Raw genomic sequence first — 44,766 nt, forward strand, 5'->3', positions numbered from 1 at the left:
ATGGGGTGGATGGGCGGGAGGTAGACGACGTCGAAGCCCATCGCCGCGATGGCCGAAAGCCGCTGTGAAGCGGTGCGAAACGTCCCCGGCCGCGGGGGCTCGCCCTGGCTCACGACGGCGCCCTCCGAGCGCGGGAAGAACTCGTACCAGGACCCGAACAGCGCCCGCTGCCGCTCCACGAGCAGCGGAAATGCTGGGGAGGGCGAGATCCGCTCCCGCAGGGGATATCGCGCGAGAACCGCGTCCACCTGTGGAGTCAGCGCGGCCTCCAGACGTTCGACCGGGGACCGCAGCTCGTCCTGCAACGCGTTCGCGGCGGCGAACAGCACCTGCTGCTCTGCTCCCTGAGGGGCTCCGCGTGCCGCTCGCTCGTACAGCAGCGCGCCCTCTTCGAGCATCAGCCCGGCGTCGACATCAGCCGGAACCTTGATCTCGGCGGAGTGCCGCCAGCCCCGCACGGGGTCCGCCCAGGCCTCCACGCTGTACGTCCACCGCCCCTCGACGTCGGGGGTGACGTCCGCGCCCCAGCGATCGCTGCCGGGCGCCAGCTCGCGCATCGGCGTCCACGGCCCGGGACGCCCCCGCGGATCGCGCAGGACGACATTGGCGCCGACCGCCAGCGAGCCCTCACCGAAGACGGTGGCCGTGATCTGGAACGTCTCGCCGGAAATGGCCTTCGCCGGGCGGCGGCCGCGATCGACGACCGGCTGGACGTCCAGGACGGGCATGGCGACGGTGGTGGGGACGGAGGTCGTCCCCGGAGCTGACGTCATCGGTCTCTCTCCTCCACCGAGTTCGCGTGCGGGCTCGCGTGCGGGCTGCTCTCGCGGGAGCCGTGTGCCGTCACCGACCCCAAGAGCCCGGGGGCGTCGGCGGTCGGCGCGTGGTGCGTGGGCGCAGGTAGAGCTCGGCCGCGTCGGCGGCGACCCGTGCTTTGCCCTCGCCCATCAGCGCGCACAGGGTGTACGCGGTTTCCTCGAAGCGCACCCGCACGGCACGGTCGGCGGGACGGGCGAGCAGCAACCGCTCCCACGCCCGGTAGTCGCACAGCTGCCGTGCGACATCGGCCTTGGCAGGCAGCAGCACCATGCTGGTCACCCTCGTTCTGTGTCACGAAGATCAAGCTTTGTCGCGAAGATCAAGCCATATGACTCATGGTGCACGTGCGAGCACCCAGCGTCCTGTTGGGAGTTCAACCACCGAGGCGCCAGGGGTTCCTGTTGCGCAAATGGAGTAGTGCTCGCACGCTGAGACTGACCCAGAAGTGATCAATGCTCACGTTCCGTGTTCGGGGCTCGGCCGGCAAGACCGAGGAGGAGCGGGAGCCTCACCGAAAGGAGCCAGGAGCGATGAAATCCGTGATCCCTTGCTACTACCACCTCGACGTGGAGGTCAGCTCGGAGAGGATCGAGCAGATCAGGCGCATTCTGGCCGCGCATCTGCGGCACTGGGGTCTTGGGGTTCTCGTCGAACCCGTCGGTCACTGCTCCGGAGTGCTGCTCCACGCGATCGAGGAGCACGGAGCGGACAAGGGGGCCGTCGTGGAGATGTGGTGGAACGGACAGCACCTCATCACCGCGGTGTCGGACAACAACCCCGACCTGCCGCAGCGGCACTACGGGCCGCAGGGCTGCCTGGCGCAGATCGCCGCCCTGAGCGACGGCTGGGGCAGTTGCCCGGCGACGAACGGCAAGATCATCTGGTTCTCGCGCCGCGTCCGGTCGGCCGAACCCGCCCGGCTGGTCCCCGGGACGCCCACACCCAGCCTGCGTGAGGCGCTGGAGGCGCCGCGTGAGGAGCCCCGGGAGGTCCCCGTGCTCGTCCCCGTCCGCACGGACCCGGTCGAGGCGCACCCCCTGGCCGGCGCGGCCGCCCCAGCGCCCGTGTGACCGCTCTGCCAGGCCCCACCAGGCCCCGTAAGCCCCGTCCGTCCGCAGAGAGGCAGTCGCGTGCGCACCTGGACCGGCGCCCCTTTCCCCCTGGGCGCCACATCCGACGGTGAAGGAACCAACTTCGCCCTGTTCAGCGAGGTGGCCGAGAGCGTCGACCTCGTGCTCGTCGATGACGACGGCACGCACCGGCGTGTGACGCTCTCCGAAGTCGACGGCTTCGTCTGGCACTGCTACCTGCCCGGGGTCGGCCCGGGCCAGCGCTACGGCTACCGGGTGCACGGCCCCTGGGACCCTGCCGCAGGTCACCGGTGCAACCCCGCCAAGCTGCTCCTCGACCCCTATGCCAAGGCCGTCGAGGGGCAGATGGACAACGACGCGGCTCTCTTCGAGCGCGCGGAGCAGGGGCCCGAACCGGCCGACAGCGCCGGGCACACCCCGCTCTCGGTGGTCACCGACCCCTTCTTCGCCTGGGAGGACGACAGGCCGCCGCGGCGGTCGTACGCCGAGACGGTGGTGTACGAGGCGCATGTGCGCGGCCTGACCCGCACGCACCCCGGGGTCCCCGCCGAACTGCGGGGCACGTACGCGGGCCTCGCGACCGAGGCGGTCATCGACCACCTCACGTCCCTGGGAGTGACGGCGGTCGAACTGATGCCGGTCCACCAGTACGTACAGGACGGATTCCTGCGTGATCGCGGTCTGTCCAACTACTGGGGCTACACCTCCATCGGCTTCTTCGCCCCGCACAACGCCTACGCGGCACGCGGCTCCCGCGGCGAACAGGTCACCGAGTTCAAGTCGATGGTCAAGGCGCTCCACAAGGCCGGGCTCGAAGTGATCCTCGACGTGGTCTACAACCACACGGCGGAGGGCAACGAGAACGGCCCCACGCTCGCCTTCCGGGGTATCGACAACGCCTCGTACTACCGCCTTGCGGAAGGCGACCCGGCGCACTACTTCGACACCACGGGAACCGGCAACAGTCTGCTGATGCGTCACCCCAACGTCCTGCAGCTGGTCATGGACTCGCTGCGGTACTGGGTCACCGAGATGCACGTCGACGGGTTCCGCTTCGATCTGGCGGCCACGCTGGCACGGCAGTTCCACGACGTCGACCGCCTTTCGGCCTTCTTCGACCTGGTCCAGCAGGACCCGGTGGTCAGCCGCGTCAAGCTCATCGCCGAGCCGTGGGACGTCGGTGACGGGGGATACCAGGTCGGCAACTTCCCGCCTCTCTGGTCGGAGTGGAACGGCAAGTACCGCGATTCCGTACGGGACTTCTGGCGCGGCGCCGATCACACGCTCGCCGAATTCGCCTCCCGCCTCACCGGCTCGTCCGACCTCTATCAGCACGACCGCCGACGCCCGCGCGCCAGCGTCAACTTCGTCACCGCGCACGACGGATTCACCCTGCGTGACCTGGTCTCGTACAACGACAAGCACAACGAGGCCAACGGTGAGGACAACCAGGACGGTGAGAACGCGAACCGCTCATGGAACTGCGGAGTCGAAGGGCCCACCGCCGACGAGGGAATTCTCGAGCTCCGCGCACGCCAGCAGCGCAACTTCCTGGCCACCCTCATGTTCTCGCAAGGCATCCCGATGCTCGCCCACGGCGATGAGCTCGGCCGCACCCAGCAAGGCAACAACAACGCCTACTGCCAGGACAGTGAGATCTCCTGGATCAACTGGGAACTCACCGACGAGCAGCGGGAGTTGGTCGCCTTCACCCGCCGTGCCATCGAACTCCGGTCAGCGCACCCCGTGTTGCGAAGACGCCGCTTCTTCCTGGGTGACACCGCGACACATGAGAGTCAACCGCTGCCCGACCTGGTGTGGCTGCGACCCGACGCGCGCGAGATGACGGACGCGGACTGGCAGCGGCCCGACGCGCACGCCGTCGGCGTCTTCCTCAACGGCGACGCCATCGCGGAACCCGACGCCCACGGAGGGGCCGTGGTGGACGACTCGTTCCTGCTCCTGTTGAACAGCCATCGGGAGCCGGTCGTCTTCGACCTGCCGGACGCCGCGTACGGCGAACGCTGGACGACGCGGATCGACACCTCGGAACCCCGAGGTGTCGCCGACGAGGTGGAGCACAAGGCGGACAGTGAGGTCTCTGTGGAGCCCCACAGTCTCCTCATGCTCTCCCGGCCTCCCGGAACCGCCAACTGATCACTGCAACGACCGTGCCCGCCTCTCCGGCGCGGGCTCCGGCGCGGCTTCGGACGCGGGACCGCCTTCGCTGAGGCCGAACCGCCCGTGGACCTTGCGCAGGAAGCCGGGCGCGTACCAGGCCGAGCGGCCCAGCAGACGCATCGCGGCGGGTACGAGGATGCCGCGTACCGCGACGGCGTCGATCAGGATCGCGAGGCCGCTGCCCAGGCCGAACATCTGCATGAAGCTCAGCTTGGCCGTTCCGAAGGCGAAGAAGCTGACCGCGAGCAGGCAGGCCGCCGCGGTGACGATGCGGCCGGTGTGCCCGAGGCCGTTGGTCACGGCGGACTCGTTGTCCTCGCCCAGGTCGTGGAGTTCCTTGATCCGGCTGGTGACGAACACCTCGTAGTCCATCGAGAGGCCGAAGGCGATGCAGAACATCAGCACCGTCATGGACACCTCCATGGGCTGGGCCGTGAAGCCGAGCAGGGAGGAGAGGTTGCCGTCCTGGAAGATCCAGGTCATGACGCCGAGGGTCGCCCCCAGGCTGATCATGTTGAGGAGCAGCGCACGCAGCGGCTGTACGACGCTGCCGGTGAACAGGAAGAGCAGGAGGAAGGTGGTGAGGGCGACCAGGGCCACGGCGAGGGGGAGCCGGTCGGCGATGGAGTCCTTGGAGTCGACCAGTTCGGCGTCGACTCCGCCCACCAGGGGCTGGGTCCCGGCAGGCGGGGCGACCGCCCGCACCTCCTTGACCAGGCTCTGGGCCTCGTCCGACTTCGGTGACAAGCCGCTCACCACGTTGATCTGCTGCGCCTGGGGGCGGGCGAGTGCTCTGTTGCCGGGGTCGGACGCCGTGGACCGTCCGTCGGTGTAGGTCCCCGCGCCGGTCTCGACGCGGATCACGCCTTCGAGGCCGGACAGTTCACCGGCGTACGACTCCAGTGGAGCCTTGCTCACCGATGTGTCGATGACGACGTGGAGAGCGGCGTCGTCGCTGCCGTTGAACTTCTCCCGCAGCACGGACGAGACGTGGCGGCTCTCGGCGCTCTCGGGCAGTACGCGTTCGTCCGGTGTGCCGAACGTGATGCCGAGGAGGGGGCTCGCCGCGAGGAGCAGGACCGCGAGCACGGGCAGCGCGGTGAGCGCGGGCCGCCGCATGACGGTGGCGGCAAGGCGTCCCCACAGGGGTGTCCGGGTGGTGGAGCGCCCACGGTTCGCCCACGGCAGCCGACCGCTGTTGATCCTGGTCCCCAGGGCGACGAACAGGGCCGGCATGACGAACAGGGTGCTGACGGCCGCGATGACGACGACACCGATGCCCGCATAGCCGAACGAGCGCAGGAAGTACTGCGGGAACACCAGGAGCGCCCCGAGCGCTGCCGCCACCGTCGCGGCGGAGAACGCGACCGTACGGCCCGCGGTGCTCACCGTCCGCCGGACGGCGTCCTCCACGGTCGCCCCTGCCGCGAGCTGCTCACGGAATCGGCTGACCATGAGCAGGGCGTAGTCGATGCCGAGGCCGAGGCCCAGAGCCGTGGTCAGGTTGATCGCGAAGACGGAGACGTCGGTGACGCTGCCGAGGACGAAGAGTTCCGCGAACGTGCCCGCGATGGCGATGACGCCGATCACCAGCGGCAGCAGGGCCGCGACGACGCTGCCGAAGACGAGCAGGAGCAGCAGGAGGGTCAGCGGTACGGCGATGCCCTCGGCCAGCAGGAGATCCTCGCCGGACTGTGTGCCCATCTCGCTGGTGACGGCGCTGCCACCACCGGCCTGGACGGTGAGCGCGCCTTCGTACGGTCCGGTGTAGGCGTCGATGACGCTCTTGGCGTTCTCGTCGCGCTCCGTGCCCTGCCCCTTCACATGGGCGAGCACCATGGCCTCGCGGCCGTCCTTGGAGCGGAGTTCGGGGCTCGCCGTGTCCCAGTACGAGATCAGGTTCTCGAGGTTCTGTTCCTTCTTGAGGTCGGCCACCAGGGCACGGCCGCTCTGCCGGGCGGCCGGGGTGTCGACGCGGCCTTCGTCGCTGCGGACAAGCAGGACGAGGTTCGTCTCCCCGCCGAACTTCTCCTCGATGACCTTCCCGGCCCGGGTGGACTGGGACGCCGGGTCGTCGTAGCCGCCTCCCAGCAACTTGCCGAACGCGCCGGCGCCCAGGACACCCATGAGGGCCACAGCCACCGCGGTGGCGATGAGTATCAGCCGGGACCGGCGAATCGCCAGTTCGGCTATGCGTTCAAACACGCACTTTCTCCTTTGATGTCCATACCGTGAAAACGTCGCTGAACGGCCGGAGTTGACCAGTGGGGGGCGTGGGGGCCGGCGGGAGCGACGTTAGTGAGACGGCGGAGAATTTGGCAGTGTTAGATTTTCTTCACACCCCATAACTCGGGGTGGCCCACAGGAGTGACCGGCGTACGGTCCCCGCAAGCCCGCAGAGGAACTCGCCATGGCCACGCCCACCTTGCGCCAGCGACGCCGTGCTGCGGCCACCCAGGAGATCCTGGACGCCGCCGAGCGCCACATCACCGAACACGGACCCGCGGCTCTGTCCCTGCGAGCGGTCGCCCGCGACCTCGGAATGACCGTGCAGGCGCTCTACCACTACTTTCCGAGCCGGGACGCCCTCGTCACGGCGCTCGTCACCAAGGCGTACGACGACCAGGCCGCCGCCGTGCAGGCTGCCGTCGACACCGCGGCGGACGACCCGGACCTGCCGCGTCTGGTGGTCGCGGCCGAGGGCTACCGTCGCTGGGCCATCGCCCACCCCGAGCACTTCCAGCTCCTGTACGGAACGCCGCTGCGGGACTACTCGGCCCCGGTCGACGGGCCGACCACCCAGGCGTCGCGACGGATGAGCGCGATCTTCGAGCGCGAGCTGTTCGACGGGTTCACCGAGGCCCAGCTCGCCGCTGCCGACGCCCCCGTTCTCTCGCCCTCACTGCGGGCATACCTGGCACAGCTGCCGCACTACGGTCTGGGACATCTGCCGCCCCCCGCGACAGCTCTCCTGATGAGCGGGTGGGGACACCTGCACGGCCTCGTCGTCCTGGAGGTGTTCGGACACACCTCTTTCCTCGGTGACCACCAGGCCGAGATCTTCCGCATGGCCATGCGGAACCTGATCGAGGACGTCCACCGCCGGATCCCGCCGGTGGCGGAGTCCCCACGGGAGGTGCCTACGCTGGGCGCGTGACGGACGACAGCAGGCCACTGGCCGTATTCGACCTGGACGGCACTCTCGCGGACACCGCGCATCGGCAGCGCTTCCTGGAGCGGGGGCCGCGCGACTGGGCCGCGTTCTTCGCGGCTGCTCCGCACGATCCGCCCCTGGAACAGGGCGTGGCGCTGGCTCGGGAGAGTGCGACGGACTGCGAGGTCGTCTATCTCACGGGCAGGCCCGAGCGGTGCCGTAAGGACACCGTGGCGTGGCTCGCGGCGAACGGACTTCCCGAGGGGCGGATCTGGATGCGCCGCAACGACGACCGGCGGCCCGCCCGGCATACCAAGCTGGAGATCCTGCGGAAGATCTCCAGGTCGCGCGAGGTCCGGATGCTGGTGGACGACGACGAGCTGGTGTGCGACGAGGCCGAGCGGGCGGGCTTCACGGTCGTACGGGCGCGCTGGGCGAGCACGTCCGCCGCGCTGAAGGACGCTCAGGAGCGTGAGGGGCGGACGTGAGCGCTCGCCGGTGGAGTCAGGCGCTGTCGCCGTCCTCCAGGCGGAAGCCGACCTTCAGGCCCACCTGGTAGTGCTCGATCTCGCCGTTCTCGATGTGGCCGCGCACCTGGGTGACCTCGAACCAGTCCAGCGAACGCAGCGTCTGCGAGGCGCGGGCGATGCCGTTGCGGATGGCGTCGTCGACGCCCTCGTGCGAGGTGCCGACGATCTCGGTGACCCGATAGGTGTGGTCGGTCATGAGGTTGTTCCTCTCCGCCGTGTGGTGACCTGACAACTGTGAGGTGACGTCACTCCACCGTGCCCCACCACGCGGCGGTGCGCGAGGCGGTGGGCGCGGGGTGCTCGGCGGCACCGTCCAGTTCGAGCCGCGAGACGATGCGGTAGCGGTCGCCGCGGTAGAGGGAGCGCACGTACTCGACGGGACGGTCCTCGGTATCCGTGGTGATCCGGTCGATGAGCAGGGCCGGGGAGAGCACGGGCACGCCGAGCAGCGCCGCCTCGTCCTCCGTCAGGACCGTGGGTTCGATGGACTGCGCGGCGTGCGCGGGGCGGATGCGGCGGACCTCGCGAAGATGGGTGTAGAAGCCGGACTCCACCTGCGCGGGCGTGAGCCCCGGGGCGAGGGCCGCCGGAATGTGCAGCCGCTCCAGGGCGATGGGCTCACCGTCGACCAGGCGCAGCCGCACCACGTGCACGAGCTCGGCGGCGGGGGAGATCCGCAGCTTGCGGCCGACCCGCGCCCCGGCCCGGACCGTGCTGAACTCCAGGACGCGGCTCGACCAGGCGCCCCCGGCCCGCGGGACGGTGAGCGGACGGCTGCCCGGGGTCAGCTCCTGAGTGACCTTGGCGCGGGCCACGAACATGCCCCGGCCGTGCTCGCGCACAAGGAGCCCCGAGGCCACCAGCGTGTCGACGGCGGCGCGCAACGTCGGCCGGGAGACACCCAGTTCGGTGCAGAGCTGCCGCTCGGAGGGGATCGCGTCGCCGGGGCGGCGGGACTCGATCAGATCCAGCAGGACCTCGCGTACGCGCTCGCGCTTGCGTACGCCGCCGGGTGTGGGTGTGCCCTGCTGGTCCATGGATGAGCTCGCCCTCTCTGAGTCTTCGACAGGGCTCAACGCCCCGTTGAGCAAGGGGACTTGACGCCCCCATTGGTCTATGCCACCTTCTGTTCTCGCGAGTGGTCACTTTACCAATTGGTAAAGCCGCGAAGTGTCGTTGTACCGCACCTCCCCCCCCCCACGCCGGGAGCGGCGAGCGCTCCCGGCATTCCGAAAGGAATCAGGTCGATGAATCGACACCGCTCCAGCATGACGTTCCGGTTGCGTACGGCTGTCGCGGCCGCGGCGGCCGCGGGGCTCGGCGTCGCCGGACTTGCCGCACTGCCCGCGTCCGCCGCGCCCGACGCCGTCGCCGACGGCGGTGGCTCGGCGACCGTCGCCGCCCCCGTGCTCTTCGACGACTTCGACTACAGCGGCCACGACGACCCGAAGATCTCCGAGCACGGCTGGAGCATCCGCTCCAACGCGGGCGGCCCCGGCGTCCCCGGTGCCTCCTGGGTGCCCGAGAACGTCACCTTCCCCGCCGCCGACGGCAACTCCGTCATGAACCTGGAGACGTCGACCGCGGGCACGGGCGGGTCGACGGAGCAGACCGAGATCCTCACCAAGTCGGTCAAGTTCAGGAACGGCACCTACGCGGCCCGCGTGAAGTACGCCGACGCACCCCGGTCGGGCCCCGACGGCGACCACCTCGTGCAGGCGTTCTTCGCCATCAACGACCTCAAGGCCCCGATGGCGGACGACTACTCCGAGTACGACTTCGAATATCTGCCCAACGGCGGCTGGGGCGAGGCGGGCAACATCCTCTACACCACGTCCTGGGAGACCTTCAATCCGGAGCCGTGGGAGGCGGTCAGCCGGCACACCGAGGTGCGGAAGAGCTATGCGGGCTGGCACGACGTGGTGTTCACCATCGACGACAGCGCCATCAAGTACTACGTCGACGGGCAGCTGTTCGCCACGCACGACGCCAAGTACCTGCCGGAGCGGCCCATGTCCATCAACTTCAACCAGTGGCTCATCGACCTGGCGGGGCAGTCGAGCTCGACTCCGCGCGCCTACGACCAACAGGTCGACTACGTCCTGCACGTCAAGGACCAGGTACTCACCCCGGACGAGGTAAAGGAGCAGGTCAGCGCCGCCCGCAGCGAAGGTGTCACGTTCAAGGACACCGTCCCCGGCAGCTGAATCCTCGCCGGATCCCTCATCAGGGACCGGCACCGGAATCTACGAATCCGGTGCCGGTTCCCCCTTGACCGACTCATTGGTACAGACCAAACTCCAGCCATACCCGTTCGAGCTGAGAGCTCATCCCCCACGTCGGGCCGACCCTCCCTGTCCGCAGGAAGAAAGTGACCCACGTGAAACCGCGCCGCCGTGTCGCCATGTCCTTGACCCTCACCCTCGCCGCCACCGCGCTGCTTCCCGGCTGCGGTGTCCTGCCGGGCGCGGGGGAGGAGAAGCGGACCGTCACCGTGTGGCTCATGCGGGGCAGCGCGTCGTCGGAGTTCATCAAGCGCTTCACGACGGACTTCGAGAAGCAGAACAGCGGCATCGACCTGCGGATACGCCTCCAGGAGTGGACCGGCATCGGCGGCAAGGTCAAGGCCGCGCTCAAGGACGAGAACGGGCCCGACGTCATCGAGGTCGGCAATACGCAGGTCGCCCAGTACGTCGACGAGGGCGGGCTCTACGACCTCACCCTGGAGTCCGCGCGCGACCTCGGCATGAAGGACTGGCTGCCGGGCCTCGCAGAGCCGGGCCGGTACAACGGCAGCCAGTACGGCATTCCTTGGTACGCCGCCAACCGCGTGGTCATCTACAACAAGGACCTTTTCGAGCGGGCCGGGATCGAGCAGCCGCCGAAGACGCGCGCGCAGTGGATCGCCGATACCCAGCGGCTCGACGCCGGCACCGACCAGGGGATCTACCTGGCGGGCCAGGACTGGTACACCCTGGCCGGGTTCATCTGGGACGAGGGCGGCGATCTCGCCACGGAGGCCAAGGGGTCGCGAGGCGTGTGGGAGGGCAGCCTGCACACGCCCGACGCGCTGCGCGGCATGGAGTTCTACCAGGAGCTGCAGGCGCTGGGCGAGGGACCCCGGGACGCCGACGAGGAGCATCCGCCGCAGGCCGGGGTGTTCGCCAAGGGCGACGTGGCGCAGATCGTCGCCGTGCCGGGGACGGCGCGGGCCATCGAGGAGAAGAACCCCGAACTGAAGGGGAAGCTCGGCTTCTTCCCGGTCCCGGGCAAGACGGCGGCGAAGCCGGGCGCCGTCTTCACCGGCGGATCCGACCTCGTCGTGCGCGGGAAGACCGACGACCGCAAGAGCGCGGTCGCGGTGATCGAGGCTCTCGTGAGCAAGAAGTGGCAGAAGGACCTGGCCCGGACCATGAACTACGTGCCGAACAAGACGACTCTGGCCCCGCTCGTCTCGGACGAGGAAGGGGTCGCCGCGATGGCCGAGGGCGCCGCCCGTGGCCGGGCGACGCCGAACTCGCCGAGGTGGGCCGCCGTGGAGGCGGACAACCCGATCAAGAAGTACATGTCGAAGGTCCTCGACGGGGGTGACCCGGCGACGGAGGCGAAGGCGGCCTCGCGCCGGATCACCCGGGAGCTGGACGTCCGCGGGTCGTGAGAGGCTACGCGCGGGACTAGCGCGCCACGCTGAGCGACAGCGCGAAGCGCGCCCTCTCGTCCGTCCACCAGTGGGTCAGCTTCAGGTCCGCCGACGACAGTTCGGACCGCACCCCCTCCTCCCGGAACTTCGCCGATATCTCGGTGCGCATCTCCTCGTGGCGGTCGAAGTCGACCGCCAGGTCGAGCGCCGGGATCTTCACCGTCTGGGCGGCCAGGGAGCGCAGGCGCATCTCGACCCACTCGTGCTCGCGGTCCCAGACGGCCACGTGCGAGAACGCGTCGGGGTCGAAGTCCGCGCCCAGCTCGCGGTTGATCACGGCCAGGACGTTCTTGTTGAAGGCGGCCGTGACGCCCGACCCGTCGTCGTACGCCGAGACGAGAACCGACTCCTCCTTCACCAGGTCCGTGCCGAGCAGCAGCGCGTCACCGGGAGAGAGAAGCGTGCGTACCGACGTCAGGAACGCCGAACGCTCCGCCGGAAGGAGGTTGCCGATCGTGCCGCCGAGGAAGGCGACGAGGCGCGGACCCGGTGTGCCCGGAAGGGCGAGACCGCGGGTGAAGTCGGCGATCAGGGCGTGCACGTTCAGGGAGGGGCGCGAGGCGAGCAAGGTGTTCGCGGCGCCGGTGAGCGCGCTCTCGCTCACGTCCACGGGGACGTACGTGTGCAGGTCGGGAAGCGCGTCGATCAGGTGGCGGGTCTTCTCCGACGATCCCGAGCCCAGCTCGATCAGTGTGCGTGCGCCCGTCACCCCGGCGATCTCCTCGGCGCGGGTCTGGAGGATCTCGCGCTCGGCGCGCGTGGGGTAGTACTCCGGCAGCGTGGTGATCTCGTCGAAGAGCGCGCTGCCCCGCGCGTCGTAGAACCACTTGGGCGGCAGCGTCTTGAGGAAGGGGGTTCCCCCTGGTTGAGCGGAGTCGAGAGCTGGGGGGCGGGTGAGGCCCCGCAGGACGTCGGCGCGCAGGGCCGCGCCGGTGGCGTCCAGGGGCAGGGTGCGGGTCAGCTGGAACGGGCTCACGCGGTGGGCTCCTTGAGCGGGGTCAGCAGAACGTCGGTACGGCTGGCGGCGAGCAGCGTGTGGTCGGGCACCTGGTGCCAGTGCGGATCGTCGTCGTAGGGCTCTGAGGCCACGACGGTGCGGCGGCCCGGTTCGGTGAGATACCAGAGGGTGTCGCCCCAGGCGGTCGCCACGATCGTCTCGCCGTTGGTGAGCAGGAGGTTGAGGCGCGATCCGGGAGCGGCCTGCGCGACCTCCGTCACGGTGTCCGCGATGGCCTGGCCCTCGTCGTCGCCGTTGCGCAGCCGGTGCAGGACGAGCGCCCACACCAGCGCGGAGTCGCAGCGCGCCTCCAAGGACAGAAGCTCGGCGGGCGGAAGCAGCCGGGCCACGGAGGCGAGCGACCTGGGCCAGCCCGTGACCGCGCCGTTGTGGCTGAAGAGCCAGGTCCCGGCGGCGAAGGGCGCCGCCGCCGCTTCCCCGTCCGCGCCCGCCTCGGTCGCGTCGCGCACCGCGGCGAGCAGCGCCCCGGACCTGACGACCCGGGCGAGGTCCGCGAAGGACTGGTCGCCCCAGATCGGTCCGGAGCGGCGGTAGCGCGCGGGCACCGGGTCGCCGTCGGCGTACCAGCCCACTCCGAACCCATCGGCGTTGACCGTGCCGTAGCGCTGCTGCCGCGGTGCCCAGGACTGTCGGAACAGGCTGTGCGCGGGGTCCACGAGGAGCTTCCCGAGGGGCTCGTCGGCTCCCAGGAAGGCCAGGTGACGGCACATCAGGCGGTCTCCGTCGCGTCCGCGTCGCGTGCGGTGCGGAACCCGGAGAAGATCTGCCGCCGCATGGGATGGTCCCAGTTGCGGAACGTACCCCGGCAGGCCACCTCGTCCACGGAGAAGGCACCGCCACGCAGCACCTTGTAGTCCCCGCCGAAGAAGACGTCCGAGTACTCGCGGTAGGGGAAGGCGGCGAACCCCGGATAGGGCAGGAAGTCGCTCGACGTCCACTCCCATACGTCGCCGATCAGCTGGCGCACGCCGAGCGGCGACTCACCGGCCGGGTAGCTGCCGACGGGAGCGGGGCGGAGATGGCGCTGGCCCAGGTTGGCGCGCTCGGGGGTGGGGTCCGCGTCACCCCACGGGTAGCGCATCGAGCGGTCGCTCGCCGGGTCGTGCCGGGCGGCCTTCTCCCACTCCTCCTCGCTGGGCAGGCGCCGGCCCGCCCAGCGGGCGTACGCGTCGGCCTCGTACCAACTGACGTGCAGGACCGGCTCGTCGGGCGGTACGACTTCGACGGCCCCGAAGTGGCGGCGCAGCCACTGGCCGTCTTCCCGGCGCCAGAAGAGCGGCGCCGAGAGTCCGTTGCCGCGGACCATGTCCCAGCCCGCCGGGGTCCACCACCGCTGCTCCGCATAGCCGCCGTCGGCGATGAAGCGCTGGAAGTCGGCGTTGGTCACCGGCGTCGTGTCGATGTAGAACGGCGGGACCAGACGGTGGTGAGCCGGACGCTCGTTGTCGAGCGCCCATGGCTCGGTGGACGTGCCCATCGTGAACGGGCCGCCCGGCACGAGGACTTCGTACGGGCCGTTGAACGGCGGCGCGGGCTCGGGGTCCGGCGCCGTGAGCGCGGTGGGGCCCGAGCGCAGCTGATGGGTGATCAGCATCGTCTCGTCGTGCTGCTGTTCGTGCTGCGCGATCATGCCGAACGCGAACCCCGCGTCGGTCAGCGGCGAACCGCGGAACGGTGTGCGTTCCAGGACGTCGAGGGCGCGCCCGCGCACCTCGGCGGCGTAGCGGCGCGCCTCCGCTGGCGCGAGCAGCGGCAGGCTCGGCCGCTCGGAGCGGGGGTGCTCGAAGGCGTCGTACAGGCCGTCGATCTCGGGTCGCATGGCGTCACGGCCCGCCACCGCCCGCAGCAGCCACAGCTCTTCCTGGTTGCCGATGTGCGCGAGGTCCCAGACCAGTGGTGACATCAACGGCGAGTGCTGCGCGGTCAGTTCGGGTTCATCGACACATGTGGTGAGGAGCGAGGTGCGGTCCCGGGCGGCGAGGAGCGCCGCCACGGCGCGCTGGCGAAGCGCATCGGGGTCGCTGACGGTTCCGGTCATCGGAGGATGCCCTTCTCGTGCTCGTGGTCGTAGTGGTGGCCTTCCCTGTGCCCGTCGAGCAGATCGTCGGCCGGGCAGCGGCCCCGCGCGACATACCGCTCGGCGTACGCGGCGACCACTCTTTGCACCTCGGCGCTCGCGCCCATCCGGGGCAGCGCCTCGGCCGCCGCGGCGAAACAGGCGGCGGCGGCCTCGCGAAGCTCCGGGTCGGCGAGCCCGTGCCGCGCCGCGTCAAGCCACAGCGGGCTGCGCGGCGCCGCGGGCACGCCTGGCGGGCACGCGCGCTCGGCCAGCGGCTTCAGGGTGCGGTAGGCGGTCTCGGCCGCCTGCGGGTCGTCGAACAGCGCGCTCGTCACGGCGAGCGGCACGATCCAGCCGTCCGGGCCCGGCTGCGCGTCGACCATCCGCATCTCCAGATGGCCGCGCGGGCGTACGGGCGGGAAGAGGGTGGTCAGGTGATGTTCGAGGTCCTCGCGGGTCGGCGGGCGTGGCGCGCCCGAGCGGGCCCAGGCACGGAAGGTCAGCCCCTCCGGAACGGCCCAGGACGCTTCGTTCCCTTCGCCCTGCGCTCTGATGAACATCACCGGCGCGTCCATCACGTGCCGCGTCCAGGCCGCCCGCGGCTCCGTGTCGAGCGGCGGCGCGCCGGACGTGCCCGGATCGATCGACGCCCACACGGCCTGCCGCGTGGAGCGCCATCCGGTGGAACGCCCGTCCTGGACCGGCGAGTTGGCGAACACGGCGACCAGTACGGGGCCGAGCAGATGTGCGAGCCGCCACCGTCTGCCGTAGCCGAGCGGGCCCGGCTCCTCGTGCCCCGCGTCCAGGCAGATCTGCACGGAAGCGGTGGAGCACATCATGCGGCGGCCCGCGGGGCCCGCGCGGTCGAGATAGCTCTCCATCGCGTCGTAGCGAGGCCGGTGCAGGATGCGGGACGGTGGGCGCCAGGGATCGGCACCGAGTCCGGTGAGCGTCAGATTCAGGGTGGCGAGGCGATCGCGTACGAGAGCGAGATCGGCCGATACGTCGGACACGCACTCCATGAGCGAGGCGGCGGGGAGCGAGCTGAGCTCCAGCTGGCCGCCTGGTTCGACGGTGATCAGGGAGTGCAGGGGCAGGGCCCGCAGAGCGGTGTAGGCCGCTTCGAGGCGGGCGGGGGACACGGGCAGATGGAGCCGGTGCGGCTCGTGGATCAGCCATTCCAGTTCGACACCGGTGATGCGGGGTGGTCCGGTCTTGAAGCAGATGCCGGTGACCAGCGCCTCAGCCTCGGACTCGGATACCGCGGTGCCGTACTTCTCGCGGTACTTCGTACAGTCACCCTCGGGCATGCGGAGGTCCTCCTGTTCATGTTCTGCCTGGTCCAGCGGTTGCGGACCGTCCGGTCAACTCGATATGGGGTCGACCGAGTTGGCAGCGCTCGTTCTACCCAAGACCTTGTCGGCCGCTCGCACAAGAGTGCCCTTGGGCCCAAGCTCGTGCCAGGGAATTGTGTTGCGGCGGATGTCGGGAAGAGCTCACGATGTGTTCATGTGGGGGACGGGGGACAGGACAGTGTTCGGAGTGGGGGAGCAAGCATGAGCGCGCGACTGCGTGGCATCGCGCAGCAGACCGAGGAGATCGTGGCGGCAGGGTGGTACGCCGCTCCGGGTGGCCGCGACGTGGTGATCGCGGATGCGGTGGACGCCGCGCGCTCCGGCACGCGGATGTTCGGTCCGGCGTCCATCAACGTGACGGACGTGACGCCGCCCGAGCTGAGCTCCACGGTAGTCGAGGTCAGCGGCGAGAGCAGCTTGGAGGCCGCGCACCGGCTCACCGCCGCGGACACGGGCCCCGTGGCCGTCCTGAACTTCTCCTCCGCGCGCAATCCCGGCGGCGGCTATCTGAACGGCGCCCAGGCGCAGGAAGAGGCGCTGTGCCGCGCCTCGGCGCTGTACACGTGCGTGCGCTCGGTCCGTGAGTTCTACGACCACCATCGTGCCCACCGCGACCCCTTCTACAGTGACCGGGTGATCCACTCCCCGGCCGTGCCGGTCTTCCGCGACGACAAGGGGCGGCTGCTCGACGAGGCGTACGAGGTGGGCTTCCTGACCTCGGCCGCACCGAACGCGGGAGTCGTCCTGCGGCAGACCCCGGAGCGCGCCGAGCACCTGCCGACCGCCCTCGCCGGGCGGGCGGAGCGGGTCCTGGAGACCGCCGCTGCCTGTGGCTACCGGCGGCTCGTGCTCGGTGCGTGGGGCTGCGGGGTCTTCCAGAACGATCCCGCGCGGGTGGCGGGCGCGTTCCGGGCGCTGCTCGACGAAGGCGGCCGGTTCCACGGGTACTTCGCGCACATCGTCTTCGGGGTGCTCGACCGCACGCGCGGCGCGGTGACGCGGGCCGCCTTCGACGAGGCGTTCGGCGCGGGGTTCAGGGGCGGGTCAAGTGCCCAGTGACCGGCCCCCTGTCCTAGCGGTCAGCGCCAGCCGTAGCGCTCCTGAAGCCGCCGCACGACCAGGTTGAACCGTATCCGGTCGAGCGCGCACGCCTCGCGGCGCATGCCCTCGTCGTGCACCCGGAGCACCCGGTCGATGTCGACCCAGGAGTCGCGGCCCTCGCGGTCCCAGGGACCGCTGCCGATCGGCACCCACTCCCTATCGTTCGCGTGCTGCTTGCTGGAGAGCTGCACGGCGAGCAGCGTGCCGCGCGCCTCGCGGGCGACGACGAGGACGGGGCGGTCCTTGCCGCGCCCGTCGTTCTCCTCGTAGGGAACCCACGTCCAGACGATCTCGCCGGGGTCGGGATCGCCGTCGTGGGCGGGGGCGTACGCCGTCTGGACCTGGCCGACCTCACGCGGCTCGGCCTCGGTGGTCGCGGTGCGGCCCGTGCGGCCCGGGTGCGCGGTCGTCTGCGGGTCATCGGTGTTGGCAGTCACGCGGGCCACCGTAGATCCTTTCCGGCCCGACCCGCAGGGCGGGTCCGCCTGATGGTCCGCAGGGGCGGGCCATGCGCCACGCCTCACGCGGCCGCCGTCGGCCACCGCTCGTACCAGCGCTGATCCGCCTCCAACTGGGCTGCCAGCGCTATCAGGCGCGGCTCGCTGCCCGCGGGACCGAGCAGCTGCGCGCCGACGGGCAGGCCTCCGGCCACCTGTCCCGCGGGGACGTTGACGCCGGGCCAGCCAAGGACGTTCCACGTCCACGCGTAGGGGCAGGCGGCGATCATCGCCTGGTCGGTGCGCCAGCCGCTGAGGGCGGCCATGGTGCCGATGCGGGGTGGGGGAGTGGCGGTGGTGGGGGTGAGGACGACGTCGTACGTGGAGAAGATCGCGCCGACACGGCGGTGTAGTACGGCTTCGGCGCGGCGGGACAGGCGCAGCGGGGCGCCGCCGAGGAGGCGTCCCATGCGGGCCGCCTCCTTGGTCCGCGGGTCGAGCAGGTGCGGGTCGGGGACCTCGCGGGCCCATTCGGTGATGCCGGCCGTGGCGCGCGGCAGGAAGCCGAGGCCGATCTGGCCGTAGCGCGGGTCGGCTTCCTCGACGTCGTGTCCGAGCGCGGCGAGCCGGTCCGCGAGGACGATGACCTTCCGGCGCACCACGGGATGCAGGCGCTTGGGGGTCGCGGTGAACGGCATGCGCAGGGAGAGGGCTATCCGCAGCCGTCCCGGTTCGCGGGTGGCCGCCTCCGAGGCGCGGATGGCGGGCGGCTTGTGCAGGTCACCGCTGTGATGGCCGCTCGCCGCGTCGAGCAGCAGGGCCGCGTCGGCGACGGTCCTCGCGAGCGGGCCGTTGACGGTGATGCCGTTGAAGGACTCGGGCCAGGGCCACGTCGAGATGCGGCCGCGCTGCGGCTTGATCCCGACCAGATGGGTCCAGGCGGCCGGGATACGCACCGAGCCCGCACCGTCCGAGCCAAGGGCGGCGGGGACGAGCCCCGCCGCGACCGCGGCCGCCGACCCGCCCGACGAGCCGCCGGGGGTGTGCCCCGTGTGCCACGGATTGCGGGTGTCACCGAACCCGGGCCCCTCCGTGAAAGGCCACTGCCCCAGCTCACACGTGTTGGTCTTGCCGATGATCACGGCCCCGGCCGCCCGCAGTCGGCGTACCGACTCGGCGTCCTCCTCCTTCGGCGGGAAGTCGCCACGGCAGCCGAACGCGGTCGGCTCGCCCGCCACGTCCGTGTCGTCCTTCACGGCGAGCGGCACACCCAGCAGCGGCCGCCCCGCCCCGCCGGACGCCAGCTCCCGGTCGGCGGCGTCCGCCTCGGCGAGCGCGGCCTCGGCGCGCACCACCTTGAAGGCGTTGAGCACGGGCTGCGAGGCCTCGATCCGCGCCAGCGTGCGCTCCGTCAGCGCACGTGAGGACACTTCTCCGGCGGCCAGCGCGCGGGCGGTGCGCGCGAGGCCGTCGGCACGGTCGGCAGTCATGTGGGGGCACCTTTGATCGACGGGCAGGTGCACGCACGCTAACCGGCACGGGAGGAACACGGTACGAGGGAAGGGCAGTTCGTGCCGCGCAGGGCGGCCGGGAGTGGTCCGACGCGGGTCAGGGGCGCCCCGGCGCCCGCCTGGGAGCGCCCCCGCGCCGTCTGGAAGTATGAGCCGCGCCATGGTGCAGATACCGAACAAGACCGCACAGCAGCCCGCGCAGTTCCCCGTGCCGACGAGCGCCGACGTGGCGCGTCTGGCGGGGGTCTCGCGCGCGACCGTCTCGTACGTCCTGAACAACACGAGCGCCGTCCGTATCAGCGAGCCCACCCGCCGCCGCGTCCACGAGGCCGCCAAGGAGCTCGGGTACGTCCCGCACGCCGCCGCCCGCAGCCTGCGCGCCGGGCACACCCGTGTCGTCCTGATGCCCACGCCGCAGATCCCGGCGGGACCGCTGTTCAGCGAGTTCTTCAACGAGCTCCAGTGGGCGCTCAGCCGGTTCGACTACACCGTCGTGCAGTACGGCAGCCTCGGCCTGACCGGCGAGGACGCGGCCCGCGCCTGGGCCGAGCTGCGCCCGGTGGCCGTCCTCGCCCCCGACGCGCTGGGGCTGGGCGCGCGCGGAGTGAGCGTCCTGAAGCGGTCAGGTGCCAAGGCCGTCTTCACACTGGGCCCGCAGCGGGCCGAGGGCGCGCACGCGCTGCTCATGGACCAGCGGCTGGTGGGTGACCGCGCCGCGGCGCACCTTCTGGAGCGCGGCTGTCGGCACATCGGCGTCGTGATTCCCGAGGAACGGGGTCTTGAGTCCTTCGCGCGCCCGCGCGCCGAGGGAATGCGCCGCGCACTCGCTCAGCACGGCCAGGACGCCACGATGACCGAGCTGCCCCTGGCCTACGACGAGGAGTCGGCGGCCCGCCTCGCGGCACGCTGGCGCACGCTGGGCGTCGACGGGGTGTTCACGTACAACGACGAGTACGCGATGCTGCTGATGCGGGCGCTGCAGGACGAAGGCATCGCCGTCCCCGAGGGGACGGCGATGATCGGCGCCGACGACTTGATGCTCGGCAGGCTCCTGCGGCCGCGGCTCAGCACGGTCCGCATCGAGCTGCCGTCGGGTCAGAAACTCGCGGAACTCGTCGACCGGGGCGTGCGTGACCCGGGCATGGAGCCCGAGGTGCACGACGTGCTCGGTGCGACGGCGGTGCACCGCGAGTCCAGCTGACCCTTCTGTTCAGAGGGCTTCTCTGCCTTCTCCGCTCAGGGGTCTTCCCCGTGGTGCCGTCTTCCTTACTGTTCCTGCGCCTCAGCCTTGGCCTGCTCCTCGGCGACGGACTTGCGGACCTCGTCCATGTCCAGCTGCCTGGCCTGCCCGATGACGTCCTCGAGGGCTGCCTCCGGCAGCGCGCCGGGCTGTGCGAACACGGCCACCTGGTCGCGGACGATCATCAGCGTCGGGATCGACTGGATGCCGAAGGCCTGAGCGAGCTCAGGCTGCGCCTCCGTGTCCACCTTGCCGAAGACCATGTCGGGATTGCCTTCGGCGGCCTTCTCATAGACGGGCGCGAACGACTTGCACGGACCACACCACTCCGCCCAGAAGTCGATCAGGACGAATTCGTTGTCCGTGACCGTCTGGTCGAAGTTTTCCTTGGTGAGCTCCACAGTCGTGCTGCTCATGGTGTTACCTCTTCCTGCTGCTGTCGGTCGGAGCCGCTGTGCACAACGGCTCGGGCGGCAGACGTATTCCACGCGCTCACCCGGGCTCGTTCCGCGCGCGTACCCATGTGGCCACGTCGCACACCTACGACCACACTGTCTTCCATGACGGATTCGAAGACGTACGACGTAGTGGTCCTTGGCGCGGGTCCCGTGGGGGAGAACGTAGCGGACCGGGCCCGGGCGGGCGGTCTGAGCGTGGCGATCGTGGAGAGTGAACTCGTCGGGGGCGAATGCTCGTACTGGGCGTGCATGCCGAGCAAGGCGCTGCTTCGCCCGGTCATCGCCCGGGCGGACGCCCGCAAGGTGCCAGGACTGCGGCAGTCGGTGCAGGGGCCCCTGGACGCGGCGGCGGTCCTCGCGCACCGGGACGACTACACATCCCACTGGAAGGACGACGGCCAGGTCGGCTGGCTGGAATCGATCGGCGTGACCCTCCACCGAGGCCACGGCCGCATCGCCGGAGCACGCAAGGTGACCGTCACGGGCTCCGACGGGACCGAGCAGACCCTCACCGCCCGCCACGCGGTCGCTGTGTGCACAGGCACCCGCGCCGCGCTGCCGGACCTGCCGGGCATCGCCGACGTGAAGCCGTGGACGAGCCGCGAGGCCACCAGCGCGGACCATGTGCCCGGTCGGCTCGCGGTGGTCGGCGGCGGTGTCGTCGCCGTGGAGATGGCCACCGCCTGGCAGGCGCTCGGCTCGCAGGTCACGCTGCTCGTGCGCGGCGAGGGGCTGCTGCCGCGCATGGAGCCGTTCGCCGGGGAGCTCGTCGCCAAGGCGCTGCGGGAAGCGGGCGCGGACGTCCGCACCGGCGTCTCGGTCACGGCCGTACGCAGGGAGAACGGCACCGTCACGGCGACCCTGACCGGTGGCGACACCCTCGAAGCCGACGAGATCCTCTTCGCCACGGGCCGCGCCCCGCGCACCGACGACCTCGGCCTGGAGACGATCGGCCTCGACCCGGGCTCCTGGCTGCCGGTCGACGAGAGCCTGCGGGTGCAGGGCAGCACCTGGCTCTACGCGGTGGGCGACGCCAACCACCGCGCGCTCCTCACCCACCAGGGCAAGTACCAGGCCCGCGTCGCGGGCGCCGCTATCGTCGCCCGCGCCCAGGACGTCCCCCTTCTGGAGACCGACCGCTGGGGCGCGCACTCCGCCACCGCCGACCGTGACGCCGTACCCCAGGTGGTCTTCACCGACCCCGAGGCGGCATCGGCGGGCCTCACCCTTGAGGAAGCGGAGTCCGCGGGCCACCGCGTGCGCGCCGTGGACTACGACATGTCGGGCGTGGCGGGCGCCGGCCTCTACGCGGACGGCTATGAAGGCCGTGCCCGCATGATCGTCGACCTCGACCGGGAGGTCCTGCTCGGCGTGACCTTCGTGGGCCCTGGCGTCGGCGAGCTCATCCACTCGGCGACGGTGGCGATCGCGGGGGAGGTGCCGATCGACCGGCTGTGGCACGCGGTTCCGGCCTATCCCACGATCAGTGAGGTGTGGCTGCGGCTCCTGGAGACCTATCGCGGGGCGTAGCCGGCACGGCGCCCGGAGGCGCTCTGCCGTTTGATCCGGGGTCCGTCACCCGCAGTGGTGACGGACCCCGGTGTCTTGTGGGGTCAGCGTCCGAAGGCGGCGGGAGGCGGCGGGAGGCGGCGGGGTGGCTGCCCGCTCAGGCCCCCGCGTCCCGCCACGCCGCGTCCCGCAGCAGCCGCAGCCCGTTGAGCCCCACGAGCACGGTGGAGCCCTCGTGGCCGAGCACGCCGAGGGGGAGCGGCAGGCTGCCGACCAGGTCCCAGGTGACCAGGACGGCGATGAACGCCCCGGCGATCACCAGGTTCTGCGCCACGAGCCCGCGGGCGCGCCGGGACAGGGCGATCACCTTCGGGACGGTGGCGAGTTCGTCCCGCACGATGACGGCGTCCGCGGTCTCCAGGGCCAGGTCGGAACCGGCCCGGCCCATCGCGATGCCGGTGTGGGCCGCGGCGAGGGCGGGTGCGTCGTTGACGCCGTCCCCGACGACCAGGACCCTGCGTCCCGCGCCCTCCGCCTCGCGCACCGCCGCGACCTTGTCCTGCGGAAGGAGCCCGGCCCGTACGTCACTGATGCCGACCTCCGCCGCGACCCGGGCCGCGGCTCGCGCGCTGTCGCCGGTGAGCAGCATCGGAGCCCTGCCGGTCAGGGACTCCAGGGCGGTCACGGTCGCCGCGGCGTCCGGGCGGAGGCGGTCGGCGATGCCGAGGACGCCCACGGGAGCCCCGTCGCGCAGCACGAGCACAGCGGTCTGGCCACTGTCGCCCAACTGCCGTGCGCGTACGAGGACATCCGCGCTCGCCGTGTCGCGGGCGTCGCCGCCCGGCGGAGTACCGAGCAGCCGCGCCGGAGCCCCCACCTCGACGGCGGCGCCTCCGACCGTGGCGCTCACCCCGACACCCGGCGCCGATGCGAAGTCCGTCACCGGTGGAATGTCCATGCCGCGAGCGCGTGCCGCACCCACGACAGCGCGGGCCAGGGGATGTTCACTGCGGTACTCGGCGGCTGCCGCGAGCGCGAGGAGGGTGTCGTCGGTCAGGTCGCTGCCGGGGAGCGTGTGGACGGCGGTCACCCGCGGAGTTCCCCCGGTCAGAGTGCCCGTCTTGTCGAGGGCGACCGCGTCCACCTGACCCAGACGCTCCATCACGACGGCGGACTTGACCAGCACGCCGTGCCGCCCCGCGGTGGCGATCGCCGAGAGGAGCGGCGGCATGGTGGCGAGCACCACCGCGCACGGCGAGGCCACGATCATGAACGTCATGGCCCGCAGCAGGGCCCCGGTCAGGTCGTCGCCGAGCGCCAGCGGCACGGCGAACACCGCGAGCGTCGCGACGACCATGCCGAGCGAGTACCGCTGCTCGACCTTCTCGATGAACAGCTGGGTCGGCGCCTTGGTCTCCGACGCCTCCTCGACCATCGTCACGATCCGCGCGATCACCGAGTCAGCCGCGTCACGCCCGACCCGCACCCGCAGCGCACCCGCTCCGTTCAGCGTCCCCGCGAAGACCTCGTCCCCGGCCTCCTTGGCGACCGGCAGCGGCTCCCCGGTGATCGTTGCCTGATCGACGTCACTGGCACCCTCAAGCACCTCGCCGTCCGCGCCGACCCGCTCACCAGGTCGTACGAGGATCACGTCGCCGACCCTCAACTCGGCCGTGTCGAGAGTCTCTTCCCCCTCTCCGTCGGTCAGCCGCGTGGCCGTGGTGGGCGCGAGGTCGAGGAGGCTGCGTACCGAGTCGGCGGTGCGGGCGGTGGCAAGGGCCTCGAGCGCGCCGGACGTGGCGAAGATGACGATGAGCAGCGCCCCGTCCATCACCTGCCCGATCGAGGCGGCGCCGAGGGCCGCGACGATCATCAGCAGGTCCACGTCCAGGGTCTTCTCGCGCAGCGCCCGCAGCCCGGCGAGGGCGGGTTCCCAGCCCCCGGCGACGTACGCGACGGCGTACAACGCACCCCACGTCCAGGAAGCGGCCCCCACCAGCTGGAGCGGCAGTGCGAGCAGGAACGCGACCGTTGCCGCCGACGCCCAGCGGGCCTCGGCGAGGGCGAGGACACGGGTGCGGCGGCGTGGAGCCGACGCCGGGCCGGTGGAAGGCCTCTGGTCGGAGCGGGGGAGCAGGGCAGTGGGCATGACGAAGGAACCCTTCACGGGCTTGGAAGCGGCAACGTCCACACCGTACAGGAATGAATGAACAGCTTTTCATGTGTCATGGCGTCATCGCTAGGATGACGCCATGGGTCACGGAGTCGACGACAAGAGCACCGCCACCACGCGTGAACGCCTGGACGCCGTGGGGGCGGCCGACGTCGCCGCCACCCTTCAGGCCCTGGCGACACCCTCACGGCTGCTGATCCTCGCCCGCCTCCAGGAGGGTCCCTGCGCGGCCGGAGACCTGGCCGAGGCGGTCGGCATGGAGCAGTCGGCCTGCTCCCACCAGTTGCGCCTGCTGCGCAACCTGGGCCTGATCGCCGGCGAACGGCACGGCCGCTCCGTCATCTACGCCCTCTACGACCACCACGTCGCCGAACTCCTCGACCAGGCCCTCTTCCATGTCGAGCACCTGCGCCTCGGTCTGCGGGACGTACCGGCGGGCGGCTAGCCTGAGGCTGATCTTCAGCGGCGGTCTCTTGGTTCCGTACACGTGATGCGGGTGATGCAGGTGAGGGAGCACGGCGTGTGGCCCGTGGTGGCGGTCGTGGCCGTCGGCGGCGCGATCGGCGCGTCCGCCCGCTACGGCACGTCTCTGATCTGGCCCACCGCTCCCGACGCCTTCCCGACGGCGACGCTCCTGGTGAACGTCGTCGGATGCGCGGTCATGGGCTTCTTCATGGTGATCCTCACCGAGATGCGGACGCCGCACCGCCTGCTGCGGCCCTTCTTCGGCACCGGCGTGCTCGGTGGCTTCACCACGTTCTCCACCTACGCGGTGGACATCGAGCGTCTGGTGGAACACGGTCACGCCCGCAGGGGCCTCGCCTATCTCGGACTGACGCTGCTCACGGCCCTCGCGGCGGTGTGGAGCGCGTCGTGGGCGACGCGCCGCGTCGTGGCGTGGAGTCGGCCATGACGGACCGGAACAGGGAGGGCCGGTGAACTGGATCTGCGTGATCGCGGGGGCGATGATCGGCGCCCCGCTGCGGTTCCTCACCGACCGTGCCGTGCAGGCCAGGCACGACACGGTCTTCCCGTGGGGGACGTTCGCGGTCAACGTGGTGGGCAGCCTGGTCCTCGGCGTGCTCACCGGCGCGATCGTCGCGGGCGCCGCCTCCTCCCACACCCAGCTGTTCCTCGGTACCGGCCTGTGCGGCGCCCTGACGACGTACTCGACCTTCTCGTACGAGACGCTGCGGCTCTCCGAGGGCGGTGCCCGGTTCTACGCCGCGGTCAATGTCGTGGCCAGTGTCGTCGCGGCGCTCGGCGCGGTCTTCGTGGGCGTCGCGTTGGCGGATGCGGTGTGGGTGTGACGGGCTGGGCCGGGAGATCTGGGTCGGAGATACGGGTCGGGAGATACGGCCAGGGCGCCGATGGCCGCTGCCATCGGCGCCCTGGCGGAGCGTGACCGGTCTGGAGGGCGGTCACGAACCGGCGATCAGGCTTCCGCGAAATCTCCCGAGAGGGCCGCGGCCATGCGCAGGTGCGGGGCCGCGTCCGCGTCCCGTCCCTGCCGCTCGAGCGTGCGGCCGAGGAGCAGCCGGGCGTACTGCTCGACGGGGTCGAGCTCGATGACCGTCCGCAACTCGGTCTCAGCGCGCCGCAGTTGCGCCGAGTGGTAGTAGGCGCGGGCGAGGAGCAGACGCGGGGCGACCTGCTCCGGCACCTCGTCGGCCAGGGTGCCGAGGATGCGCGCCGCCGTGGCGTACTCCTTGGCGTCGAAGAACTGCCGCGCGCGCTCCCAGCGCTCCGCCGCGGTTCCGTGGTCGTAGTACGTCGTGTCCACTGTTGCCTCCTTCGAGCCCTCCAACGACCCCAGGTAGTTAAAAATTCCACTACCTCCTTCCACCAACTACTTCCGCTGACCGCTCCGCTGATTCGCTGATCATTTCCCCCGCCACGGCACCGGTGCGGCGGTTCTTCCGGAATGACCGGAGCGCGTGCCTGACGGCAGGTGCTCCACGGGTCTAGGTTGTGCGGCATGAGCAATCTTGATCGCGAGCCGGTCCCGTCCCTGTGCGGCGGACGCGGGTTCGTCGTCGCCGAACCGGTCCGGGAACTCCTCAGCCCTCGAAAGGTCAAGCTCGGTCAGTCCACGGAGGTCCGCCGTCTGCTGCCGAACCTGGGCCGCCGCATGGTCGGCGCCTGGTGCTTCGTGGATCACTACGGCCCGGACGACATCGCCGACGAACCCGGCATGCAGGTGGGCCCCCACCCGCACATGGGTCTGCAGACGGTCAGTTGGCTGCACGACGGCGAGGTCCTGCACCGCGACTCCACGGGCAGCCTCCAGACGATCCGCCCCCGCGAACTGGGCCTGATGACCTCGGGCAAGGCGATCTCGCACTCCGAGGAGAGCCCCAGATCGCACGCCCGCCTCCTGCACGGCGCGCAGCTGTGGGTGGCACTGCCCGACGTCCACCGCAACACCGACCCGCGCTTCGAGCACCACGCCGAGCTGCCCCTGGTCACGGCCCCCGGCCTGACGGCGACCCTCATCCTGGGCACGGTCGACGGCACCACCTCGCCCGGCACGACCTACACCCCGATCGTCGGCGCCGACCTCACCCTGACCCGCGACGCCGACGTACGCCTCCCGCTGAACCCCGACTTCGAGTACGCCGTCCTGTGCATGTCCGGCGAGACCCGGGTGGACGGCGTCCCCGTACTGCCCGGCTCGATGCTGTACCTGGGCTGCGGCCGCACCGAACTGCCGCTGCACGCCGAGTCGGACGCGGGCCTGATGCTGCTCGGCGGAGAGCCGTTCGACGAAGAGCTGATCATGTGGTGGAACTTCATCGGACGCTCGAACGAGGACATCGCGCAGGCCCGTTCGGACTGGATGGCCGGCTCGCGCTTCGGTGAGGTGAAGGGGTACGACGGCGAGCGCATCCCTGCGCCGGACCTGCCGCCGGTGCCGCTCAAGCCGAGGGGACGGGTGCGCTGACCATCGGGTTCCGGCCCTACCGTGTACACGGACCGAGTTGGGCGTTGTCCCTGACGATGGTCAGCCGGAAGTGATGATCGGAGCCCGAGAGCATGACTGACCCGACGCAGGATCCCCGCTTTCTCCAGGACCCGTATCCCACTTACGCGGCCATGAGGTCCACCTGTCCGGTGCAGCCTCTGCCCACCGGCTCCGGTGGGTACGCCGGTTACCTGGTCACCGGCTACGCGGAAGCGCGGGAAGCCCTCGGCGACGCTCGGCTCTCGAAGGACACGGCCGCGTTCTTCGCGGACAAGGGGTCAAAGCGCCGTCTGCACCCCGCGGTTGCGCACAGCATGCTGGCCAGTGACCCGCCCCAGCACAGCCGGTTGCGCAAGCTGGTGACCGGAGCATTCACCACCGGGGCCGTCGCAGCGCTGCGTCCCTTCATCGACCGAGTCACCAACGACCTGCTGGATCAGTGGCCCGCAGGCGAGCAGGTCGACCTCGTCGCCGACCTGGCGGTGCCGTTGCCCGTCATCGTGATCTGCGAGCTCCTCGGCGTACCGGAGGCGGATCGAACCGACGTTCAACGCTGGTCCGGAGAGTTGTTCGCCGCCGGTAGGCCCGACCTCATCGACGCGGCATCACACGCCATGGCCGACTACATGAGCGGCCTCATCGCCGCCAAACGCGCGCGTCCGGGCGATTCACTCCTCGACCGTCTCATCTCGGCGCGCGACGGTGACGACCACCTCGGCGAGGAGGAACTGGTCTCCCTCGCCGTGCTGCTTCTGGTCGCCGGGCACGAAACCACCACCAATTTCCTCGGCAACGCTGTCCTGGCGCTGCTCCGGCACCCTCACGAGCTGGATCGCCTGCGGAGGAATCCGGGCGATGTGCCAGCCGCACTGGACGAGCTGCTCCGATTCGATTCGCCCGTCAGCACAGCCACTTTCCGGTTCACGACAGAGGCTCTCCATCTCGGTGGCACCGAGATCCCAGGAGGTGCCCCCGTGTTGGTGTCTCTCGGCGCCGCCAACCGTGACCCGCAGCGGTTTCCCTCACCCGACCAGCTCGATCTGAACCGGGACGCCGCCGCCCATCTCAGCTTCGGTCACGGCATCCACCGCTGTGTCGGCGCTCCCCTGGCGAGGGCCGAGGCGGAGATCGCCCTACGAGCCATCTTGACCCGGTTCCCAGGAATCCGCCTTGCCGTATCGCCCGATCAACTTGAGTGGCGGCGCACCCGCCTTGTTCGTGGGCTGGTGTCGCTCCCCGTCCGGACGTGAACAATCAACTCTCCCGGATTCCGTCCCTCCCGGTCAGCAACGGTCAGCACCGGTCGGCGGCGGCGCGCAGCCCGCGTCCGTTGACGATGAACGCGGTCGCGCCGATGGTGAGCGCGCAGACGATCTGCAGTGCGACGAACCACGTCGGCAGAGCGCCGGGGATCATGTCGATCGCGATGATCGTGATCGGCATGACGATCGAGATGACGCGCACGCGCAGATAGGCCCATCGTGCTCCCCTTGCGGCGAGGACGGTCAGCCAGTACGTCACGGCGGCGCTCGCGAGTACTCCGGCCGACCGGCCCCACATGAACGAGGTCACCGTCTGTCCGGTGAGTGCGAGGGCGGCGACCGTGATGAGGACGGCGGCGCTCAGCGCGCCGTAGGCCGCCACGAGGATCTTCGCCCTGCCGAAGTCCCTGGCGCGGTAAGGGTGGTTGAGGTGAGTGGCCTTCGCCGTGCTGGTGCTCGCGGTTTCCATGTCTCGTTCCTCTGCTCGTGATTCTCTGCTCGTGTCGCTGTCCGGTGTCGACGTTAGGAAGCGCAGGAGAGGCGCGGTATGGGTCTGGGCGTAGAGGAGGGTGGGCCTTGACCCACTTCTGAGCCGACCCGGGAGGGAGCGGGCACTGTGCCGTGCACAGTGGGACCACCGAGCCGTACCGGTCACGGTTCATGAAGCAGAAGGAAGGGTCATGCGACAGTTCGTGTCGTGGGCGGCAAGTGCCTGCGTGGGGTTCGTCCGGGCATGTGTGGTGGTGGTCGTCAGCATGCTGGTTCCGGCCGTGTGGGCCGCTGCCGTGGTGCTGGGGATCTGGTGGGGGGCGGGAAACCCGTGGTCGTGGCTCGCGCCGGTCGTGCTGGTGTGTGTGGGCACGTTCGCCCTGTCCCGCCCCGTCTGCCGGGTGTTCCGCTTCCTCGTCGTGAAGTGGACGGCCACCGTCGTTCCCGCCGGGTACCGGCAGGCCGAGCCGGTGGTACGGATGTCCACCGGGTACTGGTGGAACGGTTTCTCCTACGAACGCACCCGCCGCGACGCCCTCATGGACCAGAGGTGGCGGATCCGGTGGAACGACCCGGCGAACTGGCGTGACCTGCGCTTCACGGCGATCGCGCCGCTCACCGCGGGCGTGATCGCGGCTATTCCGCCGGCCGGAGTCGCCACGGCGGTCATCGGGTTCGGCCAGTCGGCGCTTTTCGCCCGCCTTGTCGGGGTGCTCGGCCTGGCCGTGGCCGTCGCGAGCGCTCCGTACGCCTGGCGGTCCGTCGAGCCGGTGGCCGCGCGCTTCCTGCGCGCCTCGCCTGCGATGGTCCTCGCGGACCGGGTGGATGAGCTGACGGCCCAGCGTGCGGACACCACCGTCGTCCAGGCCGCCGAGATCCGCCGGATCGAACGGGACCTGCACGACGGAGCGCAGGCCCGCCTTGTCGGGCTCGGGCTTGCTCTCGTGACCGCCGAGAAGCTGATGGAGACCGACCCCGACCAGGCGAAAGCGCTGATGCGGGAGGCGCGAGCGGGCGCCACCACCTCACTGACCGAACTCCGCGAACTGGTCAAGGGAATCAACCCGCCGGTACTCAACGACCGCGGGCTCGTCGACGCCGTACGCGCGCTTGCCCTGGACAGCCCGCTCGAAGCGACCGTGAGCGCCGGCGTCCCGCTGCGCCTCGACCCGCCGATCGAGTCCGCCGCGTACTTCGGCATCGCCGAACTGCTGACCAACGCGGTCAAGCACGCCCATGCCACCCGGGCACAGATCACCGTCGCGCGGGACGACGCAGGCCTCGTCGTCGACGTCGAGGACGACGGAAGAGGCGGCGTGAGCGCCCGAGCAGGTGGGGGACTGGAAGGGCTGCGCCGCCGTCTCGCGGTCTTCGACGGCACTCTGGAGATCACCAGCCCGGCAGGGGGCCCGACCCGGGTGAGGATGATGGTGCCATGCGAATCGTAGTAGCCGAGGACCTCTACCTTCTGCGCGACGGAATGGTCCGCCTCATCGAAGCGTGCGGACACGAGGTGGTGGCGACGGCGGCCACCGGCCCCGAGACGCTCGACGCGCTGCTGACCTGGCGCCCGGACGTCGCCGTCGTCGACGTCCGCATGCCGCCGACCCAGACGGACGAGGGCCTGCGTGCGGCTCTTGCCGCCCGCCGCGAACGGCCCGGCCTGCCGGTCCTGGTTCTCTCCCAGTACGTCGAACAGCTCTATGCCCGCGAGCTGTTGGCCGACGGCACCGGTGGCATCGGCTACTTCCTCAAGGAGAGCGTGTTCGACGCCGACCAGTTCATCGACGCCCTGGAACGCGTCGCTTCCGGCGGGACTGCCATGGACCCGGCCGTCATCGCGAAACTGCTGTCCAGCGGGTCATCGAACCGGCGACTTGAACGGCTCACCGAACGCGAACACTCCGTGCTCGCCCTCATGGCCGAAGGCTTGTCCAATCAGGCCATCGCGCGTCGGCTCTTCCTGAGTGACAGCGCCATCAGCAAGTACACCACCTCCCTCTTCGGCAAACTCGGCATCACCGATGACGACAACAACAACCGTCGCGTCCTCGCCGTCCTCACCTATCTGAACAACCCCTGATGCCTGAACAACCTCTGACGCGGGCTTCTCGGGCGCAGAAGCGGGACGGGGCTCCGAAGGGTCCCTGGGCGGCCTTCTCGGGGTCGGTGTGGATCCACTGGTGGTCGCCGGTCGCGTCGGCGAAGGTGTCGATGCGGCCCTGGCCGACCTCAAGCCAGTCGGTGACGCCGCAGCTCGCTTGCGACCGCTCCGCGAGGCCGGAGGCCCGGGACCGGCTCATGGCGGAACGGGGCGGCCGTTCGCCCTTGAACGACCGCCCCGACTGGTGCGTTCGGGTCAGGAACCCGTGGGCAGCTCCGCCCTCACCTCGCGTGCCGCCGCGACCAGGTTCTCCAGGGACGCCCTGGTCTCGGGCCAGCCGCGGGTCTTGAGACCGCAGTCGGGGTTCACCCACAGGCGCTCGGCGGGGATGGCCTCAAGTCCCTTGCGCAGCAGGGCCGCTGCCTCCTCTGCGCTGGGGACGCGCGGGGAGTGGATGTCGTAGACGCCGGGGCCCGCCTCGCGCGGGTAGCCGTGCTGGGCGAGTTCGCGGGCCACCTGCATGTGCGAGCGGGCGGCTTCCAGGCTGATGACGTCGGCGTCGAGGTCGTCGATGGCCTGGACGATGTCGCCGAACTCGGCGTAGCACATGTGCGTGTGGATCTGAGTGTCCGGGCGTACGCCGCTGGTGGTGAGGCGGAACGACTCGGTGGCCCAGTCCAGGTAGGCGGCACGGTCGGCGGCCCGCAGCGGCAGCGTCTCGCGCAGTGCGGGCTCATCGACCTGGATCACCGAAGTGCCTGCCGTCTCAAGGTCGTCGACCTCGTCGCGCAGAGCGAGGGCGACCTGGCGCGCCGTGTCGCCGAGCGGCTGGTCGTCGCGGACGAAGGACCAGGCGAGCATGGTGACCGGGCCGGTGAGCATGCCCTTGACGGGGCGGTCGGTGAGGGAGTTGGCGTAGGAGGTCCAGCGCACCGTCATCGGCTCGGGCCGCGAGATGTCGCCCGCCAGGACCGGCGGTCGCACATAGCGGGTGCCGTACGACTGGACCCAGCCGTGCTGCGTGGCGAGGTAGCCGGTGAGCTGCTCGGCGAAGTACTGCACCATGTCGTTGCGCTCCGGCTCGCCGTGCACCAGGACGTCGATACCTGCCTTCTCCTGGAAGGCGAGCACCTCGCGGATCTCGTTCTTGATGCGTTCCTCGTAACCGGCCGTGTCGATGCGTCCGGCACGCAAGTCGGCCCGGGTGGTTCGCAGTTCGGTGGTCTGGGGGAAGGAGCCGATGGTGGTCGTGGGCAGTTGGGGGAGGCCGAGGCGGGTCCGCTGGGCCGCCGCACGCTCCGGGTAGGCGTGGGCGCGGCGGGCATCGGCGCCGGTGACGGCGGCGACGCGGGAGCGTACGGCCGGATCGTGGGTGAGCGCCGAGCCAGAGCGGGACGCCAAGTCGGCGCGGTTGGCGGACAGTTCGGCTGTGATGGCGCCCGTACCCTGGGCCAGGCCGCGGGCCAGGGTGGCGATCTCGGCTGTCTTCTGGTGCGCGAAGGCCAGCCAGCGGGCGATCTGCGGGTCGATGTCCCGTTCGGCGGTGGAGTCCAGCGGTACGTGGAGGAGGGAGCAGGACGCCGAGACGTCGACCCGGTCGGCGAGACCCAGGAGCGTGCCCAGCGTGGAGAGAGACTTCTCCAGGTCGTTGATCCAGATGTTGCGGCCGTTGACGACGCCCGCGACCAGACGCTTGCCGGGAAGACCGCCGACGGCGGCGAGATCCTCGAGCTGGCTGGCCGCGGCCTCGGTGAAGTCGAGGGCGATGCCCTCGACCGGCGCCTTGGCGAGCACGGGCAGCGCCTCGCCGAGTCGGCCGAAGTACGAGGCGACAAGCAGCTTCGGGCGGTCGGTGAGGGCGCCGAGGTCGCGATAGGCGCGGGCGGCGGCATTGAGCTCGGCCGGGGTGCGGTCCTGGACCAGGGCGGGCTCGTCGAGTTGCACCCACTCCGCGCCCGCCGCGCGCAGGTCGGCGATGACCTCGGCGTACACGGGCAGCAGTCGGTCGAGGAGAGTGAGCGGCTCGAAGTCGGCCGCGACGCCGGGCGCGGGCTTGGCGAGCAGCAGATAGGTGACCGGGCCGACGAGGACGGGACGGGCCGCGAGGCCGAGCGCGAGGGCTTCCCCCAGCTCGGTGACCTGCTTGGCGGAGTCGGCGGTGAAGACGGTGTCGGGGCCGAGCTCCGGCACGAGGTAGTGGTAGTTGGTGTCGAACCACTTGGTCATCTCGAGCGGCGCCACGTCCTGGTTGCCGCGGGCCATCGCGAAATAGCCGTCGAGCCTGTCGGTGTCGACAGCCTCACGGTGTCGCTGGGGGACGGCGCCGACCATGACGCTGGTGTCGAGGACGTGGTCGTAGTACGAGAAGTCACCGGTCGGCACCTCATGGATGCCGGCGGCGGCCAGATGCTGCCAGGTGGACCGGCGCAGCTGCGCCGCGGTCTCCCGGAGGGCGTCAGCGGTGACGCGGCCCTTCCAGTAGCCCTCGACGGCCTTCTTCAGTTCCCGGTCGGGGCCCTGGCGGGGGTAGCCGTACACGGTGGACCGTGCTGCCGCGGCTGCGGACTTCGGTGTCACGGAAATCTCCTTCGCGAGATGACTCCTTGAGATCCCGGAGACGGGACACGGACGCGAAGGGGTGACGAACCGGGCGGACCGAACGCGCGCCATCGGCGCGGTGCTGCGGTACTCCACCTGATCTGTACGCCGACCCGCCCACGAGGTCACCGGGATGTCCGCACGTGAGGGGTCACGTACGGGCAACGGGCAGGTCTTCGGACTCGCGGGCACACCTGCCGAGGCAGGTTCCTACTGGCCGTCGCTTCCCGGATCCGCGCTCGGATCCAGTGCGTATGACGGCGGTCGTTCCCACTCACCGCTGCGGGGCAGTCCCGGATTCCCACCGGGTTCCCTCTTGCGACGCGTCTGCCTGGCGGGCAGGGCGAACCAGCTGCACTGGTCAGGCTAAGGGGTGGTCGGCTTCTTGGGCAGTGCTGATCACATTCCGGACCGTGAGGTGAGACACGGATCCACGGAGTGGGGGTCGCGCGAAGGGGCGCGGAACGGATCGAGGCGGGCCCGCTCCTGACGGTCATGGGCAGGAAGACGGTGCACTGTGGCGGACCCGGCGCCGGTCAGGCGGCGAAGAATGGAGATGTGCCTGACCGGTCGCACCATGGACGCAGGGGAAGCGGAGCGGGCCGGGCTCGTCTCGCGCGTGGTGCCCGCCGGTGAACTCGTCGGTGAGGCCCTCGCCGTCGCCGAGGCCGTCGCAGGGATGTCCCTGCCCGTCGCGATGATGGCGAAGGAACCCGTGTCCCGGGCCTTCGAGACGACCCTCGCGGAGGGCGTGTGCTTCGAACGCCGCCTCTTCCACGCCGTGTTCGCGACCGCGGACCAGAAGGAGGGCATGGCCGCCTTCGTCGACAAGCGACCGCCCGGCTTCACGCATTCCTGCGGCCTGAGGTCTGAGACCTGAGGCCTGACCAGGGGCGTACGCCCCTGGTCGTGTGCGTTGGCGCGTGCCACAGCCGCGGCCGTCCCGCAAGTTGTCAGGAAACTCGGTCGCGCACTATGGTCACCACGCCTTGGTGAACGGGAAATCCGGTGTGATGCCGGTGCGGCCCTCGCCACTGTGATCGGGAAGTCCGGCTCCAGCCCTCGCGGCAGCCACTGGGTGCGAACGCATCCGGGAAGGCGGAGTCCGGTCGGTATGACCCGTCAGCCAGGAGACCGGCCAAGGCGCGTTGTCCATCCACGAGGTGCTGGAGAGGGTCTGCTTAGCCATGCACATAGCCGAGGGTTTCCTCCCGCCGGCGCACGCGATCGCCTGGGGCGTAGCGTCCGCGCCGTTCGTCGTCCACGGAGTCCGCTCCCTGACCCGTGAAGTCAAGGAGCACCCCGAGAGCACCCTGCTCCTGGGCGCCTCCGGAGCCTTCACCTTTGTCCTTTCCGCACTGAAAATCCCTTCCGTCACGGGCAGTTGCTCGCACCCGACGGGCACCGGGCTCGGCGCGATCCTGTTCCGGCCGCCGATCATGGCCGTGCTCGGCACGATCACGCTGCTCTTCCAGGCCCTGCTGCTCGCCCACGGCGGGCTCACCACGCTCGGCGCCAACGTGTTCTCCATGGCGATCGTCGGGCCATGGGCCGGATACGCGGTCTACCGGCTCCTGAAGCGGTACGACGTGCCGCTCATGGTCGCCGTGTTCTTCGGCGCGTTCGTCGCCGACCTCTCCACGTACTGCGTCACCAGCGTCCAGCTGGCCCTGGCGTTCCCCGACCCGAGCAGCGGATTCCTCGGCGCCCTGGGCAAGTTCGGCGGCATCTTCGCCGTCACGCAGATCCCCCTGGCGGTCAGCGAGGGACTCCTCACCGTCCTGGTGATGCGGCTGCTCGTACAGTCCAGCAAGGGTGAACTCACGCGGCTCGGCGTACTGCTGCAGGGCAAGCAGTCGGCGGCGACCGCGGCGAAGAAGACGGAGACGACGGAGACGGGGGCCAGCGCCTGATGAGCCGGAACGCGAAGATCAACATTCTGCTCCTCGTCATCGTCGCCGCGCTCGCGGTGCTGCCGGTGGCGCTGGGCCTCGGCGACGACGAAAAGGAACCGTTCGCAGGGGCGGACGCCCAGGCCGAGACCGCGATCACCGAGATCAAGCCGGACTACGAGCCGTGGTTCTCGCCGCTGTACGAACCCCCTTCCGGGGAGATCGAGTCGGCGCTCTTCGCCCTGCAGGCGGCACTCGGGGCGGGCGTCCTCGCGTACTACTTCGGTCTGCGCAAGGGGCGCCGCCAGGGCGCCGACATCGCACGGGAGCAGGAAGTATCGGCGGAGAGGTCCACCGACGTGGAGGGCGCCCGGCCCGAGACCGAGCAGGTCTGAGCCCGCGTGCTGCCCATCGACGCGGCGGCGCACAGCAGTCGCTGGCGCCGCCGTCACCCCGTGGACAAGGCTGTTCTCGGGCTAGGCCTCACTGTCCTGGCCGTCTCGCTGCCGCCCTGGCCCGGTGCCGCCCTGGTGCTGATCGCGGCGCTCGCCGTGCTGCTCGGGCCTGCCGGTGTGCCGCCGCGCAAACTGTGGCGGGCCTACCGCGTACCGCTCGGCTTCTGCGTCACCGGAGCCCTGACCCTGATTGTCCAACTCGGCGGAACCGGAGGGTTCGTCACGCTCGCCGACGGCGGTCCCGCGCGAGCGGGCGGTCTGCTCCTGCGCACGTCGGCGGCCTCGCTCGGCGTCCTGCTGTTCGCCTTCACCACACCGATGTCGGATCTGCTGCCCCGCCTGGTGAAGGCGGGCGTTCCGGCGCCGGTCGTGGACGTGGCCCTGGTCATGTACCGGATGAGCTTCCTGCTCCTGGACTCCATGAGCCGGATCCGGCAGGCGCAGGCCGCTCGGCTCGGCCACACCACCCGGGCCGCCACCTGGCGCTCCCTCGGCTCCCTGGCGGCCACCGCGTTCGTGCGGGCCTTCGACCGGGCGACCCGGTTGCAGGCCGGGCTCGCCGGACGCGGCTACGACGGAACCCTGCGCGTCCTTGTGCCCGAAGCCCGGATCTCCCGCGGTTTCGTGGCCGCCAGCGCGGTACTCCTCACGGGCCTCGCGGTCCTCACCCTCGTACTGGAAAGGCTCCTTCCATGAGCGACCCGAGCGAGCCGAGCGCCCCGAGCTGTCCGAGCGAGCCGAGTGCTCCTCGCGAGCGAGAGCCGGGCGCGGCCTTGGTCGCTCTGCGCGCTGCTTCCTACGCGTACGAGGAGGGGCCGACCGTGCTCAGCGGCCTCGACTTCGATGTCACCGAGGGACGCGCTCTCGCGCTGCTCGGGCGCAACGGCAGCGGCAAGACCACTCTCATGCGGCTGCTGAGCGGCGGACTGCGCCCCGACCGGGGCGGGTTGAGCGTCGTGGGCGTCCCTGTGACGTACGACCGCAAGGGTCTGACCCGGCTGCGCACCACTGTCCAGCTGGTCGTCCAGGACCCGGACGACCAGCTGTTCGCCGCCTCGGTGGAGCAGGACGTGTCCTTCGGGCCGCTGAACCTCGGGCTGCCCGACGCCGAGGTCCGGGCGCGGGTCGCCGAGGCGCTCGCCGCGCTCGACATCGGCGCGCTGGCGGACCGCCCCACCCATCTGCTCTCCTACGGCCAGCGCAAGCGGACGGCCATCGCGGGTGCCGTGGCGATGCGCCCCCGCGTACTGATCCTCGACGAGCCGACCGCCGGACTCGACCCGGACGGCCAGGAGCGGCTCCTGGCCACCCTGCAAGGACTGCGGGACGCGGGGACGACCGTGGTCATGGCCACCCACGATGTGGATCTGGCCCTCCGCTGGGCCGACGACGCGGCGCTGCTCACCCCCTCGGGAGTGCGCACCGGGCCGGTCGCGGAGATGCTCGCCCGACGGGATCTCCTGGCGCGGGCGGGACTTCGCCTGCCGTGGGGGATCGCCGTCTCGGAGCTGCTGCGGACGAAGGGCCTGCTGGACGGGGACGGCGACGGGCCGCGCACACCGGAGGAGCTGGCCGCCCTCATGGCCCCGGCGATGCCCGGTGCGTCAGCCGGTTGACGGGACCGGGGCGCGGCTGCGACCGGGCAGGAGTGCCACGGCCAGGAGCGGGATCGCGGCGAGCGCGAGCCAAGGCGCCCAGGACGGAAGACCGGCGTCGAGGAGCGAGCCGGTCGCGGCGCTGCCCGCGAGGACGATCAGGCCGGAGACCGAGGACAGGGCCCCCGTGTAGAGGCCGATCCTGCCGTCGGGAGTCAGGTCGGGGACCCAGGCGCGGGCGGCCGGTGCGACCAGCATCTGGCCGAGGGTGAGGAGGACGACGAAGGCGGCGGCGGGCAGCAGCCCGGCGACACCGGTCCGGGCGGCCGGGCGCGCGAGGGCCACGACGGCGAACCCGACGGAGATGAGCACGAGCCCGGCCGCCATGGAGCGCCGCAGATCGAGCCGGTCCGCCGCCCAGTGGGTGACCGGCAGCTGCGCGGTCACCACAAGCAGCGAGGAGAGGGCGAAGAGCCAGGCCAGCGGCGCCTGCGACCCGGCCGTGCGCTCCACCTCCTGGGGGAGTGCGAGATAGAGCTGGTTGTACGCCAGGAGATATGCGCCGTACGCACCGCACACCGCCAGGAAGCGGCGGTTGCGCAGCATGTCGCGTACGCCTCCCTGTACGCGGGTCCGCTCCCGCCCGGGTATGCGCTGGGGCAACAGCCACAGGTGCCCGGCAAGTACGAGGACGAAGACCCCGGATCCGGCGAGGCAGACGGTGCGGAAGTCGACGGAGAGCAGCAGCGCGCCGAGGAGCGGACCGACGAACGCGCCGGCCTGGCCCGCCACGGTGAGCAGGGCCAGGACGCGGGTACGCGGGCCGCGTCCTGCCTCCTCCCAGAGCACCGCCTGCCGGGCGACCTCGGATTCGACGGCGGGCGAGAACAGGGCGGCGGCGAAGCCGATCAGGAGTACCGCGCCGATGACCGACCACGTCTGCTGCGCGTGACCGAGCCAGGCGAAACCGGCGATCCGCAGCAGACAGCCGGTGAGGACGACGGGCCGCACGCCGTAGCGGTCGGTCAGGGCGCCGCCCACGACGAAGAGCCCCTGCTGGCTGAACGTCCGCAGGCCGAGCACGAGGCCGACCAGCCAGCCCGCCATGCCGATCGCCGCGCCCAGGTGCTCCGCCAGGAAGGGCAGAACGAGGAAGAAGCCGATGTTGAAGGCCAGTTGGGTCAGGATCAGCAGTCGGAGCAAGGGAGACAAGCTCGACCAGGTCCGTTCGTGGCGCCAACGCTTCGTGGTCCGGGTCCGGGTCCGGGTCCGGGTGCGGGTCCGGGTGCGGGTCCGGGTGCGGGTCCGGGTCCGTGGCGGGGCGGGGAGGGGCTGTTCTCGCTTCACCGGGCAGCCGCCCCGGCTGTGCTCAACTCGCGTTCAGGAGGCCGCACTTCGCCCACGGCGAGCGCGTGGTCGGGCCGACGCCTCCGCCGCAGCCACCGAGGAACCTGTACGCCGCCCGCCGCCGTCACCGCGAGGGCTCCCAGGAGGGCGAGCGCGGCTGCCGGGGCGAGCAGTGCCCAGGGGGCGCGTTCGGCGTAGGGCTGGCTCTCGGCGAGGAGAAGACCCCACTCGGGGGACGGGGGCTGGGCGCCGAGGCCCAGGAAGCCGAGGGCGGCCAGGGCCAGCGCGACGCCCGGGAGCCGAAGGAGCGCGTGGCGGGTGACGGGCGGCAGGACCGCGGGCAGCAGATGGCGCCTGAGCTGGTGCCGACGGCCCGCGCCCAGACTCCGGGTCGCCGCCAGGTGGAGGGTGGCGCGCTCCTGGAGGAGCAGGGCGGCGGTGTGGGCGGACAGGGGGACCCAGGCGACGGCGGCCACCGCGATGGCGGGGGTGGCCGCTCCACTGCCCGCGACACCGGCGACGAGGAGGCCCGCGAGCGTCGGCGGCACGGCGTTGAGCGTGTCGAGGAGCGGGCCGGAGAACCGGGGCAGGAGACCGAGCAGGACGCCGGCCACCAGGGCGAAGGCGCTGATCCCCAGGGCCAGGGCGAGGGTGTGGAGCGCGCCGTGCCCGACCCGGGCAAGGACGTCGCGGCCCAGTGCGTCCGTACCGAACGGGTGCGCCCAGGAAGGGGCCTGGAGGCGGGCCGCGGTGTCCAGGGCGAGGGGATCCCGGGTGAGGCTGAGCAGGATGACGCCCAACAGCACCCCGCCGTACAGGAAGGGCAGTCGGCTCGGGGCGGGTGGCGCCGGGCTGTGCAGGGTCGGCAGCGCGCCGTCGCGCAGGGCGGGACCGCTCGTGAGCCGGGCCGCGAGGCGGAAGAGACCGCCCGTCACGGCGGCGAGCAGCACGAGGGCGAGAGCGCCTGCCTGAAGGACGGGCAGATCCTGTGCCACCGCGGCCTGCAGAGTGGAGCGGCCGAGCCCGGGAATGTCGAAGATCTGCTCCACCGCGACCGCGCCACCGGTCAGGCCCACGAGGAACAGGCCGAGGTTCGGCAGCAGGCCGGGTACGCAGCGGCGCAGCGCCTGCCACGCGATGCGTCTGCTCGGGATGCCGCGGGCCGCGGCGGCCCGCGCCCAGGGTTCGGCGAACGCCCCGGGCAGCAGGTCGTCGAGGAGCCGCCCGAGCAGCGCCCCGGCGGGCAGGCCGAGCGATACGGCGGGCAGCACCATCCACTGGGGCCCGTACCAGCCGAGGGCGGGCAGCAGGCCCAGATGCACGCCGACCACGGTGGCGAGCACCGAGGCGATCAGGAACTCGGGGAGCGCGGCAAGGATCGCCGCACCGCCGCCGGAACGACGGCGCCCGGCGAGCCGACGGCGGGGGCCGAGCCACAGTGTGCGGGCGCACACCGCGCCTGCCGTGACGACGGCCACCACCAGCGCCACGGACATGAGGAGCAACGAGACGCCCAGGGACTGCACGACGGAGGGCAGTACCGCTTCGCCGGAGATCCACGATCGCCCCGCGTCCCCGTGAAGGAGTCCGCCCGTCCACTGGCCGAGCAGATGCGACGGGCCCTCGTCGAGGCCGAGTTCGGCGCGGATGGACGCCAGGACCTCGGGGGTGGGTGTGCGCTCGGCGGCCCGGGCCTTGAGTACGGTGAGCGCCGGGTCGGTGCGGGAGAGCCAGGGCAGCAGACCGATTCCGCACAGCAGCGCCGCGGCGAGGACCACGCGCCAGAGCAGCGCCGGTCCGCCCGTGCGGGTGAGGCTGCGCACGCGGCCCTCAGCGCCTCGTGCCGGTGCCGACCAGCGTCCGCTCGTACGGGTCGAGGATCTCGCCGCGCACCGAGCCGCCGACGCCCGTGATGATCCGCTGGTGGACCAGCGGTACGACGGCGTCCGTGCCGAGGATCGCGGCCTCGGCGGCCATGGTCGCGTCCTGCCGCTTCGCCGTGTCGGCCGTGTTCTCGGCCTTCTTCACGGCCTTGTCCACCGACGAGTCGCACAGCAGCGAGAGGTTGTAGCTGCCGTCGCAGGTGTAGTCGCTGGCGAGGACCGACACGGGGTCGCCGGTGTCGAGCATGGTGTTGCGGGCGCCGACGAACGCGTCGAACTTCCCGGCCAGTGCGTCGCCCTCGATGCGGGAGGACTCACGGACCTCCAGCGTCACCTTGAATCCGGCCTTCTGAAGCTGCTGCTTGAGCACCTGGGCGACCTCCGGCAGCTCGGGCCGGTTGTCGTACGTGCCCAGGGTGATCGACTTCCCGGCGGGTGCCGTGGCCCGTGGCTGTCCCTCGGGCTTGTCGCGCTTTCCGTCGGCCCAGGTCAGGGCGGGGCCGAAGATGCCCTTGCCGGTGTCGGCGTGGCCCTCGTACACGTCCTTGGCGAGCGCGGACGTGTCGATCGCGGCGCGGGCGGCGGCGCGCAGGCCGGGGTCCTTGAAGGCGCCCTTCTCGGTGTTGAGCTGGAGCGCCGTGGTGCGCGCCGTGGCGGTCTCGCGGCCGTGGCCCTTGTCGAGGGACGCGGCTTGGGAGACGGGGACGGCCTCGGCGATGTCCACGTCGCCGGTGCGCAGCGCGTTCGTGCGGGCGGTGCCGTCGGCGATGAACCTCGCGTCGACGCCGGACGCCTGGGCGCGACCGTCCCAGTAGCCGTCGAAGCGGTCGAGGGTGGCCGCGGTGGCGCCGGTGGTCTTCGTGAGCTCGAAGGGTCCCGTGGCGGTGCCGACCGGACTGACCTTGTCGCCCTTCTCGTACGCCTTCGCGGAGAGCACGGCGAGGCCGGGGCTCGACAGGCGCAGGGGGAGCGCCGGGTCCGGGTCGGCGGTGGTGATGCGGACCCCGTCGTCGCCGACGGGCTTGGCGGTGAGAGTCGCCCCCGACAGGGCGGCCGTGACGGGCTTGGCCTGCGCCGCGTGGGTCAGGGCCGACGAGACGGCGGCAGGGGTGACCCGGGTGCCGTCCTGGAAGTCGGCCTGGCGCAGGGTGAACAGCCAGCTGCGGTCGTTCTCCTGCTTCCAGGACGCGGCGAGCGCGGGGGCGGCGGTGCCGTTCGCGTCCAGCTTGGTCAGGCCCTCGGTGACGCCGAGACGGCTGAGGAGGGTGGCGTCGGCACCGTACGGAGAGAAGTTCTCGGAGGGTGGGAAGGCCAGCGCGACCTTGAGCCGGGCACCGCCCTCGGTGTCGCCCGACGAGTCGTTCTTGCCGGCGAAACAGCCGGCGAGCAGGGGAGCGACGAGTAGTCCTGCTATGAGGGGGCGGTGGCGGACGGAGCGCATGGTCCTCGTTCTCGGGGTGGTGTGTGTCCGTAAGTGCGGCAGCAGCCACAGAGGTTACATGACAACCATTTCCATTACGGCTGGAGGGGGTGGCTGGGCCGCACGTCCGGGGAGCGCTGGAGGGTCAGGGGCGCATCGGCACTTCGAAATGCACGACGCGCGATGCGCCGGAGTCCTCGCGCTCGTCGTGCACGATCTTTCCCAGTGAGCGCCAGAAGCCCTCGGCGCCGGTCACCGCGGGATCGGTGTGCAGATATACGGACCGGTACCCGCCGTCCGCCGCGGCGAAGTCAAGGAGCTCGCCGACCAGTCGCCGGGCCAGGCCGCGCCGCCGGTGCTCGGCGCGTACGTAGACGCGCCGCAGCTGCGCCGTCTCGCCCGAGGGGAAGCGTTCGGCGATCCAGCCGGGGTTCGGCGGATGCGCGGGGCCGCGTGAGTCGAGCGCGGCCGTGGCGGCGATTGACCCGTCCCGCTGGTCCACCGCGACGAGCAGTGTGTGGCGGGCCGGGCTCAGGTACGCGCCGTCGAGGTCGATGATGTCGACGTGCCAGCGCGGCACGTACCCCGTGCCGAAGTCGTGGTAAACGGTGTCGAGCATGACGGCTCGTGCGGCGTCGAGGTCGTCGGCGGTGGCCGTCCTGATGCGGTAATCGTGCACTTGCACATCCTAAGCATTAGGCCGGTGCGGCCTGTCATCAGCGTGGGGCGGTACGGCCTGCTGTCGGCGGCATGGCCCGGCGCCCCAGTTGCCGTGGCCCGGTTCGGTCGCTCTGGGCGACCAACGTTGCATGGTCATGCGAAGTCATGCATACTCTTCCTATGTCCAAGGTCCTCACCTCCCTGCCCACCGGCGAGCGCGTCGGCATTGCCTTCTCCGGCGGTCTCGACACCTCCGTCGCCGTCGCCTGGATGCGTGACAAGGGCGCCGTCCCGTGCACGTACACCGCCGACATCGGCCAGTACGACGAGCCCGACATCGCCTCCGTGCCCGGCCGTGCCTCGGCGTACGGCGCCGAGATCACCCGCCTCGTCGACTGCCGAGCCGCGCTGGTCGAGGAAGGCCTTGCGGCGCTTGCCTGCGGCGCGTTCCACATCAGGTCGGGCGGTCGCCCCTACTTCAACACCACGCCGCTCGGCCGTGCCGTGACCGGCACGCTCCTGGTGCGGGCGATGCTGGAGGACGGGGTGCAGATCTGGGGCGACGGCTCCACCTTCAAGGGCAACGACATCGAGCGGTTCTACCGGTACGGGCTGCTCGCCAACCCGTACCTGCGGATCTACAAGCCCTGGCTGGACGCGGACTTCGTCACGGAGCTCGGCGGCCGCAAGGAGATGTCGGAGTGGCTGGTCGCGCACGAGCTGCCCTACCGGGACTCGACGGAGAAGGCGTACTCCACGGACGCCAACATCTGGGGCGCCACCCATGAGGCCAAGACCCTTGAGCACCTCGACACCGGGCTCGAGACGGTCGACCCGATCATGGGTGTGCGGTTCTGGGACCCGTCGGTGGAGATCGACACGGAGGACGTGACGATCGGCTTCGACCAGGGCCGCCCGGTCACGATCAACGGCAAGGAGTTCGCCTCCCCGGTCGACCTCGTCATGGAGGCCAACGCGGTCGGCGGGCGGCACGGCCTCGGCATGTCCGACCAGATCGAGAACCGGATCATCGAGGCCAAGAGCCGCGGCATCTACGAGGCGCCCGGCATGGCCCTCCTGCACATCGCCTACGAGCGCCTGGTCAACGCGATCCACAACGAGGACACCCTTGCCGCGTACCACAACGAGGGCCGGCGCCTCGGGCGGCTGATGTACGAGGGTCGCTGGCTGGACCCGCAGGCGCTGATGATCCGTGAGTCGCTGCAGCGCTGGGTCGGCGCGGCCGTCACCGGCGAGGTGACCGTGCGGCTGCGGCGCGGCGAGGACTACTCGATCATCGACACCCAGGGCCCGATGTTCAGCTACCACCCGGACAAGCTCTCCATGGAGCGGACCGAGGACTCGGCGTTCGGCCCGGTGGACCGGATCGGCCAGCTCACCATGCGCAACCTGGACATCGCCGACTCCCGTGCGCGGCTCGAGCAGTACGCGGGCCTCGGCCTGGTCGGCTCCGGCCACCCGACGCCGATCGGCGCCGCGCAGGCCGCGTCGACCGGTCTGATCGGCGCCATGGACGGCGGCGGAGCCGAGGCGATCGCCTCGCGCGGCGAGGTCACGGAGGAAGAGTCGATGCTGGACCGTGCCGCGATGGAGTCCGGCACGGACTGACACCGCGCACCGTTCGCACGTACGCACCAGGGCAACGGGGGAGAGAGGGGGGGGTGGGTGGGGGGGAGGTGGGGTGGGGTACCGGGGGGGGATGGGTTCACGCCAGGGGTCCGCGGGGGGCCAAGGTCCGT

Annotated in this window: 40 protein-coding genes, 4 pseudogenes and 2 riboswitches; of the genes and pseudogenes, 23 read left to right on the forward strand and 21 right to left on the reverse strand. The window is 71.0% G+C overall.

From position 1 onward, the window contains the following. Positions 1-773 (reverse strand): maltotransferase domain-containing protein (locus ACZ5CR_RS38935; protein WP_468866727.1); only part of this gene is annotated, 773 nt, incomplete at its 3' end. 70 nt (positions 774-843) lie between these two features. After that, positions 844-1,089 (reverse strand): DUF5133 domain-containing protein, encoded by a 246-nt coding sequence (locus tag ACZ5CR_RS38940; RefSeq protein WP_468866729.1) that lies wholly within the window; start codon positions 1,087-1,089, stop codon positions 844-846. A gap of 260 nt (positions 1,090-1,349) precedes the next feature. Between ACZ5CR_RS38940 and ACZ5CR_RS38945 the strand changes: the two genes are divergently transcribed. After that, positions 1,350-1,889: a pep a2 gene (locus ACZ5CR_RS38945; protein ID WP_468866732.1), complete on the forward strand. Its 540-nt coding sequence runs from the start codon at positions 1,350-1,352 to the stop codon at positions 1,887-1,889. A 60-nt stretch (positions 1,890-1,949) separates the two neighbouring features. Beyond that, positions 1,950-4,067 carry a glycogen debranching protein GlgX gene (gene glgX / locus ACZ5CR_RS38950; RefSeq protein ID WP_468866734.1) on the forward strand — a complete coding sequence of 706 codons (2,118 nt, stop codon included), beginning with the start codon at positions 1,950-1,952 and terminating at the stop codon, positions 4,065-4,067. On the opposite strand, the gene ACZ5CR_RS38955 is transcribed toward glgX, so the two are convergent. After that, on the reverse strand, positions 4,068-6,296 hold the full coding sequence (locus tag ACZ5CR_RS38955) for an MMPL family transporter (protein ID WP_468866737.1): 2,229 nt from the start codon (positions 6,294-6,296) through the stop codon (positions 4,068-4,070). Positions 6,297-6,501: 205 nt separating this feature from the next. Between ACZ5CR_RS38955 and ACZ5CR_RS38960 the strand changes: the two genes are divergently transcribed. Both ACZ5CR_RS38960 and ACZ5CR_RS38965 read left to right on the forward strand, forming a co-directional pair. After that, positions 6,502-7,248, forward strand: a complete 747-nt coding sequence (locus tag ACZ5CR_RS38960) for a TetR/AcrR family transcriptional regulator (protein ID WP_468866739.1) — start codon at positions 6,502-6,504, stop codon at positions 7,246-7,248. Continuing rightward, complete coding sequence (locus ACZ5CR_RS38965) at positions 7,245-7,733, forward strand: phosphatase domain-containing protein (RefSeq protein ID WP_468866741.1); 489 nt, start codon at positions 7,245-7,247, stop codon at positions 7,731-7,733. Before ACZ5CR_RS38960 ends, ACZ5CR_RS38965 begins: the two co-directional genes overlap by 4 nt. Before the next feature lie 16 nt (positions 7,734-7,749). On the opposite strand, the gene ACZ5CR_RS38970 is transcribed toward ACZ5CR_RS38965, so the two are convergent. Together ACZ5CR_RS38970 and ACZ5CR_RS38975 are read right to left on the reverse strand one after the other, a co-directional pair. Then, the gene (locus ACZ5CR_RS38970) at positions 7,750-7,971 is read right to left on the reverse strand and encodes a dodecin (RefSeq protein WP_468866743.1); all 222 of its coding nucleotides are present in this window, start codon (positions 7,969-7,971) and stop codon (positions 7,750-7,752) included. A 49-nt stretch (positions 7,972-8,020) separates the two neighbouring features. Next, entirely contained in the window at positions 8,021-8,812 is a 792-nt protein-coding gene (locus ACZ5CR_RS38975; protein WP_468866745.1) for a GntR family transcriptional regulator, read from the reverse strand. A gap of 366 nt (positions 8,813-9,178) precedes the next feature. Between ACZ5CR_RS38975 and ACZ5CR_RS38980 the strand changes: the two are divergent. Together ACZ5CR_RS38980 and ACZ5CR_RS38985 are read left to right on the forward strand one after the other, a co-directional pair. Next, positions 9,179-9,982, forward strand: a pseudogene (locus ACZ5CR_RS38980) (glycoside hydrolase family 16 protein); the annotation flags it as partial. 197 nt (positions 9,983-10,179) lie between these two features. Next, positions 10,180-11,433: an extracellular solute-binding protein gene (locus ACZ5CR_RS38985; RefSeq protein ID WP_468866747.1), complete on the forward strand. Its 1,254-nt coding sequence runs from the start codon at positions 10,180-10,182 to the stop codon at positions 11,431-11,433. Positions 11,434-11,449: 16 nt separating this feature from the next. Here ACZ5CR_RS38985 and egtD read toward each other — a convergent pair whose 3' ends face one another. From egtD to egtA, 4 genes are read right to left on the reverse strand one after another with little or no spacing between them, the layout of a single operon-like run. Then, positions 11,450-12,451: an L-histidine N(alpha)-methyltransferase gene (egtD, locus tag ACZ5CR_RS38990; RefSeq protein WP_468866749.1), complete on the reverse strand. Its 1,002-nt coding sequence runs from the start codon at positions 12,449-12,451 to the stop codon at positions 11,450-11,452. Further along, entirely contained in the window at positions 12,448-13,203 is a 756-nt protein-coding gene (gene egtC / locus ACZ5CR_RS38995; RefSeq protein WP_468866751.1) for an ergothioneine biosynthesis protein EgtC, read from the reverse strand. The genes egtD and egtC overlap by 4 nt, the downstream gene beginning before the upstream one ends. Beyond that, positions 13,203-14,531 (reverse strand): ergothioneine biosynthesis protein EgtB, encoded by a 1,329-nt coding sequence (egtB, locus tag ACZ5CR_RS39000; protein ID WP_468866753.1) that lies wholly within the window; start codon positions 14,529-14,531, stop codon positions 13,203-13,205. The genes egtC and egtB overlap by 1 nt, the downstream gene beginning before the upstream one ends. Then, complete coding sequence (gene egtA / locus ACZ5CR_RS39005; protein WP_468866755.1) at positions 14,528-15,862, reverse strand: ergothioneine biosynthesis glutamate--cysteine ligase EgtA; 1,335 nt, start codon at positions 15,860-15,862, stop codon at positions 14,528-14,530. The genes egtB and egtA overlap by 4 nt, the downstream gene beginning before the upstream one ends. Positions 15,863-16,108: 246 nt before the next feature. On the opposite strand from egtA, the gene ACZ5CR_RS39010 reads away from it, so the two are divergent. Next, positions 16,109-16,966, forward strand: coding sequence for a TIGR02452 family protein (locus ACZ5CR_RS39010; protein ID WP_468866757.1), 858 nt, complete (start codon positions 16,109-16,111; stop codon positions 16,964-16,966). Positions 16,967-16,986: 20 nt separating this feature from the next. Here ACZ5CR_RS39010 and ACZ5CR_RS39015 read toward each other — a convergent pair whose 3' ends face one another. Together ACZ5CR_RS39015 and ACZ5CR_RS39020 are read right to left on the reverse strand one after the other, a co-directional pair. Beyond that, positions 16,987-17,445, reverse strand: coding sequence for a type II toxin-antitoxin system PemK/MazF family toxin (locus ACZ5CR_RS39015; protein ID WP_468866760.1), 459 nt, complete (start codon positions 17,443-17,445; stop codon positions 16,987-16,989). 83 nt (positions 17,446-17,528) lie between these two features. Continuing rightward, entirely contained in the window at positions 17,529-18,935 is a 1,407-nt protein-coding gene (locus ACZ5CR_RS39020; protein ID WP_468866762.1) for an amidase, read from the reverse strand. 181 nt (positions 18,936-19,116) lie between these two features. Between ACZ5CR_RS39020 and ACZ5CR_RS39025 the strand changes: the two genes are divergently transcribed. Continuing rightward, positions 19,117-20,157: a LacI family DNA-binding transcriptional regulator gene (locus tag ACZ5CR_RS39025; protein WP_468866764.1), complete on the forward strand. Its 1,041-nt coding sequence runs from the start codon at positions 19,117-19,119 to the stop codon at positions 20,155-20,157. A 65-nt stretch (positions 20,158-20,222) separates the two neighbouring features. Here the strand turns inward: ACZ5CR_RS39025 and trxA are convergent, their stop codons facing one another. Further along, positions 20,223-20,612, reverse strand: coding sequence for a thioredoxin (gene trxA, locus ACZ5CR_RS39030; protein WP_468866766.1), 390 nt, complete (start codon positions 20,610-20,612; stop codon positions 20,223-20,225). Between the two features lie 144 nt (positions 20,613-20,756). Between trxA and ACZ5CR_RS39035 the strand changes: the two genes are divergently transcribed. Next, positions 20,757-22,184 (forward strand): dihydrolipoyl dehydrogenase family protein, encoded by a 1,428-nt coding sequence (locus tag ACZ5CR_RS39035; protein ID WP_468866768.1) that lies wholly within the window; start codon positions 20,757-20,759, stop codon positions 22,182-22,184. A gap of 136 nt (positions 22,185-22,320) precedes the next feature. Here the strand turns inward: ACZ5CR_RS39035 and ACZ5CR_RS39040 are convergent, their stop codons facing one another. Beyond that, positions 22,321-24,312 (reverse strand): heavy metal translocating P-type ATPase, encoded by a 1,992-nt coding sequence (locus ACZ5CR_RS39040; protein ID WP_468866770.1) that lies wholly within the window; start codon positions 24,310-24,312, stop codon positions 22,321-22,323. A 103-nt stretch (positions 24,313-24,415) separates the two neighbouring features. Between ACZ5CR_RS39040 and ACZ5CR_RS39045 the strand changes: the two genes are divergently transcribed. From ACZ5CR_RS39045 to crcB (ACZ5CR_RS39055), 3 genes are read left to right on the forward strand one after another with little or no spacing between them, the layout of a single operon-like run. Beyond that, positions 24,416-24,781: an ArsR/SmtB family transcription factor gene (locus ACZ5CR_RS39045; protein ID WP_468866772.1), complete on the forward strand. Its 366-nt coding sequence runs from the start codon at positions 24,416-24,418 to the stop codon at positions 24,779-24,781. Between the two features lie 45 nt (positions 24,782-24,826). After that, positions 24,827-25,249: a fluoride efflux transporter CrcB gene (gene crcB / locus ACZ5CR_RS39050; protein WP_468866775.1), complete on the forward strand. Its 423-nt coding sequence runs from the start codon at positions 24,827-24,829 to the stop codon at positions 25,247-25,249. Positions 25,250-25,271: 22 nt separating this feature from the next. Beyond that, a complete protein-coding gene (gene crcB / locus ACZ5CR_RS39055) occupies positions 25,272-25,646 on the forward strand; it encodes a fluoride efflux transporter CrcB (RefSeq protein ID WP_468866777.1) in 375 nt (124 codons plus the stop codon). 125 nt (positions 25,647-25,771) lie between these two features. On the opposite strand, the gene ACZ5CR_RS39060 is transcribed toward crcB (ACZ5CR_RS39055), so the two are convergent. Beyond that, positions 25,772-26,119: a tetratricopeptide repeat protein gene (locus tag ACZ5CR_RS39060; RefSeq protein ID WP_468866780.1), complete on the reverse strand. Its 348-nt coding sequence runs from the start codon at positions 26,117-26,119 to the stop codon at positions 25,772-25,774. A 195-nt stretch (positions 26,120-26,314) separates the two neighbouring features. On the opposite strand from ACZ5CR_RS39060, the gene ACZ5CR_RS39065 reads away from it, so the two are divergent. Both ACZ5CR_RS39065 and ACZ5CR_RS39070 read left to right on the forward strand, forming a co-directional pair. After that, positions 26,315-27,280: a pirin family protein gene (locus tag ACZ5CR_RS39065; protein WP_468866781.1), complete on the forward strand. Its 966-nt coding sequence runs from the start codon at positions 26,315-26,317 to the stop codon at positions 27,278-27,280. 92 nt (positions 27,281-27,372) lie between these two features. Then, positions 27,373-28,551, forward strand: a complete 1,179-nt coding sequence (locus ACZ5CR_RS39070; RefSeq protein WP_468866783.1) for a cytochrome P450 family protein — start codon at positions 27,373-27,375, stop codon at positions 28,549-28,551. A gap of 43 nt (positions 28,552-28,594) precedes the next feature. Here the strand turns inward: ACZ5CR_RS39070 and ACZ5CR_RS39075 are convergent, their stop codons facing one another. Further along, complete coding sequence (locus ACZ5CR_RS39075) at positions 28,595-29,032, reverse strand: hypothetical protein (protein WP_468866786.1); 438 nt, start codon at positions 29,030-29,032, stop codon at positions 28,595-28,597. Positions 29,033-29,243: 211 nt separating this feature from the next. Between ACZ5CR_RS39075 and ACZ5CR_RS39080 the strand changes: the two genes are divergently transcribed. Together ACZ5CR_RS39080 and ACZ5CR_RS39085 are read left to right on the forward strand one after the other, a co-directional pair. After that, a complete protein-coding gene (locus ACZ5CR_RS39080; protein ID WP_468866788.1) occupies positions 29,244-30,500 on the forward strand; it encodes a sensor histidine kinase in 1,257 nt (418 codons plus the stop codon). Next, the gene (locus ACZ5CR_RS39085; RefSeq protein ID WP_389906508.1) at positions 30,488-31,135 is read left to right on the forward strand and encodes a response regulator transcription factor; all 648 of its coding nucleotides are present in this window, start codon (positions 30,488-30,490) and stop codon (positions 31,133-31,135) included. The genes ACZ5CR_RS39080 and ACZ5CR_RS39085 overlap by 13 nt, the downstream gene beginning before the upstream one ends. Positions 31,136-31,181: 46 nt before the next feature. Here the strand turns inward: ACZ5CR_RS39085 and ACZ5CR_RS39090 are convergent. Continuing rightward, positions 31,182-31,355, reverse strand: a pseudogene (locus ACZ5CR_RS39090) (MaoC/PaaZ C-terminal domain-containing protein); the annotation flags it as partial. A 56-nt stretch (positions 31,356-31,411) separates the two neighbouring features. Then, positions 31,412-33,733 carry a 5-methyltetrahydropteroyltriglutamate--homocysteine S-methyltransferase gene (metE, locus tag ACZ5CR_RS39095; protein ID WP_468866791.1) on the reverse strand — a complete coding sequence of 774 codons (2,322 nt, stop codon included), beginning with the start codon at positions 33,731-33,733 and terminating at the stop codon, positions 31,412-31,414. Between the two features lie 171 nt (positions 33,734-33,904). After that, positions 33,905-34,122: riboswitch (cobalamin riboswitch) on the reverse strand. Between the two features lie 91 nt (positions 34,123-34,213). On the opposite strand from metE, the pseudogene ACZ5CR_RS39100 reads away from it, so the two are divergent. From ACZ5CR_RS39100 to ACZ5CR_RS39125, 6 genes and pseudogenes are all read left to right on the forward strand, one after another. Continuing rightward, positions 34,214-34,303 (forward strand): annotated as a pseudogene (locus ACZ5CR_RS39100) (3-hydroxyisobutyrate dehydrogenase); the annotation flags it as partial. A gap of 1 nt (position 34,304) precedes the next feature. Then, a pseudogene (locus ACZ5CR_RS39105) lies at positions 34,305-34,634 on the forward strand (enoyl-CoA hydratase-related protein); the annotation flags it as partial. 79 nt (positions 34,635-34,713) lie between these two features. Continuing rightward, a riboswitch (cobalamin riboswitch) is annotated at positions 34,714-34,911 on the forward strand. Positions 34,912-34,941: 30 nt separating this feature from the next. Beyond that, on the forward strand, positions 34,942-35,667 hold the full coding sequence (locus ACZ5CR_RS39110) for an energy-coupling factor ABC transporter permease (protein WP_468866793.1): 726 nt from the start codon (positions 34,942-34,944) through the stop codon (positions 35,665-35,667). Beyond that, complete coding sequence (locus ACZ5CR_RS39115) at positions 35,667-36,041, forward strand: energy-coupling factor ABC transporter substrate-binding protein (RefSeq protein WP_468866795.1); 375 nt, start codon at positions 35,667-35,669, stop codon at positions 36,039-36,041. Before ACZ5CR_RS39110 ends, ACZ5CR_RS39115 begins: the two co-directional genes overlap by 1 nt. Positions 36,042-36,047: 6 nt before the next feature. Beyond that, on the forward strand, positions 36,048-36,797 hold the full coding sequence (gene cbiQ, locus ACZ5CR_RS39120) for a cobalt ECF transporter T component CbiQ (protein WP_468866797.1): 750 nt from the start codon (positions 36,048-36,050) through the stop codon (positions 36,795-36,797). Further along, complete coding sequence (locus tag ACZ5CR_RS39125) at positions 36,794-37,717, forward strand: energy-coupling factor ABC transporter ATP-binding protein (protein WP_468866798.1); 924 nt, start codon at positions 36,794-36,796, stop codon at positions 37,715-37,717. Before cbiQ ends, ACZ5CR_RS39125 begins: the two co-directional genes overlap by 4 nt. On the opposite strand, the gene ACZ5CR_RS39130 is transcribed toward ACZ5CR_RS39125, so the two are convergent. The 4 genes from ACZ5CR_RS39130 to ACZ5CR_RS39145 form a co-directional block, all read right to left on the reverse strand. Beyond that, entirely contained in the window at positions 37,706-38,908 is a 1,203-nt protein-coding gene (locus ACZ5CR_RS39130) for an MDR family MFS transporter (protein WP_468866800.1), read from the reverse strand. The two genes, ACZ5CR_RS39125 and ACZ5CR_RS39130, sit on opposite strands and share 12 nt — an antisense overlap. Before the next feature lie 131 nt (positions 38,909-39,039). Further along, positions 39,040-40,866 carry an ABC transporter permease subunit gene (locus tag ACZ5CR_RS39135; protein WP_468866802.1) on the reverse strand — a complete coding sequence of 609 codons (1,827 nt, stop codon included), beginning with the start codon at positions 40,864-40,866 and terminating at the stop codon, positions 39,040-39,042. 7 nt (positions 40,867-40,873) lie between these two features. Next, on the reverse strand, positions 40,874-42,367 hold the full coding sequence (locus ACZ5CR_RS39140) for an ABC transporter substrate-binding protein (RefSeq protein ID WP_468866805.1): 1,494 nt from the start codon (positions 42,365-42,367) through the stop codon (positions 40,874-40,876). Positions 42,368-42,491: 124 nt separating this feature from the next. Continuing rightward, the gene (locus ACZ5CR_RS39145; protein WP_468866807.1) at positions 42,492-43,025 is read right to left on the reverse strand and encodes a GNAT family N-acetyltransferase; all 534 of its coding nucleotides are present in this window, start codon (positions 43,023-43,025) and stop codon (positions 42,492-42,494) included. 161 nt (positions 43,026-43,186) lie between these two features. On the opposite strand from ACZ5CR_RS39145, the gene argG reads away from it, so the two are divergent. After that, entirely contained in the window at positions 43,187-44,635 is a 1,449-nt protein-coding gene (gene argG / locus ACZ5CR_RS39150; protein WP_468866809.1) for an argininosuccinate synthase, read from the forward strand. Positions 44,636-44,766 lie beyond the last annotated feature (131 nt).

It is taken from the genome of Streptomyces sp. NPDC031274, assembly GCF_055570235.1.

What these genes read in the sequence shown, in the direction of transcription:
- ACZ5CR_RS38940 (WP_468866729.1), bottom strand. Translation starts at nt 1,089, where the DNA reads ATGGTGCTGCTGCCTGCCAAGGCCGATGTCGCACGGCAGCTGTGCGAC.
- ACZ5CR_RS38945 (WP_468866732.1), top strand. Translation starts at nt 1,350, where the DNA reads ATGAAATCCGTGATCCCTTGCTACTACCACCTCGACGTGGAGGTCAGC.
- ACZ5CR_RS38960 (WP_468866739.1), top strand. Translation starts at nt 6,502, where the DNA reads ATGGCCACGCCCACCTTGCGCCAGCGACGCCGTGCTGCGGCCACCCAG.
- ACZ5CR_RS38970 (WP_468866743.1), bottom strand. Translation starts at nt 7,971, where the DNA reads ATGACCGACCACACCTATCGGGTCACCGAGATCGTCGGCACCTCGCAC.
- ACZ5CR_RS38975 (WP_468866745.1), bottom strand. Translation starts at nt 8,812, where the DNA reads ATGGACCAGCAGGGCACACCCACACCCGGCGGCGTACGCAAGCGCGAG.
- ACZ5CR_RS38985 (WP_468866747.1), top strand. Translation starts at nt 10,180, where the DNA reads ATGTCCTTGACCCTCACCCTCGCCGCCACCGCGCTGCTTCCCGGCTGC.
- egtC (WP_468866751.1), bottom strand. Translation starts at nt 13,203, where the DNA reads ATGTGCCGTCACCTGGCCTTCCTGGGAGCCGACGAGCCCCTCGGGAAG.
- egtB (WP_468866753.1), bottom strand. Translation starts at nt 14,531, where the DNA reads ATGACCGGAACCGTCAGCGACCCCGATGCGCTTCGCCAGCGCGCCGTG.
- egtA (WP_468866755.1), bottom strand. Translation starts at nt 15,862, where the DNA reads ATGCCCGAGGGTGACTGTACGAAGTACCGCGAGAAGTACGGCACCGCG.
- ACZ5CR_RS39010 (WP_468866757.1), top strand. Translation starts at nt 16,109, where the DNA reads ATGAGCGCGCGACTGCGTGGCATCGCGCAGCAGACCGAGGAGATCGTG.
- ACZ5CR_RS39020 (WP_468866762.1), bottom strand. Translation starts at nt 18,935, where the DNA reads ATGACTGCCGACCGTGCCGACGGCCTCGCGCGCACCGCCCGCGCGCTG.
- ACZ5CR_RS39025 (WP_468866764.1), top strand. Translation starts at nt 19,117, where the DNA reads ATGGTGCAGATACCGAACAAGACCGCACAGCAGCCCGCGCAGTTCCCC.
- trxA (WP_468866766.1), bottom strand. Translation starts at nt 20,612, where the DNA reads ATGAGCAGCACGACTGTGGAGCTCACCAAGGAAAACTTCGACCAGACG.
- ACZ5CR_RS39035 (WP_468866768.1), top strand. Translation starts at nt 20,757, where the DNA reads ATGACGGATTCGAAGACGTACGACGTAGTGGTCCTTGGCGCGGGTCCC.
- ACZ5CR_RS39040 (WP_468866770.1), bottom strand. Translation starts at nt 24,312, where the DNA reads ATGCCCACTGCCCTGCTCCCCCGCTCCGACCAGAGGCCTTCCACCGGC.
- ACZ5CR_RS39045 (WP_468866772.1), top strand. Translation starts at nt 24,416, where the DNA reads ATGGGTCACGGAGTCGACGACAAGAGCACCGCCACCACGCGTGAACGC.
- crcB (WP_468866775.1), top strand. Translation starts at nt 24,827, where the DNA reads ATGCGGGTGATGCAGGTGAGGGAGCACGGCGTGTGGCCCGTGGTGGCG.
- ACZ5CR_RS39065 (WP_468866781.1), top strand. Translation starts at nt 26,315, where the DNA reads ATGAGCAATCTTGATCGCGAGCCGGTCCCGTCCCTGTGCGGCGGACGC.
- ACZ5CR_RS39070 (WP_468866783.1), top strand. Translation starts at nt 27,373, where the DNA reads ATGACTGACCCGACGCAGGATCCCCGCTTTCTCCAGGACCCGTATCCC.
- ACZ5CR_RS39075 (WP_468866786.1), bottom strand. Translation starts at nt 29,032, where the DNA reads ATGGAAACCGCGAGCACCAGCACGGCGAAGGCCACTCACCTCAACCAC.
- ACZ5CR_RS39080 (WP_468866788.1), top strand. Translation starts at nt 29,244, where the DNA reads ATGCGACAGTTCGTGTCGTGGGCGGCAAGTGCCTGCGTGGGGTTCGTC.
- ACZ5CR_RS39085 (WP_389906508.1), top strand. Translation starts at nt 30,488, where the DNA reads ATGCGAATCGTAGTAGCCGAGGACCTCTACCTTCTGCGCGACGGAATG.
- ACZ5CR_RS39110 (WP_468866793.1), top strand. Translation starts at nt 34,942, where the DNA reads ATGCACATAGCCGAGGGTTTCCTCCCGCCGGCGCACGCGATCGCCTGG.
- ACZ5CR_RS39115 (WP_468866795.1), top strand. Translation starts at nt 35,667, where the DNA reads ATGAGCCGGAACGCGAAGATCAACATTCTGCTCCTCGTCATCGTCGCC.
- ACZ5CR_RS39125 (WP_468866798.1), top strand. Translation starts at nt 36,794, where the DNA reads ATGAGCGACCCGAGCGAGCCGAGCGCCCCGAGCTGTCCGAGCGAGCCG.
- ACZ5CR_RS39140 (WP_468866805.1), bottom strand. Translation starts at nt 42,367, where the DNA reads ATGCGCTCCGTCCGCCACCGCCCCCTCATAGCAGGACTACTCGTCGCT.
- argG (WP_468866809.1), top strand. Translation starts at nt 43,187, where the DNA reads ATGTCCAAGGTCCTCACCTCCCTGCCCACCGGCGAGCGCGTCGGCATT.